Here is a 57,671-nt window from a genome sequence, read left to right as displayed (position 1 = left end):
GATATCTCGTCCCTTTCGCTCGAACACCTGGTTGATTACTCGAAGGCGATCCGCATCGGTTACGTCCTGGCGACCCTTGCGGTGCTGTTCGGTTTGTACACGGTACTTTCGCCAAAGAACCCATTACAAACGGCGGCGCGTATTGCGATGCCATGGAACGATATTGCCCGGCCGTCGCGGGTCAAGATCGTCGACGTGCAGCCTGGCGATACGAGCATTTACCAAGGGGAAAAGATCGAAGTTGTCGTCAAGCTGCATGACGTTGCCGAGGGAGACCGACTGGAAGTCATCTACGCGACCAAAGATGGGCAACTCGTCGATCAAGCAATTCCCCTTCAAGTGAGTGCCGACGGATTTGATTACCGAGCCATGCTAAGCACCTCGGAGTCGGGCATTCAGCAAGACCTGACCTACCGCATCGAAGCTGGCGACGCAGCAACACGTGACTTTGAAGTTATCACGCTGGAAGCACCATCGATCGACGTCGCATCCCTGCGTTACGACTATCCGGCGTACACCAAAGAAGCTCCATGGGAACAGCAAGGAGATGGCCATATCCGTGCCCTGGAAGGGACGATGGTCACCATCCACGCGATCAGCAATCGCCCCATCAAGAAGGCCTATCTTGAGTTCGATCCTGTCGCTGATTCCCCCATCGTTTCCCTCAACACGATTCCGCTGCAAGTCAGTTCGGAAGAGCCGACCAAAGCTTCGGTTCGCTTCCCATTAGAGATGAACGACGCGGGGACCGCCGGCAAGTTTCGTTCGTACCAAATTCGCTTCCGCACCGACGATGGCGTATTGAACCCGCACCCGGTTCTGTATCACATCGATGTCGTGCGCGACCTGCCGCCGGAGATCGAATACCAGGAACCGACCGCTTCGGAAGTGGAATTGCCACTGAACCGAAGTCTGGACGTTCGCCTGCGGGCCATTGATCCCGACTATGGTATCCGACAGATGCGTGTGACCGGCACGGTGAGCCAGGAAGGTGGACCGCGACTGGCCAAGAAGATCGACGCTTCGCTCCTCGACCAGCCGAAGTCAGGCCAGGTGATTGAGTCGTGGAAGCTCGTTCCCCAAGAGCACAAGCTGGAAGTCGGGGATATCGTGAAGCTTGTCGGTGTGGCGGAAGACACGCGAACCGATTTCGCCGGTAACCTGAAACCTAATGTCGCGAGCACCAACCCGCGTACGATTCGCATTGTCGAGCCGGTGGCCGGTGACCAGCAAGGCAAGTCCGATGACCAAAGCATGACCGACGACCAAGGGAAGCAGTCGGACGAGAAGAGCGAATCGAACGACTCAGGCGAGCAAGGAGATCAGTCAGGCAAGGGCTCCGAGTCGGGCGACTCCGGCGACATGTCGGAAGGTGACAGTGGCAACGAAGAGAGCGAGAACCAAAGCAGCTCGGACGGCGACTCCAACCAGGAAGGGATGAAGGGAAAGTCTGACAAACCGCAGGAGGGTGAGAACTCCAGTGAGTCGGACGACAATCAATCGGGCCAAGGAAGCGGCAGTTCCTCGAAGAAGGAACAAGGGAAAGAGGAGCAAGATAATAAGCCCGGCAAAGGATCGGATCCGCAACAAGGAGAGCAGCAGTCTGGCGAACCTCAAGAGGGGGATCCCGAGTCGGGCGAAGGAGGCATGGGCCAATCACAGCAGGAAGGTGGCGACGACAAGTCGCAGTCGCAATCCGGCGGTGGCAAAGGGGGCGAAGCATCCGAGGCGTCCGACAACCAGCAGCGCGAGCAGAACCAGTCTGAACAAACGGGGCAGCCCAACGGCAGCGGCACCGGCAAGGCAGGCGATCCCAACAAGGGTGGCGAGCTTCAACAAGGTGACGCTTCGACCCAGCCTAACGAGAACTCCACCGTCGAAAGAAAGCAAGATCCGGTCGCTTCCGATGGTTCGCAAGATGGGGACGCGTTCGAGCGGATTCAGGACTACCTGAAAGAGAAACAGAAGCAACAAGGCCAGCAGCCCCCTTCCGATCAAAGCGGACAACCCAAGCCACAGCAGCAAGGAGAAGGCGAAGGCTCTAGTACCGGACAAAAGCCTGTAGAAGGGATGCAAGATGGTGCCGGCGGTAACAGCCAGCAGAACCCCGCCGATGCGCAAGGTGAAAAGAGCGAGGGGAAAACTGGCCAAGGCCAAGCAGGCAAGCAAGGTTCCCAGGAGCAGTCCACCGGTAAGCAAGAAGGCCAACAGTCCAACGAAAACGGTGCCGATAACGGCATGAAGCCAGAGAACACTACCAGCGGCGAGAACGCAACCGGCGGTCAGAAACAAGAAGGCGAGCCAGGCTCTACCGACAAGAATGACGGCATGTCTGGTGAGCGTAATACGCAAAACAACGAACAAGGTGCCAGCGATAACCAAGGGGGGGCCAAGCAAGAGGACCAAGAGGCCAACCCATCGAGCGACTCCGAGCGTTCTGGCGATACCGGCAAGGGAGACAACACGAACTCTGGAGCTGGCTCGAAATCGAACGAAGGAGACAAGGGAAGCCCCGAGTCGAGCGAGAAGCCCAACAAGCAGGGCGAGAATAACATGAAGCCGGATGATCGCTCCAGCGACGAGCAAGGCGATCAACCGAAGTCCCCTTCCAACAGCGATAAGCAGTCCAACAGCAAAGGCGAGACCCGCGGCGATCAAAGTGGTGGCGGTGGTTCTGGCGGTGGTCAGGCGGCCAAACAGGCCGGCAACGACAGCGCCGGAAGCACCAGCGCTGCCGACCAGGGAGCTGGTGCTGCCAACCAACAAGGCGAAGGGGAAACCGGACAAGAAGGTGGTGACGGTCCTCAAGCCGACAAGCAAACCGGTTCCAGTGGCGAGCAAAAGGGAGAGGGATCCAGCAAAACGAATTCCCCAGCCGGACAAGAGTCTGGCATGCCGGGAGCCGAGTCGGAGAAAGGCCCCAGCGATTCCCAGCAGTCCAACGATCTGCAGCAAAGCGGAACCGGGCCAGGCAATTCGGCCGTTCCTCAAGGGGGCGGACTGGAAGGAAATAACACGCCGCAGAACTACGATGGTCCTCGTGTTGAACCGGGTGAAGATACCGCCAACTTGGAATACGCCAAGAAGGCGACCGACATGGTCTTGGACGAATTGAAGCACCAAGATACACCGGACCAGGAAATGCTCGATAAGCTGGGATGGTCGAAAGATGACTTTGCCCGCTTCATGCAGCGTTGGAATCAGATGAAGCAAGCCGCCGGCTCGGAAGATGCCGAGGCGAAGCAAGATCTCAACGACGCACTACGAAGCTTGGGGCTATCCCGCGGCGAAGATACGACCCGCCGTGTCGAGACACGGGAAGCTGCGGCTGGTGGTTCCAGCGATACGCAGCGCGGCTCGCCTCCACCTTCGTTCATGGAACAATACCGGGCCTATCTCAAGGGGGCTTCTCAATAAAGCCTTGTTTCGGGCAAAATAGATAATTCCCTAAAACTTCACCTCGCCGAGCATACTTCGCAGGGATTCGTCTTTCGGCTTGCCCAAGCAGGCCGCGTCCTCCCTGCCATGCACGATACAAACATCGTCAGCCGCATGGCACCTCATGTCCCTCGCTATCTCGTTCCGTTTCATCCTAAAAGCGTCTCGCATTATTTTACGGACGTTCTGATCATTGGTGGTGGTATTGCCGGCCTGCGAGCTGCTTTGGAAATCGATCCGAAGCTTTCGGCGCTGATCCTCTCGAAAGAGCAAATCCAGGAATCGAACAGCAACTATGCCCAAGGGGGTATCGCTGGCGTCTTGGACAACGATGATCGCTACGAAGATCACGCCGCCGATACGATCACTGCTGGGGGCAGCCTGTGCGATAAGGAAGTGGTCGACCTGGTGGTGCATGAAGGCCCCGAGTGCATCCGCGAACTGATTCGCTGGGGAACCGAGTTCGATCGCATCGATGGACGCCTGGCCCTCACACGAGAAGGTGGACACGGTCGCGACCGCATCGTGCACGCTTTGGGAGACGCGACCGGCAAAGAGGTCATCCGCTCGATCGTCGAGATGGTCCGTTCGCGGCGAAACATTCAGATCTGGCAGAACGAGTTCACCCAGGACCTGATCGTCCACGAAGGGGTCTGCCGCGGGGCGCTCGCTTCCGACGAAAAGCACGGTCGAACACTGATCTGGGCCAAGCACACCATCCTGGCCGCCGGCGGCGTCGGACAGATCTACCGCGAATCGACCAACCCCAGCGTGGCAACCGGGGACGGCATTGCGATGGCGCTGCGTGCCGGGGCCGAGATGCGCGATATGGAATTCATGCAGTTCCATCCGACCGTCCTGTACATTGCCGGTAGCAGCCGCAGCCTGATCACCGAAGCGGTTCGCGGCGAAGGGGGGCACTTGGTCGACCGCAACGGCCACCGGTTCATGAAGGATTATGATCCACGCGGCGAGTTGGCTCCACGCGATGTCGTTTCGCAGGCGATCGTCTCGCAGATGGAGCTGACCAAGCATCCGAACGTGTACCTGCGGCTCGATCACCTGGATGCCGACTTCGTACGCAACCGCTTCCCGAGTATCTACGCCGGCTGCAAGAAGTTTGGCATCGATATCACGTCCGATCGCATTCCCGTTCGGCCGGGTGCCCATTACATGATCGGTGGTATTTCGGTCGACACCAACGGAGCGACCACCATTCCCAACCTTTGGGCGGCAGGGGAAGTTACCAGTAGCGGGCTACACGGAGCCAATCGTTTGGCATCGAACAGTTTGCTGGAAGGGCTCGTATACGGTAAGAGGGCCGGTCGCAATGCGTCCCAAGGGGCACTTGCGATGCCGGATCGCTTCGAGGCGATCAATATTCAGCATCCTGTAGCCGAGCCAGGCGAACGGCTCGACTTGAGCGACATTCGCAACTCGCTGAAAAGCTTGATGTGGCGAAATGTGGGCGTCCGTCGTGATGCTCGCGGGCTTGAGGATGCCATCGATACGATCGAAGCATGGTGCCGGTATGTCCTGCCCCAGCAGTTCGACCACCCCAGCGGCTGGGAACTGCAGAACATGCTGATCGTGGCCCAAGTGATGGCCCGGGCAGCCTTCTTGCGAGAGGAATCGCGAGGCGTTCATTTGCGAATGGATTTCCCCCAGACCGACGACGCCAACTGGAACCATCACCTCCCACTACGGTTGTCCGATCTTCCGTAGTGACTTTTCATAAGATCCTACTCCTTCCAGGATGAAACCGAACTTCGGCAAGTCTTAACCAGACCGGAGTTTATGTCATCCAGCGCTTGCGTTACACTACGTGTTTTAATCCCGGCCGACGAGGTACTCCATCTTACTGGAGGCCCCTGCTCTGCCTTTCGGATAGCCTGAGAAAAACGAACTGCTATGGTTGATCAAAACTCCGATCTACCGATGATCGAAGCCGACCGGCTTTCCAAATTCTACGGAATCTTTGCCGCCTCTCGAGAAATCAGCTTCAAAGTCCATCGAGGCGAAGTGGTGGCGTTCCTCGGCCCCAACGGTGCCGGCAAAAGCACTACCATGAAACTGCTAACCGGTTACCTTTCGCCCAGCGAAGGGGTTGCCCGGATTGCGGGCTACAACATGGCCACGCAGCGTTTGCAGGGATCGTCGGTGCTGGGTTACCTGCCGGAAAACGGTCCGCTCTATCCCGATGCCACTCCTCACAGCCTGCTCTGGTTCATCGGCGAGGCACGCGGCATGAGCCCTGCCAAGCGGACCGAACGTATCGAAGCAGTGGTCGATCTCTGTAATCTGCACACCGTGCTGCACAAGCCAATCTCGAAGTTGTCCAAAGGCTATAAGCAACGTGTCGGCATGGCTCAGGCCATTTTGCATGAACCGGAAGTGCTGATCCTGGACGAACCGACGTCCGGTTTAGACCCGAATCAGATTCGCGGCGTGCGTGATATGATCCGCCGCTTGGGCCAGGAGAAAACGATCCTGCTTTCGACCCACATCTTCCAGGAAGTCGACGCGTTGGCCACCCGCGCCATCGTGATCAACGAAGGTCGTCTCATTTACGACGGAAGTATCGACGCCATGAAGCAGCCCGGCGAAACCCTGGACGATGCCTTCTATCGGATGACCAAAGGGGTGAATGCGTTGACCCAGCCAGAAGGCGAAGTGCTTGTCGAGACAAGCGAGGACAACTGAGCTTCTTTCGCTTCAACGACTTTAGCCTAATAACTTTCGCAGCCACACGGTAATCAAAGATGTCCGCCGATTTTTATATCAAGCTATTTACACTCGTTCTCTTCGACCTGCTGTTCCTGCTGGCGTACTTCATCCTGCTCATTCCGCTATCGGTCGCCAAGAAGGCTTCGTACGCGGTGATGAAGCGGAACTTCAAGTCGTACTTCAGCAATCCCACCGGTTATGTCTTTCTCGCGATCTTCGTTTTGCTGACCTCGATGGCCGCGTTCTGGCCGCACGAGTTCTTCAACGCGAACCTGGCGAACCTGAACGAGCTTAACTCGCAAATCACGCTCATCATGCTGATCTTCATTCCCACGATCACCATGGGTTTGTGGGCGGACGAAAAGCGTCTGGGGACGGACGAACTGCTGCTAACCTTGCCGGCGACCGACTTCGATATCGTGATCGGTAAGTACCTGGCCGCCGTGTCGGTGTTCAGTGTCTCGCTCGTCTTCTCACAGATCTGTAACTTCCTGGTACTCGATGCCCTGTCGCTTGGTTCGCTCGACGCTGGTCTCTTTATCACCACGTATATCGGTTACTGGTTCATCGGCTTGACGATGATCGCCTTGGGGATGGTGGCTTCGTTCATGACCAACAACCTGACCTTGGGCTTCGTGCTGGGTATCCTGGTCAACGCTCCGTTCGTTTTGCTGCAATACTCCGACGCGTTCGTCACGCAGAACGAATGGGTCGGTTTTCTCAGCGAAGCGAGTATGGGAAAGCAGTTTGCCGACTTTGGTCGCGGGGTGATCTCGATCAGTTCTCTGGCCTACTTCCTGATGATGACGGTCGTCGGCATTTACCTGGCCATGGTCCTGATTGGCCGGCGACACTGGCTGGGTGGAAAAGATGGCGAGTCCCTTCTGGGGCATTACATCATCCGCGCGACCTGTCTGCTGGTGATCGCTTTCGCAAGCACGCTCTTCTTTGTTATCAATGACGTTCGCTGGGACTATACGGAGAACGGCACCAGCAGCCTGCTTCCACAAACCAAGCAATTGGTTCGTAACCTTTCGACCGACCAACCGGTTCGTATTGAAGCGTTTGTCAGTGCCAACGTTCCAAAGAACTACGCCCAAACCAAGCTCGACCTGATCAATTACTTGAACGAGTTCCGAGCCCTGAGCGGGTCGAAGATCAACGTGGTGATTCACGACGGCCTGGAGCCCTTTAGCGAGACAGCTGACATCGCCCGTGAGACGTACGGCATTCAGCCACGCGAGTTGATCTCGCAGCAGCGTGGTGCCCTCGCTCAGGAAGAAGTGATTCTGGGTGCAGCGGTTCAGCGCGGCCTGGAGAAAGTCGTGATCCCCTTCTTCGACAACGGCGTGCCGGTCGAGTACGAATTGGTGCGATCGATTGGTACGGTTTCTGAAAAGAAACGGAAACGCCTGGGGGTTTTGCAGACCGATGCGCAGCTGTTTGGTGGTATTCAACAAAACCCACTGGGTGGCTTCCAGAATATTCCACCTCAGCAGATCATCACCGAACTCGAGAAGCAATACGACGTGATTGAAGTCGACCCTTCCTCGGTGATCGACCCCAGTTCGTATGATGTGCTTCTCGCTGTACAGCCGTCGAGCCTGTCTCCGGCAGCGATGAAGAACTTCCTCGACGCAGTTAAGGCCGGCGTACCAACGGCCATCTTTGATGACCCGGCTCCGGCCCTGATGGCACAAGCCACGGCGATCGGCCAAGACAAACGCAACCCATTCCCCGGCCGCCGTCCGCCAGAACCGAAGGGGGATATTCGTCAACTGTGGGATTTGCTGCATATTTCGATGCCCGGCAAGCAGCTACCAACTGATCGCTACTACCAACCATCGATCGTGTGGCAAGATTACAACCCCGAAGTTCGCCTGCGAAATCTGGGGGCCATCACGAAGGAATACGTCTTCGCCGATCGTTTCACGCCGGGTGCTCCTGAGTACGAAGCGCTGAACAATACGGTCGACGTCACAATGGATCTGCGTCAATTGCTCTTCCTATACAGTGGGGCGATTCAGAAACAGCCTGGCTACCCCAAGAGCATGACGTTCACGCCTCTGGTCACCACAGGCACCAAGATCGGAACGATCTCGGTGCAAGACCTTGGCAGCGCAGGACAAGACCTGCGACGCATCGAAGCCAAGCGGCAACCCGTTTATGGCCCCACCGGCGGTGCCCCTGATCCGTTCGTGCTGGCAGCTCTCATCCAAGGGACACCTCCATCGGTCGCCGAAAACGCCGCCAAGGCTGAAGCTCCAGCGGATGCCAACGCGGAAACAAAGGGGGAAGAAGGAAAAGAACCAGAAGCCGACACCCCCCAGGCGAAGAACTCGGATGGAGCGATCAACGTGGCCATGGTCGGGGATATCGACCTGCTGCATTCGGTGTTCGTCCAACTGCGTGCCCAAAGTGCCGACAGTTCCGAAATGCAAATCGACAACACCAACTTCCTGTTGAACCTGATCGACAAGCTGGCTGGTGATGACGAGTACATCCCCATCCGCAGCCGTAGCGAACCGATCGCTCGTTTGGGCTTGATGGAACGCTTGACCGATTCGGCGAAAACCGAAAGTGATCTGGCACTTCGTGAAGCTTCGTTAAGTGCTGAAGCACAAGAGCAACAACTGGATAAAGAACTTCAGAAGCCACTGGAAGATCTGACCCGAAAGATCAACACGCTCAAAGCTCGCGCAAATCAAGGTGGCGAGATTCGGCCTGCAGAACTGCAAGAGATCCAATCGTTGCAGTTGGAATATGCCCAGCGCGAACAAGACGTTCAGAACAAGAAGCGTGCGGCGATGCAAAAGATTCAGGCCGATGCCCAACGCGAGCAAGAACGGATCACGCGCGAGTTGAATCGTGAGATTCTGGCCTATCAGAATCAGGTTAAAACATTGGCCGTTGCCCTTCCTCCGATTCCACCGATTGTCATTGGTATCGTGGTCTTTGTACTGCGACGTTTGAAGGAACGCGAAGGCTTGTCGAAAGACCGAATTATCAAGTAGCGGACGCTACTGCCTGAATATTCGCGAAGATTTTTACGCATTCATAAAAAAGTATTTCGTCATGAGTGAAGCCGTTAAAACGTTGATCTTTCTGGCCGTGGCTGTCGTCATGGGAGGCCTGGCGTACGTCTCGCGTCCCGCACCGGCAACCAGCACTCCGGAAGAGGAAGTCAACCAGCCTCTCTTCCCTGAGTTCACCGACCCGCTGCAAGCCGAATCGATGCAAGTTACCCGCTTCGATTCCGACCGTGGCCAGATCCGCCGCTTTGAGGTCGCGAACACCAAGGAAGGCTGGCAGATCAAAACCAAGGGTGGCTACCCGGCCAACGCAACACAGCACATGACCAAAGCTGCCAACAGTCTGGTCGACTTGAAGGTGCTTCGCATTGTCAGCGATCTTCCTGGCCAGCAAGCCGAATATGGAGTCGTTGAACCCAATGCCAACGCCATTTCGGCGGCCGATGAAGGAGTAGGCCAGATGGTGACCATCAATGGCAAAAGCGATAAGAAGCTGGCAAATTTGATTATTGGTGCGGCCGACAAGGAAGATCCACAATTACATTACGTTCGCGTCCCGGGGCGTGATCGAATCTATCTGGTGCGTCTGGACCCAACGGTCTTTTCGACCGAGTTTTCCGACTGGATCGACAAAGACTTGCTGCAGCTCAACCCGTTTGATGTGACTTCGCTTCGCTTCCGCAACTACACGACCCAAGCTGCGAACAATCGCCTGACGGTCTTGCCGCAGATGGACGCCACGGTGGCTTTCAATGCCGAACGCAGCGACTGGCGTCTTCTCAGCCTGCAAGAGACTGCACCCAACGATCCTACCCAGTTGACCGCTGCCGAGTTGCCAGCTAGCGATAAGCTGAACGTTGAAAAACTAGACGAGATTCGCAATTCGCTCGACGACTTGACGATCGTCGACGTCTACCGCAAGCCAGAGCAGCTCGCCGAAGCGCTCAAAAAAGGGGAAGGGGTCAAAGAGTTCAACCAAGAAGACCTTCCCGCCTTGTTCGCCAACGGTTTCTTCGGATACACCTTGCCAGGAGAAACCGAACCGAAGCTGATCGGCATGAACGGAGAACTGGTTATCGAGACCCAAGATGCGATTCGCTACCGACTCTTGTTCGGTCTGGAGAGCCTGGGTGGTGACGACAAAAACCAGAAGCAGCAGTTCCTGTTCGTGCAAACGGAACTGGTCGACGAAATGCTCCCTCCACCGATGCTGCAAGAGGTTCCGGAAATCAAAGAAGGAGAAGACCAGGACATCGAAGCGCAAGCCAAGGCTCGCGAAAGGATCCTTCAAGAGAACGATGCCGCGATGATCGCCTATCGCGAAAAAAAGAACATCGCGACTCAAAAGATCTTCGAGCTCAACACTCGCTTTGCCGACTGGTACTACGTCGTCAAGGCAGAAGATGTCGCGAAGATTCTGCTCAAACGCGATCAACTGGGCACGCCAATCAATCAACCCACCAACCAACCCAGCGGAGCCCCAGGCCGCGTCTTCCCAGGCGGGCCAGGCATGGGCATGATGCGACCACCAGCGGCACAGCAACCGGCAGCTCAGCCGATGCTCCAACCGGAAGCCACCGACAAGCCAAATGATAAGGAAGCACCCAAGGAAGAGCCCCCCGCAGAAGAAAAGCCTGCGGACGCTCCGGTCGAGCCTATGAAACCAGCCGAAGTGAAGGCCGAGCCAGCAGTTGAAGAGAAACCAGCCGCAACCGAAGAAACCCCAGACGCAGCGGCCGAAGGCGACAAGCCTGCGGAGGATTCCGGGCAATAGGCCGTAAAAGCTGGACAAAGAGCAATCGAATCGCGATCCTTTCGGCTCAAACTGTGTCGTTTCAATAAAACCAGCCTGAGACCTAGAGGCTCGATTCACACGATTCCTCGAACACTTCGCCTTGGCGTTCACGCCACATCAGCTAGAATCTAGAGAACTTGGTTCCCCCAAGCTTTTGCGCCCATAGCTCAGCCGGATAGAGCAGCGGTCTTCTAAACCGCAGGTCGCAGGTTCGAATCCTGCTGGGCGTGCTTTTCTTTCTGCGGGCGCTGGTGCGTCATTCTCTGCTGAGATACTTTCTATCCGCCGCAATTTGTATTGTTCTGCAATTGCTCGTAGTCGGCACAATTGATCTGGGAGAGTCTCTTGCGATGAGTGAATCGATGACGGACCGAAAACGTGGGTGCCTGCTTGGGCTGGCGGTTGGCGATGCCCTGGGAGCGGCCGTGGAATTCAAGCCGCCTGGATCGTTCCCTCCGGTAACTGGGTATCGGGACGGCGGACCTCATCGACTGGAACCAGGCCAGTGGACCGATGATACGAGCATGGCGTTGGCCTTAGCTGACAGCATGGGGGAAGCAGGCTGGGACCTCAACGACCAAGCCAAGCGTTATCTGGCCTGGATGCAAACCGGGGCGTATTCAGTCAATGGAACCTGCTTCGATGTTGGCATCGCCACACGATCAGCCCTGCTTCGCTTCGCAGCATCGCGGGATGCCAAGTCGTCCGCGAGCAGAGATCCGCAATCAAGTGGCAACGGATCGATCATGCGTCTGGCTCCTGTGCCGATTCGATACGCCGAACACTTTCCCGATAACATCAGCGAACTCGCCACGCGTGCCGAGGAGTCGAGCTTTCCGACGCATGCCAGTGAGATTTGCCTGTCAGCGTGTCGTTATATGGCACTAGTACTCGCCGGTTTGATTCATTGACTGAAGCGAGACCTCGTCCTTGATCCGAAGTGGGAAGCACTTGAGCGACTCCAATCGTTTGCCCCCCTTGCTCCGGAAATCGAGGATGTTGTTAACGGAAGTTTTCGCGATCGAGAACCGCCTGAAATTGTCGGCAGTGGTTATGTGGTGAAGAGTCTCGAAGCGGCGTTGTGGGCGTTTGCTCGTTCGGATAACTTCCAAGACGCTGTCCTTGCTTCGGTCAATTTAGGAGACGATGCCGACACAACCGGTGCCGTCTGCGGTCAACTGGCTGGTGCTTACTGGGGCGAAACAGGCATCCCTGAAGAGTGGCGAAGCGCACTCGCCGAACGCGACATGCTTGAAAAGGCCCTGGCAAGTGTCATTGTCTGAGCGTTTTCCACCGCACGAAACTTGGCTAGAATAGCAGATCGCCTAACACATTTGCCCTTCACTAGTTCGTATTCCACTTTTCCCAACCCATGACCCACGACGTTTCACTTCCGGCCCGCGAGCGTCTGCTTCGCTGGTTTCACGACCTGGATTCCTGCCTGGTTGCCTTTTCAGGGGGTGTCGACAGCAGCGTGGTAGCCAAAGCCGCGGTGCTCGCGCTCGGGGAAAAGTCGTTTGCCGTTACGGCCAAAAGCCCCAGCGTTGCCGAGCGGGATCTACGGATTGCCCAAGAGACGGCCGAGGCCATTGGCATTCGGCACGAAGTCATCCAGACGGCTGAACTGGACCGGCCTGGCTATGTCGCCAATGCATCTGACCGCTGCCTTCACTGCAAGTCGGAACTGTATGACCACCTGACGGCAATTCGTTCGCACTTTCAAACGACCGTCATTGTGAATGGGGCGAATCTAGACGACCGAGGAGACCATCGTCCAGGCATGATCGCCGCAGCTAATGCCGGCGTACGCTCTCCCCTTCTTGAGTGCGAGATCGACAAAAACACGCTCCGCGAGATCGCCAAAGAGTGGGATATTCCCGTATGGGACCGCCCTGCTTCCCCCTGCCTAGCAAGTCGAATTGCGTACGGCGTGCAAGTCACGCCGGAGCGCCTGAAGATGGTCGAACTTGCCGAGGACACATTGCGGTCGCTAGGCCTGCGAGACCTGCGCGTGCGTTACCACGATGGGGACTTGGCTCGGCTGGAAGTTCCCATCGAATCGATCGAGTGGATTGCCAAGCCAGAAAACCGCGAAACACTTGAACGGCAACTAACCGAGATCGGCTTCAAGTTCGTTACGCTGGATCTTGGCGGACTGAAGTCAGGAAGTTTGAATCAATTGATTCAGGTATCGATCGACAATAGCTAAGCACTGCCCAGGCGCAGTGATTCATTCTGATCACCAACAAAAAAGGCCTGTTCATTCAAAGAACGAACAGGCCGAAATTATCTTGAACTCGCTCGTTAGCTGGCGAAGATGCGATCCATCCGATCGGCGATTTCCGTGAGCCGTTCACGTCCACCACCTGAGATTTCCGCAGTCGCCCATCCTTGGTAATCGATCACGCGAAGCTCGCCCATGACCTTCGGCCAGTCGACATCACCTTCCAGCAGTTTGGCACCGAAGCCCTTTCCTTTGCCATAATCTTTGATGTCGAGCTTTTTGATGCGTGGGCCGAGAATTGGAATCCACTCGTGTGGTGGCGAGAACTTCACGGTGTTGCCAACATCGAAGTAGGCACCCACCATGTCGCTGTCCAATTCGTCGATGAAGCGTGCCGTTTCCTTCGGGTCGGTCAGGAAGTTATTCCACACGTTTTCCATCAGGATCTGAATGTTTTCTTCCTTGGCAATCGGCAAGGCCTTCTTGATCTGCTCGATCGATCGCTCCCAGCATTGGTCATAGGTGACGTCGTTGTTCACAACGCCTGGCACCAATAAAACGCTCGTGCCACCGTAGGCCTTGCTGGCCTTAATGGCCGTAATCAGGCCATCGAGCCCCTTCTGACGAATCTCTTCGTCGGGGTCAGAAAGACGCGTATTCCAATGAATAGAATCCACTACGCCATGAATCGGGATACCAGAAACCTTGATTGCCTCTTGAACCTCTTCAGGCTCAGGACCGCCGGGCGAATTGAGTTCGAGCCCGTCAAAGCCAAGTTCCTTCAGGACGGTCATCTTTTCAGCCAGAGTCCCTTTCACCCCGACCATGCCAATCTTTACCGCCTTCTTGATTCGCTTCTCGCCGGTGGATGTCGTGTTGTCTGCTGCCAACAACGAAGCAGGCGTCGCCAAGGTTAGTCCGGCAGCCGCGGCGGCTGAGCAATTAGCGAGAAATTCACGGCGAGACGTGGGCATCGGAAGGACCTCGAACAAGAAGCAAAGAAGGGTTGGTACGCTCTCAATCGTACCAACCCTTGCGCGAATTTGAATACTTGGCGGCGAAATAATTAAGAAGGAATTCCTCGCAAATTCCTTCTTTCGCCCCCATATCGGCGATCCTACTAACTACCGTTGGAGTCGCGAGGATCGTGCGAAATCGGATCCATGGCCTTGGTGTTTCTCTCCACTGCCAAGGCAATTGTCCGCTGCTCCAGACCATCCTTCGAGCGAGCCACGATTGGAAAAATCTGCCGCTTGTCAGGGAAGTCCATCTTCACCATGAAGGTACCATCCTCGCGAACCTTGACAGGCTCACCGGACAGTGTGACATAGGAACCTGCTTTGGTCGAACCGCAAACGATCATCTCGACTTCAATGTTGAGGTCGAAGTCTTGATTCGGCTTACCATTACAGAACTGATCTCCGACCAACCCCAAACGGGCAGCCATCGGCATACCAACCGGGCGACGGAAACGCTGTTCGAGCATTTCTCGCAGTTCGCCATCGGCGTGTTCTTCGTCGGCACCGCCACTGAGAGCGTAGATCTTTTCAACGTTATCAGCCACATCGTCCCAGTTCCCGTCAATTTCTTCGCATGAACCAGGGCGCGGTGTGGTCACGACATTGCTGCGAGCAATCGCATGAAATCGTCCGTTGGTGGCCAGATAACCCAAGTGGCAGCGGTAACTCTTTGGAGGATCGGCAACGTCGATGTACCAATTCTTGACACCACCATGAATCTCGATCTGCTTGACCAGGCGTTCGGAACCGCTGGTCATGACCTCTCCGTCGACTTCCATAACGCGAAGCATCGGAGTCGAGGTATGCCAGTCTTGAGCCAGGGCAGCCTTGGCTCGGTCGATGGCTTTACGCGAGACTTCCCAACAGGCATGCATCCAATACGAGTCTCGAACCATCAGCACGAGACGATCAGCACCCTTCTGGTCCGCCGAACTGGTCCCCAGGTCCTTAGCGGCCTGGCGCTGCTGATACATCGTGCGAATGGATTCGACGACCTTCGGGTCAGACTTCTTCTCGGGCTTGGCTTTGGCAGGGCGTCGTTTGGCGGTAGCAGCCGGCTTGGCCTTGGCCACCGGTGGCTTCTTGGCGACCGTCGGTGCCGGCTTGGCAGGTGCGGCCTTCGCTTTCTTGGGCTTGGCGGTGGACTTGCTCTTGGCTGCGGTACCACTCGATTTGGCGGCTTTAATCAACGCCTTAACGAGTTCATCCTTTCGCATCGCGTGCCAACCGGTCACACCGCGACGCTTCGCCATTTGAGCTAAATCCTTTGCTGTATATTCCTTGAGTGAAGCGGCGGTGATCAAGATTAGTCCTCCTGGCTCAAAGGATGTGCGGCCTACGTCGACTGGGGGAGTAGTTATGTCGCCCCGAGGCTAAACGAATTTTGGGGGGTCGTCGTCCATGACTGGGGTCACTCGACACGCCCCGCTCGATCCCTGAGCAGAACCTTCACCTGAAACGCAAGTGAAAAGGGAAGTGAAATGAACTTGCGAAAAGGCCAATTACGGGGATGCAACTGGCAAAGGGTTGTTGGTAGGTTTCTCTCGTCGCCGACAAGCAGCGGACGACATATCACAAAAAGCCGTAATCCGCCCCATTAAATCGCTAATTGCGTATTTTATGGAGCAATACAAAGCACTGCTTCTGAGCGAATCAGATACAGCCCTACAGGGTGGCTTTTTCGGAATGCCGACGAAATCTGATTGTAGCTAAACTGAGGTAGAAATGCAACGTGCCACTGCCAGGTGATACGCCTCTAATTTGGGTATGGTTTTGCATTTTTCCAGAAGATATGCGTTCTGCGAAGGATTTTTAGCGCGTCGAGCAACCTTCTACCGATAGATGCTTCGACTAGGCAACAAACACAGTCCTCCTGAGCCACCCACACCCCCTCGACAGAAACAAGGATTCACCCATTCTAAAAGGCTGGGGGTGGACTTTGTGAAAAATTCCACGAATTCCCTCGCTACGGCTGTTTCACCTGATTGACCCTGCCAGCTGGATGAAATAGATTGACCGCCATGAGTTCACGGTAAGCCCCAATCAGCATATAGCAAAGCGAGCCGGAAGTCCTCCATCAGCAAAGGCAATCGCCTTGGCACCTCGCCTCCCAACGGACATGTCTCCGATTGCGAGAGCCTACCTTTGGGTAGGACGCATTTTTTCAATTTGCGGCGAGATGATTGTGCCAGGCTTGCTGGGTTACTGGCTCGACCAAACCCTGGGCTTCCAGTTTTCTATCTTTGCCCTGATCGGCTTTTTCATTGGACTCATATTTGGCATGACGCACCTGGTGCTGATGGCCACCACTGAGCAAACAAGCGGACGCGTGAAGGACGCCCCCGGCGAGGCGAGTCAAGATGACCCGCCGTAAACCTTCATAAACCATATGCCCCGCAAGACGAAGTGATGAATACCCCCAAAGCCAACACTTCTGAAAAGCAAAATGCCCAATTGGGATGGCGAGACTTCCTGCCATGCCTGTGGATGCTGCTGGGAGTGCTCGGAGTATTCCCGTTCTTTGCGGCCTATGGCTACACCCGGTTCGAGATCAACGGCATCCTCGCTGCGATCACGGCCGCGTCAGTAGTGCTGGTCGCAATGGAAGCTGCAATACTCACGGCAATTTTCCTGCGAGACACCGAACTACGAGTGCAATCCGTGCTGCTGGGAATGTTTTTCCGAGCGGGAATTCCACTAGTTTTTGGAATGTTGATGCACAAGGCTGGTGGCCCGCTTGCTGATGCCGGATTGTTTGGCATGATATTGGTCTACTACCTTTTGACCCTTGTGGTCGAAACCATATTGGCTGTCCAACTCGTATCGCAGACAACCACTATTAAGAAAGCCGTCTAACCAATGGCCGCTGACGAGATCCTGCTCCACATCAAAGACAGTTACTACTTCGAAGTTCCGAAGTGGTTGTGGAAGCACGATCACCAGTCACATTCCGACTTCCCTGACGTCTGGGTCAAGCTCGATCCAGGCTTCCAGTCGTGGCAAGCCCACGAGGTGTACCACCGTCTGGCGGAAGATGGAGCAGTCGGCCTGCCAAGTGAAGCCGACTTTATTCACGATTACGAACATTGGCTGCACGAACCTGGCAACCACGGCAAACCAATCACGCGTTACCTGACCCACAAGGTCGACGAAAGCCTCACCTCAGGCGGCGAAGCACTTGTCTGGGCTGAACGGGGTGTTGAAGTCGCTGAAGAATACACGGTCGCGGATTACAAAGCCTTGCCGGCTGATCACCAACACGTCAAATGGGCTCCGACCAAGATCGAAGGCTACAACCAAGCGTTGAGCGGCAAGATCTTGATTCCCCAGGTGTTTGGCGGTGAGCTTCGCAACCTTTATCAAAAGGAAGCAGGCTTCGCGATCTCGAAGTTCATGGTTATCGAGTTCTTCGTGGCTGTGATCATCACGGCCGTTTTCATCGCCTACGCCAGGCGAGTTTCCCAGGGTCAACTCCCCAAGGGTTGGTTCTGGAACTTGATCGACGTCTTCATTACGTTCCTGCGTAAAGATGTCGCCAAAGCAAATATCCACCACGGTGCGGATCACTTCGTACCGATCATCTGGACCCTGTTCTTCTTCATCCTGGGCTGCAATCTCTTCGGGTTGATTCCTTGGATGGGTTCCCCCACCGGTTCGATCAGTGTCACGGTAACCCTTGCTGTCGCCGTGCTGTTTATAGGCATGGCCGCTGGTGCGCGAACTTTTGGTGTGGTTGGGGTTTGGTTGAACCTGGTTCCCGGCATGGAGCTTCCCACGGTCATCGCCATTATCATCAAGCCAATGATGTTCATCATTGAACTGCTGGGCTTGCTGATCAAACACGCGGTGCTTGGCATTCGTCTTTTAGCGAACATGGTAGCCGGGCACGTGGTGCTTTTGGCCATCATGGGATTGGCAGTACAGATTCAGACAGCGGTTGGCGTGCCCAGTGCGGTAGCCTGGCCGGTTGTCATCGTGATTTTGCTAGGCAGTGTGCTTCTGAGTTGCCTCGAATTGTTCGTGGCGTTCCTGCAAGCCTATGTCTTCGCGTTGCTCACGGCATTGTTCATCAACTCAGAGACGCACAGTCACTAAGTTGAAGACACCGGCTTGCATGGCTGGGTGCCTGCATCGCTTCCATTTTGAATGTACCTTTTGTTTCACTGAAATACGCGTAAACGCCTTTTGTTACGGTTGAGGAGACCTGTTCCGTGATCAACTTTGTCAAATTGAGCATCATGAGTGTTTTTGCTTTGCTGGCACTTACTGCTCCCGCCATGGCCCAAAGCAACGTGGGTGACCTGAAACTGAACTACATCGGTATCGGCTTGGTGGTTATCGGTGCCGGTTACGGTATCGGCAAGCTGGCTGCCAGTGCTCTGGAAAGCATGGCACGTCAACCGGAAGTTTCTGGTAACATCCAGACGGCCATGATTATTGCCGCCGCTCTTATCGAAGGTTTTACCTTCTTCGCGCTGGTTATTTGCTGGTTCGGCCCGTAACTATTTGCGTCGCCGACGCCGTTTGCTTTCGTTCCCCCAGCATTTCCGGAATTGATTAGATATGCGCAGCACTCATTTGAAACGCACGCACTGGAGTGGTCTCACGGTCCTCCTGCTATTGGGCATCTTCCTGGCTCCGGCTTGGTCCCAGGATGAAGAACCCAAGCCTGCGGAGTCAGATCCTGCGCCCATGGCCGCTGCTGAAGAAGCTCCAGCCAAGGAAGCGGAACATGCTGACGAAGCAGCCCATCCGAAAAAGGATGAACACGCTGCTGACGTCAACCATCCGCATGTCAGCGATGACGCTCCGGATGAATTCCATCACGACCCTCACGATTTGTCGCACAATGACGCAACCGACATGCTAGAGGCACCGCATGAGCCAAGCCTCGATCTGGCGATGTTTACGTTGCTTGTGTTCATCTTGTTGGTGGTTGTGCTGGGCAAGTTTGCCTGGTCGCCGATTCTCTCTGGCCTCAAGGCCCGCGAGAACTCGATGGAAGGCAAAATGAAGAAGGCCGAAGAGATGTACGAACAAGCCAACGCCAAGTTGGCCGAGTACACTCGTCAGCTTTCCGAAGCCCAGCAGGAAATCAAGCAGATGCGGGATGACGCGATCAAAACGGCTGACGAAAAAGCCAAGCAGATCGTGGAAGCTGCCCAGCAGTCGGCCTCGGCTGAGCGTGATCGTGCGATCCGCGAAATCGACGCTGCCAAGGGTGCCGCGATCAATGAACTAGCTCAAGCTTCGGTCAACATGGCAGTCGACCTGGCGGGACAAATCACCCGCAAGGAACTGACCCCCGAAGACCATGCTAATTTGATTCAGGATTCGATCTCCAAGCTGCCTAGCAACAACTAAGCAGCCTTGCGTCATCGAAACCAAGTAACGACTTCACCTCCGTCAGGATATCCTTCAGCACCATGGCTGGAACATCTTCCGACAAACAAACGTTCGATCTTAGCCGACAACGCATTGGCTCCGTGTATGCCAAGGCGCTGTTGGGAGCGGCCGATGATGCTGGCCAGACCGACGTCATCCTGGACGAATTCGGCTCACTGATTCACGACGTGATCGACCAACGCGAAGATCTACGTCATGCAATCGCTGGCAGTATTCTTTCGGAAGATCAGCGTATCGCCGTGCTGGATAAGGCCTTCAGCGGCAAGATGAACCCCGTCTTGCTGACCTTCCTGAAGGTCGTCACCCAGCACGAACGACAAGACTGCCTGCGAGAAATTTACGATGCCGCCGTGAAGCTCAACAACGAGCGTCTTGGCTTGGTCGAGATTACCGCGACAACGGCAACTGAACTATCGAAGGAATTGTCGGATAGCCTGACGGCCAGCTTGAAAGCCAAGCTGGGTCGGGAAGTCGTTCTCAAGTCAGAAGTCGATCCGAGTGTCATCGGCGGACTGGTCCTGCATGTTGGGGACACGGTATTCGATGGCAGTGTCGCCAACCGGCTGAAGCAACTTCGGCAAAAGGCCCTCGAAACCACGGCTCAGCAGGCGAAGGCGTCGCTCGAGCGATTCACCAATTCAACGCAGAGTTAAAGCAGTAGACGGTAAGTTCCATGAAATTCAACGCGGACGAAATCGCTTCTGTCATCAAGCAGGAAATCCAACAGTTCGACACGCAAGTCGACGTGCGAGAAGTTGGACGCGTCCTGGAAGTGGGTGACGGTATCGCTCGGGTCTATGGCCTTTCCGGCATCATGGCCGGTGAAATGGTCGAGTTCCCCAACGGCACAATCGGCCTGGCCTTCAATCTTGAAGAGAACAGTGTCGGTGTGATCATTCTGGGTGACTACCTCACCATTAAGGAAGGTGACGAAGTCAAAGCCTTGGGCACGCTGCTTTCCGTTCCAGTCGGTGAAGCAGTGCTGGGCCGCGTGGTTGATCCGCTGGGTAACCCACTCGACGGTATGGGCCCAATTCAATCGAGCGAAACCCGCCCGGTCGAATTCCTCGCCCCAGGCGTGTCGGAACGTAAGCCAGTTACCGAGCCAATGCAGACCGGTATCAAGGCTATCGACGCCATGACCCCGGTTGGACGTGGTCAGCGCGAACTGGTCATTGGTGACCGTAAGACCGGCAAGACGGCGATCGCCATCGACGCAATCCTGAACCAAAAGAACACCGGCGTGAAATGCTTTTACGTCGCCGTCGGTCAGAAAGACTCGTCGGTTGCCGGTGTGGTTGAAATCCTTCGCCGTAACGGTGCGATGGACTACACCACGGTCATCGTGGCTGGTGCCAGTGCCCCTGCCCCGCTGCAGTACGTGGCTCCTTACGCCGGTACCGCCATGGCCGAGTACTTCATGTTCAACAGCCAGCACGCTTTGATCGTTTATGACGACTTGTCGAAGCAAGCCGCTGCCTACCGCGAGTTGTCGCTGCTGATGCGTCGTCCTCCAGGCCGTGAAGCCTACCCTGGTGACGTGTTCTACTGCCATAGCCGCCTGCTGGAACGTTCGGCCAAGCTAAGCGATGAACTGGGTGCCGGGTCGCTAACCTCGCTGCCGATCATCGAAACGCTCGAAGGCGAAGTTTCCGCATACATTCCAACCAACGTGATTTCGATTACCGACGGCCAGATCTATCTGCAGCCTGACTTGTTCTTCGCTGGTATTCGTCCAGCTATGAACGTTGGTATTTCGGTTTCTCGCGTGGGTGGTAATGCCCAAATCAAAGCGATGAAGAAGGTTGCCGGTGGTCTGCGATTGGACTTGGCTGCTTTCCGCGAACTGGAAGCGTTCGCTCAGCTGGGTACCGAACTCGACGAAGCTACTCAGCGTCGTCTCGATCGCGGTTACCGCATGGTCGAACTGCTGAAGCAAGGCCAGTACAAGCCGCTGGACGTCTACGATCAAGTTCTCAGCATCTACGCCGGTACCCGTGGTCACTTGGACGAAGTTCCCACAGTTGATGTGCTGCGTTGGGAAGCTGAGTACCTCGAATTCGTGAAAGCGAAGTACGCCCAGATTCGCGAGAAGCTGGAAGAGACCAAGGATCTGACCGACGAAGTTCGCGACCTGATGGAAACGGCGATTGCCGAGTTCCAGAAGACCTTCGTCCCGTCGAAAACTGCCGAAGTTTAATCGCCTAACGCCGCGATCCTTTTAGCCACCAGAAAACATGGCCAATCCAAGAACCCTCGACAAACGCCGCAAGTCGGTTCGCAACATCAAGAAGATCACGCGAACGATGGAGCTCATCGCCACGGCCCGCTTCAAGCAGGCCATGGACCGAGCCTCCGCGGCCACGGCGTTCACGCAGCGGATCACGCAGTTGGTGAAGGACCTGACCGCGACCGAACTCGAATTCCAGCATCCTCTTCTGGAGAAGCGGGAATCGAAGAAGAAGGCCGTGCTGTTGGTGCTGACCTCGAACCGCGGTCTGTGCGGTGGCTACAACGGTAACATCTGCCGTGCTTCTTTCCCGCGTCTGAAAGAGTTGCAGGACGAGTACGGCGAAGTCGAACTGTGGATCTCTGGTAAGAAGGGGATTTCGATCTTCCGAGTCCAGAAGAAGATGACGCCAGACAAGTCCTTCTTCAACTTCGAGGACAAGCCTCGCTATGAAGAAGTCGAAGCGATCGCCGTCGACTTGCTCGACGCGTTCCAGGCAAGCGAAATCGATCGCTTGGACGTCGCTTACATGAAGTTTGTCTCGACTTCGCGTCAAGAACCTTCCGTCGAAACTTTGCTCCCCTTGAGCGGTTTGGAAGGTGCTTCGGAGTCAGGTGCTTCAGAAGCCAAGCCAGCGGCCGGTTCGATGTACGAATTCATTCCTTCGGCTGAAAGCATCCTGGAAGAGGTCGTCCCGACCAGCTTCAAGGTGAAACTGTTCAAGTGCTTCCTTGACGCCGCCGTCTGCGAGCAAATTGCTCGTCGTGTGGCCATGAAGGCAGCAACCGAGAATGCGAACGATTTGATCAAGTTCCTGTCTCGCGAATACAACCGCGCCCGACAGAGCCGGATCACCAACGAAATCATGGAAATCATCGGCGGTGTGGAAGCTCTCGCGAGCTCGTAACACACGGTCGTTCCCATACAAACCGCTATTGAATGACGTACCAGGGGTGCCTGGGTTCGCTTTCAATGCGATCAGAAACCGATTCCTATCGAGAATAGAAACATGGCGACTGCTACCGAACAGAAAATCGGAAAGATCACCCAGATCATCGGTTCGACCTTCGACGCTGAGTTCAGCGACGGCGCTCTTCCAGAGATCTACAACGCTGTGAAGGTGAACGGCGATTACAAGGGTGTCACGATCAACCTGACCGGAGAGGTGCAGCAGCACTTGGGCGGCAACCGCGTCCGTTGCGTGGCCCTGGGTAGCACCGACGGTCTGATCCGTGGCCTGGACTGTGTCGACACCGGCAAGCCGATTTCGGTGCCTGTTGGTAAGGCAACGCTCGGTCGCGTGTTCAACGTCACCGGTGACGCCATCGATGGTCGTGGTCCAGTTGATGCCGAAACCTATCTTCCGATTCACCGCCCTGCCCCACCTGTTGACGAGTTGTCGACTAGCACGGAAGTGTTTGAAACGGGTATTAAGGTGATCGACCTGCTAACCCCGTTCGTTCGTGGTGGTAAAGCCGGTCTGTTCGGTGGTGCTGGTCTGGGTAAGACCGTTATTCTCACCGAGCTTATCGCTCGTATCGCTTCGGCTCACGGTGGTTTCTCCGTGTTCGCTGGCGTGGGTGAACGAACTCGTGAAGGTACCGACCTTTGGTTGGAAATGCAGGAAACGGAAATCGGTACAACCGGCCGTTACGTTATTGAACAAACCTGCATGGTGTTCGGTCAGATGAACGAACCGCCAGGTGCCCGTCTTCGCGTGGCTATGAGTGCTTTGACCATGGCCGAGCACTTCCGCGATGCCACCGGTACCGACACGCTGCTGTTCGTCGACAACATCTTCCGCTTCTCGCAAGCGGGTTCCGAAGTGTCTGCCCTCTTGGGTCGTATGCCATCGGCGGTGGGTTACCAGCCAACGCTGGCAACCGAAATGGGTGCCTTGCAGGAACGCATCGCTTCGACCAAGAAGGGTGCTATTACCTCGGTGCAAGCCGTTTACGTTCCGGCGGACGACCCGACCGACCCTGCCCCGGCAACGGCGTTCGGTCAGCTCGACGCGTTTATCTACCTGGAACGATCGATTTCGGAAAAGGGTATTTACCCGGCCGTGGATCCGCTGGCATCGTCCAGCCGTATTCTCGATCCGCAGTACGTCGGCGAACGCCACTACGCGATTGCCCGCCGCGTGCAAACCACGCTGCAGCGTTACCGCGAACTCCAAGACATCATCGCGATTCTCGGTATCGACGAATTGAGCGAATCGGACAAGATCATCGTCCACCGTGCTCGTCGTATCGAACGATTCCTGTCGCAACCGTTCCTTGTGGCAGAAAAGTTTATCGGCAAGCCGGGCGAAATCACCCCGCTGGCCGATACCATTCGCAGCTTTGAAGAAATCTGTGACGGTAAGTGGGATCACCTGCCGGAATCGGCGTTCATGTACGTTGGTTCGATCGAACAGGCCGAAGAACAAGCCAAGAAGATGGCTACGGAGAAACGTTAATCGTGCCTTCCATCCAATGCATCGTGGTCACGCCCGAAAAGACCGCACTCGAAACGACTGCTGAATTCATCGCCCTGCCGTTGGCAGACGGCGAAATGGGGATTGGTGAGAACCATGCCCCAGTCATTGGTCGTCTCGGCTACGGCGAAATGCGTATCGTCTCGGAAGGCCAGACCCAGCGTCTGTACGTCGACGGCGGTTTCGTTCAGATCGCTGACAACGTAGTCAGCATTCTGACCGGCAAAGCAATTCCGCCTAGCGATATCGACATCGTTCAGGCAGAAACTCAGCTGGTGGAAGCATCCAAGGCGATTGCTCCGACCGACGAGTTGGCCGCCATCAAGACGCGAAACATCGAGCAAGCTTGCAATCAAATCCGAGTTGCTAAACGCTCCGCCAACTAGCATAGCATCCCCCTCGTTCTGCTCCTGATAGCATCCATCAAAGTTCATGATGCTATCGAAACCATGGCGATTTGACCGCAAACGAATCCGCGGCCAGATTGTCTATCTTACCGAAACGCCACCGCTGGTAATCTGCGCGGGAAAAGGCGTGTTCTTGCAGCAGATTCCCTGCGACAACGCTTCCCCTTCTGGTCGATCAATTTAAAGAAGTACCGGCAATGCCGCTACGTGAATGCATCGAGGGTGAAGGTAGAGTCAGAATGCGTCCAGATTCACAGCTTGGAAACTCGAAACCAAGCCAAGCCGGCCAAGGTCGCCGGTCAGGTGCCTCGTTGCGGATTGCCCGCGGCCAGGTAAATCAGCGCGAGCGTGAAATCGAAGTCCCCGTTTTTACCTTGGGGTCTGCCGGTGATTGCGATCTGGTCCTCGGTGATGAGCAGTTCCCTGAACTTTACGCCTACATCCTCCGTACTCACGACGGATATCGTTTGCGGTGCCTGGTGGCCGAACCCATCCTCACGGTGAATGCCGAGGACATGGTCATCAAGCAACTGGAGGATGGAGATCGCATTCGCTGCGGTCCTTACGAATTCCACTTTCAGAAATCGGCCAACTCGGTGGCTCAATCGTCAGAGTTGCCCCAATCGAAAACTTCACCGGTTGACTTGCCTTGGGTGGCAACCGATGGCCAAGCCCAGGACGGCATCGAGACCGTTCACCGATTGCTTCACGACATTCGCTCGCGAGTCGACGGTAGAACATTCACTGAAGCACTTCGCCGGTCAGCCTGACTCGGCATAACCCCGTGAATCGGAAGAGTAGGTTTGATGCAACCGATTGCTCCTATCCTTGGAAATGAGTCGATATCGCTCATGCCTTACGAGGACGACGTGCTCGAGTCGCTGCGCCAAAGCCGAACGGCGATTGCCACCAGCAACGACCCTTCCGTGGTCATCTCGGCGCGCTGTGATCTACTGAAAGACGAACTGCGAGAGCTGTACGAGCGACTGTTGGCAACCAACTGAGTTCTTCCCGGAACAAGTTGCCAACCACGCGGCTGCCTATTAGCATCGGAGGCGTGAACCACAACTCCGTATCATCCCCGGTCCGCCCCGATTCGCTCCACCGTCTGCGAACCTTCGTGGGCATTTGGTTGCCCTTTCTCTTTCTGGCGACCTTCTTCTTCGGCAAAGCATTTGCTTACCAGGAACAGTTCCTCTTTCGAGACGCGGCCCATTTCTATTATCCGCTGTTTCATGAAGTGACACGCCAGTGGAAAGCAGGCGAAGTCCCCCTGTGGTCTCCTTTCGATGGAATCGGCATGCCGCTGGCGGCTGATGCCACGCCCAGTGTCTTCTATCCCGGCAAGCTGCTGCTGCTGACGCCGCTGGGCTTCAATTTTGGCCTGCGTATGTATGTGGTCATGCACTTTGCCCTGTCCTACGGCGGCATGTTCTGGGCGGCTCGCACCTGGCGATGCTCGGTATGGGGCGCGGTTCTGGCAGCGATCACCTACACGTTTGGCGGCCCAGTCCTTTCGTACCATGCGAATATTATCTTCCTGGTCGGGGCGAGTTGGCTTCCGTTTGCGCTGGCCAGCGGCTGGATGCTTGCCCGCCGCCCTGCCCTGCTGCCGGGGATTGCCCTGGCCCTGGCGCTCACCATGATGATTCTGGGGGGGGATCCTCAGTTGGCCTTTCATACGATGATGATGCTGGCCATGGGGGCCTTTTTGTGCGTCTTACCTTGGCGAAGACTTCCCAGTTGGAAGGCCTGGCTTCAGTGGCGGGCATTTCGAGTGGGAGCCCTGGTTGGTTGTGCATTGCTTGCCGCTGGCTTGTCGGCGATACAGATTCTCCCGACGAGCGAATGGGCCAAACGCAGCCTGCGAGCAACCACCGATCAGCCACGTAGCATGTATGAACTTGCTCGCGGCATAGGCTCCGAGGAAAAAGATCGCTTCAATGCGTTGCTGGGAAACCCCAAACCCAACACGCACGCGCGGCATAGCTACGATTTCAGTATCGGTCCCTGGAACTGGCCTGGCGTATTTGTTGCCAATTTCAGCGGGAAGATGTATCCAAAAAACGAACGCTGGGTAAGGGCGATTCCGGCTGAAGGTCGCATTTGGTTTGCCTCGCTGTTCATGGGCATGCTGGCCATGTTTCTCGCTGCCTACGCGATTTGGAACCGGCCGTCGCGGCGGGTCGACCGCTGGCTGATAGCGATCGGCTTGTTCGGCCTGATAGCCAGTCTTGGGTGGTATGGCATCGGTTGGCTGATTTTAGAAATTGGCTACGGCCTGGGATGGGACGGTGATAGCCTGCCGATTGGTTCGCCCTTTGGCGGCTTGTATTGGCTGTTGAACATGATCGTGCCGAGGTACGCCCAGTTTCGTTATCCGGCGAAGTGGTGGATCTTTCTAGCGTTCGCCATGCCGCTGCTTGCTGGCAGAGGGCTCGACCAACTGCGGGCTGGGAAATGCCTGCTGGGTGTAACCATCGGTACGAGTTCGATACTAATTGTTGTCGGTGGCATTGTTTGGCTGACCTCCACGTCGCTAGGCTCAACGCTTCCCCGTGTGCCCAACGACATCTTATTCGGACCGCTTGATGCGCCCGCCGGAATCTCGCAGATGTCGGTCGGACTGATCTCAGCCGCAGTCGCTTTGATAATCGGCATCGTCGGCTTGCACGTCTTGCCGCGACGGCTCGCTGTCGCGTTGGTGCTCATCGTCGCGACCGGGGAACTAGCAGTCGGCAATGCCTGGGTTGCTCCGACGGCCTCGGAAGATCTTTGGAATACGAACGGATTCGACATGACATCGCTGCCGCTGGAAAAGCGTGACTTTGAACCAACGAATTTCTTCGATCGCACCGAAAACCATTACCCAACGGAGTTCGCCGAGCACAGTTCCGACGATCGAATGATCGCCGGGCTCAAGATTGATCGGCAGAACGACTTTCCAAGATTTCACCTTTTGGACACGGTACGCTTTGCACCTTCAGTGGTGAGTATTACTCCCAGAGACTACGAAACAGTCTGGTCACTCGCCCGGGCTGACAAGACTCTGATGAAATTCGTGCAGGACATACATGGCATCGGCTGGCCAACCACCCGCAGTCCCTGGGAGGAAGCATGGTGGCAAGCCGATATCGACTGGCACGCTCCGATTGATCCATTAGCTCCGCAGCAAAGTCTCGAAGAGACCCGGCAACTCTTGGGGGTGTTAAGCAGCAGCGACAAATTCCGAGTAATCAAGAGAGCCAATGCAGGCAATTGGCCATCTACCTACAAGTGGGACTTGGCCAACCGTTTTCCTGTCATCCTGGAAGCTTCCTCGGAAAACCGACTCAAGCGACCACCAGCACCGAGAACAGCAAGTGTCAACACGACGCTACACCGAACAAGTGCGGGGAAGATGAAGTTGACCCTGGCCGGCACTCAGAATGGCTGGGTTATCTTTCGCGAATACTTCGACCCTGGCTGGCAGTGCACAATCACAGATGCCCAAGGGATCCAGCGAACCGGCGTTCCCGTCTTCCGTGCCAACCGCATCCTGATGGCCGTTCCAGTCGAAGCAGGCGATACGCAGGTTACGCTGACCTATTGGCCCCGATCGTTTGTTATCGGAGCGATTGTGTCCGGCCTCAGTTGGCTGGCACTGGTCATCTTGTTGGCAGCCAAGTTTGGCCTGGCTGCTTTCAAGCGGCTCTCTTAGATCTGGAAGTTGAGTTCCGGTTGAAGTTCTTCCACCGCTTCCGATCGCAGACGCAGGCGAGGCTTTTCCAGCAGTACCGTCGTGTTGGGGTCGACACTTCTGGTAAGCCACACACTGGAACCAATCACGCTATGATTGCCGACGACCGTGCGTCCGCCGAGTACCGTCGCATTGGCGTATATCACCACGTGATCTTCGATTGTGGGATGACGCTTCATGCCACGGACGATGTTGCCTTCGTTGTCGGTATCGAACGAAAGAGCACCGAGCGTCACGCCCTGGTACAGCTTGACGTGCTTGCCGATCTCGCAGGTCTGGCCAATCACCACGCCAGTACCGTGATCGATGAAGAAGAAACTTCCAATGGTCGCACCGGGGTGAATATCGATCCCAGTCTGCTTGTGAGCCCACTCGGTCATCATGCGCGGGATGAACGGTACGCCCAGTCGGTACAGCAAGTTGGCAACGCGATAAACGGTGATCGCTTCAAGGCCTGGGTAGCAGAAGATCACTTCATCCAGATTGGTGCAGGCCGGGTCGCCGTCGTAGGCTGCTTGTACATCGGTGGCCAGGATCTCACGCAGATCGGGAATCCGATTCAGAAACTCGATGGCCATGGCCTGGCCTTTGGCTTCGTAGTCGGTCTCTTCCAATGGGTTGCAAGTATCCGGCTTGCCGTTGACTCGCTCGTCGTGCCGCAAGGCGCGAGCAATTTGCGTGGTTAGCTTATCGTGCAAGCCATCGATCAGGTCGCCCACATGATAGGTGATGTTCCCCATGTGCAGACCCTCGCGGCGCTGGTAGCCGGGGTACAGAATCTCCTTCATGTCTTCCAAAATCGAGATTACGACTTCGTAATTCGGCAGGGGGCAATGGCCAAGGTGATTGATCTTGCCGATCTGCTTGTACGTGCTGACGATGCGATCGGTCAGCGTCGGAAGATCTTCTTTCAGACGTGCATCAGAGGCCATGGCGAATATCCTTCTATTTTGAACCGACGGAGAGAGTTGTTACGGATGGAACAGGTCTGTCGTGGCAGCAGGTGCCAGCATGCGTTGGGGTTAGCAACAACAGAGACAGGTTCGACAGTAACAGGTTGCCAGCAGATGCATGGTTCGGTTCAAGTTTGCCGGTTGCATGGACTTTTCCACAGGGTTAATGGCTTTTGGATGCCCGGCCTGACAATTAGGTCACCAATGTTTTCGACGTGATAGGCAGTTAAATTGACCCTTATGCGAACAATCAATAAAGATGCCCTCGCTTTCGTATTTTCGCAAACTTAAAAGCGAGGGCAAGCACACGGAAGGATCAGCTTCGGGAATTTCGGGTCAGCTCTCGTCCTCCTCTTCGATATGCTGACGATGCTTATCCTGCAAATGGGATGGCAACGGGGCGTAGTGCGAGAAGCTCATACTGTAGCTCCCCTGCCCTCCGGTCAGACTGGAAAGGGACCGGGCATACGAAGTAGTCTCGGCCAAGGGAACGACACAAACCACCGTTTGCATGTTCGCCCCGGCTTCCTGGGTGCCTGAGATCTGACCTCGCCGCGTCGCCATGTCACTGTAGACGTCGCCAACACAGTCAATCGGAACCGTAACGTGCATGTCGACCATCGGCTCCAGCATCTGCGGGCCAGCTTGCTTGCAAACTTCGCGCAGCGCCGCCGAGGCCGCTATCCGGAACGCCGTTTCCGAGCTATCGACCGGATGGTGCTTCCCGTAATGGACTTCGACGCACAGGTCTTGCAGCGGATAGCCAGCCAGAACCCCTTTGTGCACCCGATCCAACAGGCCCTTCTCGACCGCCGGCATGAAGTTACCAGGAATCGAAGCCCCCACGATCGAATCGACCCACAGGAAATTCATTGCCTCGAAGTAATGGGCATGCTTCATACTGGGGAAGTTATCCTTGGTAGCGAACGTCGCGATGTCGGTTCCTTGAGGAAGAGGTTGAATGCGGATATGCACCTCGCCGAACTGCCCTCTACCGCCAGACTGTTTCTTATGGCGATAGGAACCATGTGCCGGATAGGTGATCGATTCACGGAACGGAATTCGCGGTTCGTATGTTTCAATCTCCAGATGATCGCGGCGAGCCAGCTTCTCTTGGATCAATGCCAAATGAAGTTCGCTCATCCCCCGCAGCACTAGTTCGTGCGTTTCCTGATCGTGTTCGATCTGGATCGTCGGATCCTCTTCGACCAGCTTATGCAGGGCCATACTGAGCTTCGCTTCGTCGTTGCGGCTCTTAGGACGAATCGCCACGCCGACCATTGGTTGGGGGAACTCGATAATAGGCAGTTCCAACTCTCCTTCATTGGTGCCGGTATGTAACTGCTCCATCTTCGCGACGGCGACAATATCGCCTGGTCCCGCTTGATCGATCGGTTCGAGGTGGTTGGCCTGCACGTCGAGTAGCTGACCGATTCGTAGCCCCTTACGGCCATTGCTGCCAGGCAGGGTCATATCTTTGCGAAGCGTTCCGTTGTACACGCGGATGTAGCTCAGCTTCTGAACGAAAGGATCGATCCGGGTTTGAAATACCTGGGCCGCGAGCGGGCCGTTGGGATCGCCCAACAGTTCGATCTCCGAGCCATCACCACTCTTGGCTTTGCGGTGCACCATGGATGGAGGAAGCGAACAAAGCGCCATCGCGTCGAGCAGTTCGGAAATCCCCACGGCCTTCTTGATACTGCAGCAGACGATCGGAATCAGCGTTCCGTTGGCGACTGCTTTGGGGATGAGGGTCTTCAAATCTTCGTTGGTGGGGACTTCTCCTTCGAAGTAGCGTTCCATCCACACTTCGTCTGCTTCAATCGCCGCTTCGACGAGCGACTCTTTGTAGATGGCTGGGTCGATCGGGGCGTTGGAGGTATCGGCCTTTTCGTCGAAAATATCGACCACACCGACGATCGCGCCGCTTTCTAACCGAGGAAAGTTAATCGGCACACAGGCCTGGCCGAACGTATCGCGGATCGACTGCATCAAAGTAGCAAAGTCGAGATGCTCGGTATCGATCTTGTTAACCACAATCATCCGGCCGATACCGGCCTTTTCAGCCTCCTGAAAGACTCGCCGCGTGTTGACGGCGATGCCAGCGTGGGCGTCGATCACAATCATCGCGGTGTCGGCTCCGCGCATGGCCGAGATCGTATGGCCAATGAAATCGGGGTAGCCGGGAGCATCGATTACGTTGAAGCGAAGTCCCTGATGTTGAAAGTGGGCGAGAGTCGCCTCAATGGAAAGATGGTGAGCCTTTTCCTCCGGCTCGAAATCGCAGACACTCGTTCCGTCGTCCACACTGTGTGTTCCGTCCACCGCGTGCGTTATCTCAAGTAGGCGGTCGATCAGGCTCGTCTTCCCAGTCGAACCATGACCGCATAAGACAATATCGCGGACGGTCTCGGTTGCAAAACTTGCCATAACTAAACTCCTTTCGTGCTTTGGGATTAGACACGAGTAAAGGGCTTTTCCCACATGGGGAGTACCACGGGGAACCTCTTCTCCGTGGGGTGATTTGTTGATGGCTTCTTAGTGTTATTCGTCGTTGTTATCTGCTTCCGGTTGTGGATCTTGTTGCTTGGATGTTATTTCGGTTTGCTTCTCCAATGAATCGATAGGCCCCGGCCGATGAACGAACGGTTCCTTTGCACTCACTTCTTCGGCTTGAATCAGGAAAAGGTGAATCTGATCGTCTCCTACGGGGGCGGCGAAAATAAGTCCGGATACCGGAAACTCACCTTCATAAAACAGATTCCCGGCTACCTCGTCGAAACGCCCATACTGATCTTCGTCGAAGCCAGCTACTTTGGGCTGGCGATGCGCAGTATGACCTTCGACGCGAAACACCAATTGACCGCCAACTTTTCGTACGCCCCAGAAGCCTGCGAACTCGCCACTCGCGAAGTCTGGATGAGGACTTGTCTCGGTGTTAATCGCCACCGGACGAATATAGGTGTAGGTGTCGGCTTGACGCGGCCAATAGGCGACCGTTAACTGCTTGTCGTAAAGAGGTCTCTCGGCATTATTCTTCAGGTGAACTAGCTGGGCTACAGCATCGTCGGAATCAAACGCCCATTGGTACGGAGAATCGTCGATCGGATGGAAGTCGAGCCCCAGGCCATCGACATCCTGGGCAGGTAGCGTGGTGACCGAATAAACCATTAGGCACTTGGCCGAACGGAAATAAGAAAGATAACCAAACACCCCAGCGAACAGGGCGACGATCACCATCATCGCGCCCAGGCTGAAACGAAGTCCCCAAGATGTGCCCGAGCTTGGGACGACCGATTCAGAAGTCAGATCACGCTCGGGCATAGGACTTATTTGGTTACCTCACACCGCCGGCGGCCTCGACCGCCTCGCGTACGGATAAACGGCCTTCGTACAAAGCACGTCCCACGATCGCACCATCCAGTCCGGCGACCGTCAGGTTCTTGACGTCTTCGACCGAGGTAACACCACCAGATGCGACGACCGGCAGTTTGACGGCCTCTTTCATGGCCTGCATCGCTTCGACATTGGGACCGGCCAGCATGCCGTCGGTGGCGATGTCCGTATAGATAATGGCCGCGATCGGCAGATGCTCAAACGTTTTGGCCAAGTCAATTGCCGAGGTGGTGCTCACCTCGAGCCAGCCATCGGTAGCGACCATGCCTTCTTTGGCATCGATTCCGACAACCAGCTTTTCCGGGAATTTCTCGCACATGGCGGCAAACCAATCGGGCTCACGCAGGGCCTTGGTGCCGATCACCAGGCGGGCCAGTCCGAGATCGAGAAGTTCCTGGATGGTCTTCTCGTCGCGAATTCCGCCGCCCACTTCACAGGGGATGTCGACAGCAGCCACGATCGCAGCGATCGCTTCGCGGTTTTTCAGACTTCCGTCCTTGGCCCCATCCAAGTCGACCAGATGGAGGCAATCGGCTCCTTCTTCGACCCATCGTTTCGCCATTTCAGCCGGGTCGTCCCCGTAGACCGTTTCGCGGTTGTAGTCTCCTTGTTGGAGTCGCACGCATTTGCCACCGAGAAGATCAATGGCCGGCCAAATTTGCATCGTGGGTCCCTTTCTCCGCCGAACGGCCGAACCCTTCGGCGTCCTGGCAATATCTCACAACGGTTAAGAATCAGCAAGGAAAATCTTGCCACTAGATCAAGTTAATGCGGGGGATATCTACGCCAACTGGGCAAAGTTGTGCAATACGGTCAGCCCGGCCTGTTGGCTCTTTTCCGGGTGGAACTGCGTGGCGTAGAGATTGTCTTTCCAGACGGCAGCGCAAAACGGGCCGCCGTAATCGGCGGTAATCGCCACGACATCGTCGTTTTCTGGAACGACATAATACGAGTGAACAAAGTAGAAATTCGTCCCCTCGTCGATCCCTTCAAAAATGGGTGGCCGGTGGACGAAGTGAGCCTGATTCCAACCCATATGGGGGACTTTATAGCCATGGGGCAGCTCGAACTTCACGACCTTACCGGGCAGAATCCCCAGGCCTTCGTGCTCGCCCCCTTCGTAGCTAACATCAAACAACATCTGCAGGCCCAGGCAAATCCCAAGAAACGGGGTGCCGGCTTCGATTTGGTCCTTAATTGGCCCTTCCAGATCTCGGCGGCGGATCTCGTCGACCGCGTCACCACACGCCCCGACCCCTGGCAAAACAAGCTTGGTTGCCGCGGCGATCTCTTTCGGATCGCTGGTGATATGTGCGGCATGCCCTGTCTTTTCAAAGGCTTTTTGGACACTCCGCAGGTTACCCATCTGGTAGTCGACGATCGTGATCATCAGGCGAGCAAGTTCACTATTCGAGGCAAATCAACGACAGACACACGGCAAGGAAACAGCATCCCCGCAGTGGACACAACCAAAGGACGAAAGTTCGTCCAGGAGCCCCATTGTAGTTCGTTTTGGCCTGACAGGTTAGGCGGTAGAAGGGGTTCCCCGGGGGAAACCTAGTTGTCTGACTGGGGATAGATCACCAGGTCGACGCGGCGATTCTTATGCTGCCCAGCCGGGGTAGCATTGGAAACGACCGGATGGTTCGCACCATGCCCCACGACCACCAGTCGGTCGGGGTTCATGCGGTAACGCGAGGTGAGCTGATCGAAGACCGTTTGGGCCATACTGGCCGACAACTGATGGCTGGACGTGTATGGGGGCATTACCGGTTGATTGTCGGTATGCCCTTCGATGCCAATCTTGTTCTGGGGGAAGTCGCGTTGCAGGATACCGGTCAGCTGCGAGAGGATGTTGTCGGAGTTGGGAATCAGTGAATTGGTTCCCGTTTGGAACAACGCGTCGGCGGGGATTTCGATACGAATCACGTCGCCGTCCTGGCGGGCCGTGACGCCGGGGATCTGAATCTTGCTCAGTTCGGAAGTCAGGCTGTTATTCGGCCGAATCACCGCACCGCCACGGTATTGGGTTGAAGCCATCATCGTCTGAACTTTTTGCTGCTGTTCTTTGGCCAGTTCCTGCGACTGTGCCAGTTGGCTGGTCGTGTCGTTCAGTTGGCGGCGAACGAGCGAGAGTTCGTCCTGTAGGATCCTTTGCTGCTGCTGGGCTTGAGCCAGCTGCGAGTGCAGGTCCTGGTTCGAGGCATCCAACCCGGAAGCACGGCGTTCGAACTCGGCGATCTGGGCCTGGGTTTGCTGCTGCGCAAGGACTTGCTGTTGCCGCCAGGCTGCGTTTTGATTGCAGCCCAGGCCAGCAAGTGCTAGCGAGACCAAGGTGAAACAGCAAAGACGAAACATGGCAGGCCGTGTCGACTAAGGGCCGGGTAAACTTGAGACAAAATCAGGAATTGCGGCGGATATTAACAACCCACCCTATCATCGACAAGATCGATTTCGTGCTCGCTATCCGCGAAAGTCGCGGCCAGATCAAGAGATCGGACGTCTCTCCGGAAATTCCCTAGCGTCTCAGTCGGGACCGGCAGCCACGCATGCCGCGGATACTGGCCATAGAAGCGTTTGATGAAGTGCCGACCAGCCAACTGCTCGCAGTGGGGTTCCCATCCTAGGCGGCCCATCAGCCGCGTGCTGATCTTCTCGTTGGAAAGCTCGCACACGCTGGCATTCGCCCCACGGACCTGGGCCACCCAGTCCAACACTTCCAGGCTGCGGCGTAAGGTCTTCCAAGTCGTCTGCTGCGTTGACTCGATGTAGGCCAAGGTCAGAAAGCCAGGCGAGCTGAGTGGGAAGTTGTAATACAACCGAACGTGATCCCCACCCCGGCTATGCTTCCAGCGTCCCAGCGTTTCGATCTCCAGGCGGGAAATCAGCTTCGGCCAGGGACGCAGCGTTAACGAGTGGAATGTGCCCGATTCCACTCGGATAACGCCGTAGCGGCGTCGCCGAACAAGATCGGTGGCATCCTTCAAGTTGTCGATGGTTTGTGGCCAAAGCATGGGTGGGGTCCTTGCAGCAAGGATAGCTCACCGTTAACGGTCCGCCTGTAACGATTCTGCGGACTATGCTTTATCCGGATAGATGAACGTGAACTTGATCCAAACCCACGCCGTCAGCATGCCCCCCAGCACTACCGGCAACGCCAGGAACAAGGCCGGCAGCCAAGGTCCCAGTCCCAACAGTGGCCCATACTGCTGCCACAGCCCGCCCCAGAAAATCATCGTGAGGAGCGTGCCGATGCACAGGTAGGGTCCGTAAGCGAGATACGCATCGCCAGTCAGCAAGTAGTTCACGATCGCAAACACGCAGGCGATGAACGGTGCCATGAAGAAGATCACCATCACCGGCTGCCAGCCGATATACGCGCCGATCATGCACATGAGCGTAACGTCGCCAAAGCCCATCGCTTCTTGCCCCATCGCCAGGCTGGCAAAGAAGCGGACCAGCCAGATCAACAATCCGGCGAAGGCCATTCCGAGCAGGGCACTGAAGACTGATTGCCAAACCGCTTCACCACCCCACAGCCAGGCAGCCGAGACGAATGCAATCAGCAGTACCAGCATCCCGAGGTAGAACCAGTTCAGCGAATAACGAATGAAGCTGGCCACCAGGTAGCGGAAGAACTTGGTCGTTCCGCCCCGAATCCAAATCAATTTCGGACATAGGGCAAACCACCAACCAAACGCCAGCACCAGACCGACCGCGAGTGCGGAACTTCCATTCCAAGTTTCCGGCCACTTACTGAGCGCCGCTGCATGTAGCGGAATCGCATCCAACTTCGCGCCAGGCTGCGACAACCCAAAAAAGGGCGGACCATCTGGCATCGGCAGTCCCACAAAAGGAACGAGCGAACAGAAGATCAACGCGACCAGAAAGCCTGGAACAGTGACGTAGTCGGGGATCGTTCGCGAATCAAAGTCGACAAAGGTGGCAATCACCATAAACGAGATCAATACGATGTGCTGCACGTAGATCGCATGCAGCGCCGCTTCCCCCAGCGGAACATTTACCGTGATGGGAACGAGTTTGCCGGAGATCACCCAGTGGTAATACCAGGCAAAGAAGAATCCGCAGCCCAGCTCAATCAGCAGCGGCTGCAACCAATGCACGGTGCCGTGAACCTTGCTTTCCCGCGACAACCCAAGCCAGCCAAAGATTGGCACCTTATCGAAAAGGTTCCGCGGCGGGACATCCGGATGAGGCTTACTCCACGGATCATAATTCTTGGGAACCCACGTCCAGCGATAGATGGCCCGGTTGAGTTGCCCGGCCACGATCGCACCGAACACAAACAGTATTACCAATCGCACATTGAGCGGAATTCCAATCCACAGTGCGACAAGATTCTCCCACCAGGCCACGTTACTGTTCTTTCTTCGCTAAAGGCAACGGGAGTTGGTCCAAGATCGCACGAGACACCTCTTTAGGCGACTTGCGTTGGGTATCGATCGTCAGGTCAGCACATTGCCGGTAAAGCGGAATACGCTTCGTCAAGACTTCTTCGATTTCTTCCAGTGTCGATTTACCGGTCAAACTAGGACGACGAGCTTGGGTCGATGCATCGCCAGATAGTCGCCGGGCAATTTCCTTTGGTGAAGCGGTCAGCCAAACGGTATAGCAAGTGTCGGCGATCCGCTGGCGATTCTCTTCCCGCAGGATAACACCGCCCCCCAAGGACAAGATCTGGCCTGACTGTTCGGTCAGTTCGATCAGGGCTTGTGTTTCGAGATCACGAAAGCCTGACTCGCCGGCCGCGGCAAAGATCTCGGCGATCGATTTACCGGCTTGCTTCTCGACGTAAATATCGGCATCAACCAGCGGCCACTTCAGCTGATGCGCCAGCAGCCTGGCGACGTGTGATTTGCCGGTTCCGCGATACCCGATGAGTGCCAGATTCATTTCGCTGCGACCAACTAACCTGTTCTGACCGCACCGGTCAACCGCTTGAGGGTACTTCGCATCAGCTCGCGCGAAGTCTCGACACCGGTAAAGAGCTTGAACTGCAAGGCCGCCTGACGAACGAACATCTCGACCCCGGTCACCACGCGTGCCCCCACTGCCTTGGCTTCTTTGATCAGCAACGTTTGCTCGGGATTGTAGACCGTGTCAAACACGACCATGCTCGGCTTGATCCAACGCTTCTCGAACGGTGTTTCATTGACGTTAGGATGCATACCAACCGGCGTACCGTTGATCAGTACGTCGGGTTGTACCGAACCGCGGTCTTCCCAGTGAATGTGCCGGCACTTGAAATGCTGGGCCAGTTCTTCCGCGTTCTCCAGCGTGCGACTGGAAATGGTTACCGACGCTTTTCGCTGGATCAAAGACCACACAATGCCGCGAGCCACACCGCCACTCCCCAGGACCAATACCTTAACCCCTTCCAGCGATCCACCTTGCTGTTCAGGGAGAAGCATCGTGTCGAGGCTTTCCATCGCCGAATCGCAATCGGTGTTGAATCCTGACGGCCCTTCGTCATCGAAGATGATCGTGTTGGTCGCCCCGACTCCCGTGACCGCGGCGTCAGGTCGTTTGACAAACTTGATCGCGGCTTCCTTGTGCGGAATCGTAATGCTTAAACCTTTGACACCCAGTTGCGGGCACACTTCGCCCAAGAACACACTCAGGTGTTCGCGCGGCACGCGAAACGGCAAATATCGGCGATTCATTCCCTGCTCGCTAAATGCCGCGTTGTGTAAATGAGGGCTCAAGCTATGACCAATCGGATCGGCCACCACGCCGTATAACTCGGTATCGTCGGTGATCTCTTCGTACCGGTAGAGATCGACCATCTGGCGAAAACCGATCTGACCCGGTGCCAGGGTTCGTTCGTTGGAACTGGTGGCGTAGGTAAACGGACAGCCAAAACGCCCGCCGAGAATACGCGAAGGCATTCCCATATCGCCCATGCAGAGACCGATCGTGGGGATTTCACTACCACGGGCTAGTTCTAAGATCCGGACGTTGTCTTGCGGCGAGTTCGCCATGGTGGCGATCTTGATGATATCGGGATCGAGCTTCTGCATGCGCCGATGCAAACCTTCCAGGTCGGCCGGCGTCTCGCGGAAGTTGTGGTAGCTGATGATCCGTTTCGTTTTCCCATAGCGTGGAATCGAGGCCGCAATGTCCTCTTCCAAGTCGATGTAGTCGACCTGTTCAGCAATCGCCGTGCGTAGGACCATCTGGCGTTCTTGTTCGTCCCCTGCATAGCGTCCACCGTCACGTTCTCGACGATACGTGATTACCACGGGGCTGGGCCGATTTTCGAGCAGGCGTTTGAGTTTAATCGTCCCGTTGATGTAGTCGAGACGCAACTCGCACAACTGAGCTCCCTGTTCGACCAGGTGCTTGTGTTCGGCAATGATGTGTTTATGTCGGCCACGGCCGATGCTGACGCAGATCATGAATCTATCTCGAAGTCGTAAGACCTCGATGGGGTACGACGGGAAAAGGCATGACGGGGGCACACTGCCCTAGCCAGGGTAAACTTACTATTTTACGTGCGTTGGAATCTCCGGTCGAGTTCCTCTTTGGTAAAGACTAACGCGGTCGGACGGCCGTGCGGGCAATGATGGGCGTCCTGGCATAAATGCCGCAATTCGAGCAATGCGTCGATTTCCTCGCTGGAGAGGCGATCTCCGGCCTTTATGGCGGCCTTGCACGACATCATGTGAAGCAGCTCGTCCAGAAGATCTCTTTTTTCGAGATTCTTCCCCTCGGTCAGTAGCTGATCGACCACTTCCCGCACGATTTCCGCCGGTTTGCGACGACCGAGGATGGCCGGATAGCTGCGAATGAGGATCGTATCTCCCCCGAATGCCTCAACCTCGATCCCGACCTGCTTCAGGGTTTCGGTCGCGGCATCGACGGCGGCAAACTCCTGGGCCGAGAGGTTCAACGTTTCGGGGACCAACATTCGCTGTACCTCAAGCCGCCGTGCCAAGGCCTTTTCACGCAGCTCTTCGTAAAGAATCCGCTCGTGCAAGGCATGCTGATCGATTACCGCCATGCCTTCGTCGGTCTCGGCGATCAGATAACGGTTATGAAGCTGAATGGCCCGCTGCTGCGAGCCCACCCCGCCTCCAAGCGTGGCGGCCGGCATTGGCTCAAGTGCTTCTTCTTCGACGTCCTCTTGATCACGAAGATGCGCCGGCGTGATTCCGCTGGGGATCGGCGGCAGCGGCAAGCTGCCAGCCCCGACAGCCGAGCGATCGATCGGATTGAGCTGAAGTGGCGAACGATTGGGGGAACGGAAGTCGAGATCGAAGTCGGTCTGCCGACGTTCACTCGAGCTGGTGCTCCCGTTGTCGACGGCTCCCTTCGCCCAGGCAACCAGCTCTTCCCGGAGTGCTTCAGCTGAAGGGGAATCGCCGTGGCCGTTGCTCGCATCTTCTGCGGAAGGACGATACGTCGCGTCCAGGTTCGAGCTCAGAAACTTTGTCCGTAGGGTTCCCAGCAGTTGGCTATAGATGCGTCCGCTATCCTGAAAACGAACTTCCAGCTTCGTCGGATGGACGTTCACGTCCACCATCTCTGGCGGCATCGTCATCCGCAGAAACGAAATCGGAAATCGCCCGTGCAGCAATAGTCCGCGGTATGCTTCCCCCAGGGCATGCTGCAGCGCGCGATCCTTGATGAAGCGTCCGTTCAAGAACAGGTACTGCATCCGATTGTTGCTGCGGCTAAAGCGAGGATTCCCCACGTAACCAAGCAGCGTGACCTGGTCGTTCTCGCTTTCGACCTCAATCAATTGGTCGGCGATCTCTTCGCCAAAGAAAACGCGAATCCGCTCGCGAAGGTCTTGGCATGGCGGCAGGTCATGAACCAGCCGCGTACCATGCTTGAGCGTGAAGTGAACGTGCGGATAGGCCAACGCCATCCGAGTGAATGATTCGCTGATATGGCCGAACTCGGTCTGCGTTGTCTTCAGAAACTTCTTGCGAACCGGCGTGTTGTAGAACAGGTTGCGGATCTCGATGATCGTCCCCGGCGGGCATCCGCACGGCTGGGCTTCCTGTACGTTACCCCCATGCACGAGCATCTCGCTGCCGCAGTCGGAATCATGGGTGCGGCTACGCAGCAGGAAATGGCTAACTTCCGAGATCGACGCGAGCGCTTCCCCGCGAAAGCCGAGTGTGCGGACGTGAAACAGATCGTCGGCGTTGCCAATTTTGCTGGTGGCATGCGAAGCGATCGTCAGCGCCATATCCTCGGGCGCGATACCACAGCCGTTGTCGGCAATGCGGATCAGTTCCGTGCCGCCATGCTCGATCGTGACGTCAATTCGCGTGGCACCGGCGTCGAGCGAGTTCTCCATCAATTCCTTGACGGCGCTCGCTGGGCGCTCGATCACTTCGCCTGCTGCGATCTTGTTGACGACACTTGCTGAAAGTTGTTGAATCTTCGGCATCCGCTGCCAACTCCCTTCGATTCGGCCAGACGTGATCAGTCGCCGCGTAATCCGTATTCTTTGATTTTGCGATAGAGGGTTCTCTCACCAATCCCTAACATCTTGGCCGCTTCTTCGCGATTACCATCAGTCGCTTTAAGCGTTTCGCCAATCAACCACTTCTCGACTTCGCTGATCGGCTGGCCAACCATACCAGGCATTTCACCATTGCTGGAAACGGCTGGCTTGGGATCGATCGGCGGGACCAGGTCGTCCCCTTCCTGGATCAACTCCGGCGGAAGGTCATCGAGCCCGATCGTGCCGTCCAGGTCGAGCACGACCATGCTCTCGGCGAAATTCCGCAGTTGCCGAACGTTGCCTGGCCAGTCGTAGTCTAAGCAGCGCTGAAACACGGTTCGATCGATCCCGCGTACCTTCTTGTCGTGCTTCTTCGAGAAGACCTTCAGAAAGTGATCGAACAGCGGCAGGATGTCATCAGGGCGGTCACGCAAAGGTGGCAACTGCACCGTGACAATCCGCAGCCGATGGTAAAGATCGGAACGGAACGTCCCGGCCGCGATGGCCGTTTCCAAGTCGGCGTTGGTCGCCGAAAGTAGCCGTACATTAATACGGATCGGCTTGTTCTCGCCCACGCGGGTAATTTCGCCCGACTCTAGCACACGCAGCAGCTTGACCTGCGTAGCCATGGGCATGTCGCCAATTTCGTCGAGGAACAGCGTTCCGCCATTGGCATATTCAAGCCGGCCAATGCGTTCACTGGCAGCGTCGGTGTAAGCCCCTTTGGCGTGACCGAACAGTTCGCTTTCCAACAGGTGCTCGCTCAACTCGGCGCAGTTTAGCGGAACGAATGGCTTCTTCTTCCGCGGACTGTTCTGATGGATGGCCTGGGCGACAACTTCCTTGCCGGTACCGGTCTCGCCAAGGATCAGCACGCTGGCATCGGTCGGAGCGATTCGCTGAAGTCGCTGCACAACCTGCCGCATCTTGTTGCTGCAATAGATGAGCCCTTCGAAGCCGAACTTTTCGTCCAGCCGCCGCATCAATTCCGAGTTCTGCCGTTTGAGCTGAATCGTCTGAGCCGCTTTAAGCGCTGCCGCGCGAAGCTTATCCGGCGTCAGAGGTTTTTCCAGAAAGTTGAGCGCCTCGTTCTGCATCGCCTCGACCGCGGTCGAAACGGTAGCGTGCCCGGTGACGACAATCACTTCGCAGTTGGGCCGGTTCTCTTTGGTGAGCTGCAAGATGCCCATGCCGTCGATATCGTTCATGACCAGGTCGGTCACGACAATCTCGAACGGTTCGGCCAGGATCTTCTCGGCCCCCTCGGGCCCGCTAGTTGCCACCGTGCAGACAAACCCAATCCGTTCCAGGCTCTCGGCCATGGTCATGGCGTGGGCCTTGTCATTGTCGACGACCAACACCCGGAACTGGTCCGGCTGGACGTCGAGCGGATCGGTAGAAGTCTCGTTTTGTGGCGCAGTGGTCATGGTGAATATCCTACCGAAGTTAGGAATAATCCTCTAGAACCGATGCCACGTTTACGACGATTGCTTCTTTCGTCCAATTCGCTTGGGCAGGGGGAATTCCAGCGTAAATTGCGTCCCTCGCCCCAGTTCGCTCTGCACGTCGATGGTCGCGTGATGGGCTTCGATAATCTTCTTGGCCAGCGGCAGCCCAAGCCCCGAGCCCCCCTCCTTGGTCGAATAGAACGGATCGAACATCCGCAGGGCCGTCGTGTCGCTCATACCGCAGCCGGTATCGACCAGCCGCAGCAGGACTCCATTGCGGAATTCGCGGGTTTGTACCATCAGCGAGCCCCCATCCGGCATGGCCTGAATCGCGTTGACTACCAGATTCAACAGGGCCGAATAAAGCAGTTCGGCATCCAGATCGATACTGGGCAGTTCGGAATCGAGGTAGCGAATGATCTCGACCCCCTGCCGGTCGGCCTGGGGCTCGACGAAGGTGAGTACCCGCTCGATCTGCTCGTTCAAGTTGCCTGGCAGCAGATTGAGATCCCGGATCCGGGCAAAACGCAGAAAGTCATTAAGCAGTCCCTGCAGCCGCTCGCACTGCTCCTGGACGGTATCAATCTTCTGCTTGGCCCGCCGCTGCTGAGGCGTTTGCGGATCGTCGAGATCCTCGGCCAGCAGTTCCATGTTCATCCGAATGACCGAGAGCGGCGTCTTGATCTCGTGCGCAAGGGACCCGGCCAGCCGAGCGATCTCGTTGTACTGGTCAACCAGGTACTGATCACGCGACTTTTCAGAAGGACCAGGGGCAGAGGAATCTTGGGTCATACGTGATTGCCCAAACAGCAAGGCATACGGAGGATTGACGGAAACATTTTATTCTAACGCGATGCAGCCTACGGTTCGCTAGGGGGATCTTCGCCGGCGTTAAGAAGACGACGCACCTTAACAGCACAGGACGGCTCATCGTCCAACGCCGATTCCCAGTCGAAGATTTCCACCTTGATAGGACGTTCGGACGAAGAAAACTGGTCGATCTGCGGAAACTTACAATCGTCGAACTGAATCTTCCTTAGCGTGGGTGCTTCCACGATGGCCTGCCATACCTGTTTATCAATGACCTGGCGATCGAGATAAAGTACCGTCAACCCATCCGTCCGAATCCAACGAGCCAACAAATCAGACGGAAGTGGATCGAGAATTAGCCTCAACTCTCGAAGCGATCGTGGATGACTCTTTGTGAAATAATCCGTCACCTCAGAATGACTATGTTCAATCAAGCCTTGCTCGATATACAGTTGTTCGATCCGGCTCAAATCGTTTAACAACACGAAAAATGGCGTGGGTTCCGTGGTGATTAGTAAGGTCGCGAACTGCTCTAACGTTTGCAGATCGGACAAGACACGATCATCAATTTCAGAGTGGTAGTCGGCCATAATACGAAAATAGAGAGTGGGGTCATCGTCATCTTCAGGCAAGTACTGCGATAACGATTTAATTCCACGCTTGTTCAAAGCAGAGAGCGCTCGCCGAACTTCTTCATTGGGAATTTGGCCTTTCCATAGGACCTCAATTCCGCGCTCACGCAATCTTTTCACACCCGCAGCACCAACATGGGTATCCCACAAATGCACTTCCTTCAGCGATTTCATCACTAACAGACCGTCGACGCAGTCATCCGTAACATTGCAGGTGGCAAGTCCTAGTACTTCTAAATTGGGAAGGTGAGTAAGCTGATGGACCCCAACGTCAGTTATCCGCGTATTCCGTAGTAGGATTTGACGTAAGCTGGGGCAGTTAACCAGATACGAAACTTGAAGGTCACTAAAGTCGGTTCCCTCAAGGACGATACTATCCAAGTATTTCAGTGGACGAAGTGCTCCAAAATTAAATCCAGAGATATTGGCGTCTTGGAGATCAACCAAAACGATCGCGGCTTCTGGCACGTTGGGATACTTCTCCTCAATCCCGACCGCCCGCGTGATTTCTCCTCCTGCCTCATCCACCATGTCCCGTATTACCAAGCTATGCTCGAAGTCGGTTGAATCAAAACACCCCGGCACAATCGTGATGACTAAGAGGAACATGAGCCGCTTCAGCATGATTCTCTTTCGAAAGCAATGCAGAAAGAAAAATGGCCCTGAGATCGAAGCCGATCTGGGCCATTTCAATTTAATCAACTTTTCGCTACGAGAGCGTTAGTCTTCACGACGAGGACGTCGGCGTCCGCGGTCGCCGCCACGGCCTCCACGATCACCACCACGGTCGCCACGATCACGGCGTTCGCCGCCACGGCCGCCACGGTCACCGCCGCGCGAGCCAGCCGTTTCAAGCTCTTCGTCACCTTCACCAGCAGGGGCTTCGCCGCCTGGCAGGGTGGCCTTGTGGCTCAGCTTGACGCGATCGTGTTCGTCGACAAGCAAGACCTTCACGGCCAGGATGTCGCCGACCTTCACCACGCTGTTGACGTCCGAAACGTATTCGGTCGACAGTTCGCTGATGTGGCACAAGCCGTCGCGGCCAGGCAGGATTTCGACGAAGGCACCGAAGTCCTTCACGCTGGTAACGCGGCCTTCGTAGATCTTGCCGACTTCGACTTCACCTGTAATGGCCTGGACGCGAGCCATGGCGGCTTCGGCCCATTCCAGGTTGCCGCTGGCAACAATCACGGTACCGTCGTCTTCGACGTCGATCGTTGCGCCGGTTTCTTCCTGGATGGCACGAATCGTCTTGCCGCCAGGGCCGATCAGCAGACCGATCTTTTCTGGGTTGATCTTGGTTCGCATCATACGTGGAGCCCACTTCGATGGCTCGTCCTTCGGCTGGCTGATGGTGGTCAGCATCTTGCGAAGGATCTCGATACGGGCTTCGCGAGCCTGAACGAGCGTCTTGCGGATGATGTCTTCGTTGATCCCCTTGATCTTGAGGTCCAACTGGATGCCAGTGATACCGTTCTGGGTACCAGCAACCTTGAAGTCCATGTCGCCGTGGTGATCTTCTTCGCCCAGGATGTCGGTCAGCAGGACGAAGTCGTCCCCTTCCTTCACCAGGCCGATCGAGATACCGGCAACGGGGTTGGTGATCGGCACACCAGCGGCCATCAGACCGAGAGTAGCACCACAGACCGAAGCCATCGAGCTCGAGCCGTTGGATTCGAGAATGTCGGAGATCACGCGAACCGTATAAGGGAAGTCTTCGGCGGCCGGCAGAACTGGGTTCACGCTACGTTCGGCCAGAGCACCGTGACCGATTTCACGTCGGCCTGGGCCACGAATCGGACGGCATTCACCCACCGAAAAGCTCGGGAAGTTGTAGTCGAGCATGAACTTCTTCGAGTACTCGTCGATCAGACCGTCGACACGCTGTTCGTCACGTGGGGTTCCCAGGGTGACGGTGATCAGCGATTGGGTTTCACCACGTTGGAAAACGGCCGAGCCGTGAACGCGTGGCAGAACGTCGACCTTGCACTCGATCGGACGCAGGGTTTTGGTGTCGCGACCATCGGTACGGGTACCGCTGAGGATCAGGTCACGCACGACGCGTTCTTCCAGATCGTGCCAGGCAGTGCCGAACGCACCTTCACAGATCGCACCTTCCGCGGATGGATCGGGAATCAGCTCTTCCTTGACCCTGGTCTTCAGTTCGCGAACCTTGTCGGCGCGATCTTGCTTACCGGTCGTTTGCTTGGCGGCCTTCAGGTCGGCGTAGTACGAATCCATCAGACGCTGGTAAAGACCACCGTCGTCTGGTTCGGTGTACTCCATCTTTGCTTTACCGGCCTTTTCGGTCAGTTCGATCTGCAGGTCGCAGATTTCCTTGACGATTTCGTGGGCCTTCATGATCGCTTCGGCCATTTCGTCTTCGGGAATTTCCCGCGAGAAGCCTTCGATCATCAACACCGAATCTTTGCTACCCGAAATGATCAGGTCGAGATCGCTTTGTTCCAACTGTTCAAACGATGGGAACACAACGATTTCGCCGTCGATACGACCGACGCGAACCGCAGCCAAAGGACCTTGGAACGGCAGGTGCGAGATGCACAGAGCCGCCGAGGCACCATTCATGGCAAGCACGTCGCCGTCGTGCATACGATCGCTGGCAACCACGCTGGCCTGAATCTGAACTTCGTCGTAGTAACCCTTGGGGAACATCGGACGGATCGGACGATCCATCAGACGCGACGAAAGGATTTCTTTGGTGGTGGGGCGACCTTCACGCTTGATAAAACCACCTGGGAACTTACCGGCAGCCGCGGTGCGTTCGCGATAATCACAGGTCAGGGGAAAGAAGTCAGTCCCGGGCCGAGATGGGCCGGAGACGGCGGCGACAAAGACAACCGTTTCGCCGTACTGAACAAGCACCGAGCCGTGGGCTTGTTTGGCTAGAAAGCCGGTTGTGATGGATAAGGTTTCATTGCCGATCTGCTTCTCTACACGAATTTCTTCCACTTTTTCCGTCCTACACAGCGCACCAGAAGACTTCCGAGAGGGCTTGCGCCAAGGGGGTATGGGCCTGGAGGAGAGAGGGGCCCGGCCATTTGGAACATCCAGTGCTTGGTTCAATATAAGTTGAGGCCCACCGCACAATTTTTCTATAGAGCGGAACCTCGTAAGGGTGCCCCGCCAGCCAATTTGTATTCCACCACCGGCCGGGGCGTGGTAAAGACGCGCGGAAGCCCCGTCGGGCGCGCGTCTTCAGGCTAATTCCATTGCCAGTAACTTGAGAGGCTCGTCCAACAATAGGTACGAGCCTCCTTCGACCAGACCGAAGCAGCGATTCGCTACTTACGAATACCAAGCCGTGCCAGCATATCCAGATACTTCTGGGGATCGTGCCGCTTCAGGTAATCGAGCAAGCGGCGACGACGGCTCACCATGGCAAGCAACCCGCGACGAGTCGCGTAGTCCTTCTTGTGCTTCTTCATGTGCTCCGTCAGGTTGTTGATGCGATTGGTCAAAATCGCAATCTGAACTTCCGGGGAACCCGTGTCCTCGCCACCACGTTGAAAATCCTGGATGGCATCGTTCTTCTTTTCTTTGGTAATCGACATGGGCGACTTTACTTACGTCCGCAAGTAGGGTGACTTCTTCTTAACCACAATAACAGTAAGGACTTGTGAAACCTCACGGTCGCCCGCGACTACCAAAACCGCGGACACCATCGCATCAAACTCATCCTTCATCTCTAGATAAGTCCGTTAATTTAGCAGTGAAAGCCGATTTTGCAACGCCTAATAGGCCTTAAGAGGGCAGAATGCTATCTAGGTTTTCGCTAAAACCTCCTAGCCCCCCTACTCTACCGCCTCCGATGGCTCTCTCGCCACGAAGTTACTTTTGGTGGCCCGCCATCGGCCGAAAGCCGAATTTCGATCCTTCCGCTGGCGGCCGTGTTAAGCCAAACAGGCTCGCCCGGCTTTGCGATCACTGGCCCGAGAATGTCCCGCGAGCCGCTGCTCACCACGATCCACTCTGGCTGACACCACTGGTAAAACGAATCCGCGTGGCTGTGCCGACTGCCGTGATGCGGGGCCATGACCACGTCACAGTCGATCGGCCGTTCGACGATCACGGATTCGGTCCCCGGCGATTCCAGGTCCCCAGGCAGAAGGATACGACGCCCCTGGTATTCGATCAGCAAGACAAGGCTGTTGGCGTTGTCGCGTCCGAGAACTCCTTTCCGCGTGGGATGCAGGATCGTCACCTCAACGTCTGGGTGTGCGCTTAAGCTTCGGCCGGCAGACAAACTTCGCAGCGGGATACCGCGACGGCGAATGTCATCCAACAGCGATGAAACCAGATCGCTGGGAATCTTCTCCATCAATTCAGAACAGTAGACAGCCCCGACCGAGAATCGCTCGAGCACTTCCGGCAGACCGTTGTAGTGGTCGGCATCGTCGTGAGAAATGATGACGGCGTCGAGGTGCTGGATCCCTTTGCTCCATAGCACCGCCGAAAGGGACTCACAGGCCCGTTTCGGTGAGCCCAGCCGTCCGCAGTCGTACAGCAGGTTGCGTCCCTCAGGCAGTTCAACCAGTACGCATGTTCCATGTCCGACACTGACGAAAGTGCATACCAGGTCATCTCGCGTGTTGGACTCGATGGCCTGCGTCGTTCCCCATACAAAGCCAACCGTCAGCCATGCGGCTACCACAGCAGTACTCCAGCGGACGGGAACGCGGTGCGTGATCATCAGCCAGCCAACCGTCGCCGCCACGGCATAAAACCCAATCACCCACCAGGCCGGAGGTCCCGCGGACCACAGCGTGAAGCCAGCGTGCTGCTGCGTCCAAGTTACGGTTTCCTGCATGCCCCATAACGGGACAGATACGACCCACGAGATATAAGGTGTCAGCATCGGCATCGCTAATGAAGCCACGAGGAGCATCAGCGTCCCCGCCAAAGCGATCGACATGGGAATGATCAGAATAGGCGAAAGGACAATTGTCCAGGGCGATGCCGCATGAAAGTGAAACAGAACCAACGGCAACGTTACCAGCCATACGATGAGCGAGGCCACGAACATGCTGCCAAACCCGCGGACAACTCGTCTCCAGCATTTCACCGGCCAAGGGCGAGTTTGTTCGATCAAATCTTTTAGCGGGTCAGGCTTCTTTATCATCGCTTGAAAACCGGATAGCCACGCCAGCGAGGCAACCGCGATGAACGAGAGCTGCGTTCCCGCTTGGAAAATCTCGGTAGGGCTCCAACAGATCACCAAAATCCAGGCCGCCGCCAAGCTGTTCCAAAACATGTGCCGCCGATACAGGATCATCCCCACACAGAACGCACCCACCAGGATCGACGCCCGCACGATCGGCGGCCTGGCATCGACCAACACCACATAGGCGACCGTCATCAACAGCAGACAAACCGCCGGTAGCCACACTGGCCCCGGCAGGAAGCGTAATAGCCAATAGGCAAAGATTGCCAAGATTCCCAGATGCAAACCCGACAGGGCCAGCAAGTGAACGGTCCCTGTTTGCCGAAATGCTTCGTCCGTCTCGTCAGCCAATCGCTCGCGACGACCGAGGAAGATCGTTTCGGCCAAACCATCGAGCCCCGGAGGAATCGCCGCAACTAACACGCGGCTGACGTATTGACGCGACAAGCGAATCGGATCCCAAGGCGACCGTTGCGGTGTCATCCCGGTTGATTTCAGGCACTCAGGAAAACCACTTCGCAAAAACGTCCGCCGGCGGTTTGCTCGGGCCCAGTTGGCGAAGTCGAACTCGCCGGGGTTCAGCGCTCCTTCCGAACACGTTGCCTGAGCAAAAACCAAGATCGACTGGCCAGGGCGAACATCGAGTTCATCCCCCGAGACGTAAATTTCGGTATCGCCCGACGCGGCTTCCCAAGTAGCACCATTGCGTATCTGGCGAATACGAAAAGGAACCTTCCATTGATTGGGCTGCTCAAACTCAAACGCCGACCCAGGCGGCCTGGCCGGCAAGAAACGGGGATAATCGAGTACCATTCCCTGCAAAGCAACCGGCTGCTTGTCAGCGGACAGCCCGCGACTGAGTTCGGTCGATCGATAGAGGTTCCAGTGAACGTGATGCAGCATGCCCCCCAGCACCAAAACGGCAAACAGCAGCGTTCCACTTGCGATGCGTTCCCTCTGCTGGCACCACAAAAGTCCCCAACATGCGATCAATATCACGAACGCGACGAGCCAAACCACCATCGAGAAATTGAATACCGCATCGGTGATCACCCCGAGCGTTATCGCCGGCGCAAGCAAGACCAGCGGACGATAGATCGTACGCTCGGTGTATGCCGGTGAAGCTTTCCTGGATGCCAACTTGAAACGATCGAGCGGAGGGACGATGCTAAAAGGGTAAGCCTGACAGTATCGCACTGGTTGCCTCGCCACTCAATTTTTTAGTGCCGGTGGGGCGAAAGTTTGGTAACTTAGTGCTTTCAGCTCTTGCCTCCTCCCCTTCCTTCCCCAGAGCCCTCTGACCATGCGAAAACAACTGATCCTTGGCGCATTCCTCGCCGCCTTCTCCATTCTGACCGCTTGCCAAGTCGCATCGGCGGCAGAACGCCCTAATCTGATCTTTCTACTTACCGACGACCAGCGCTGGGACGCTTTGGGCTGCATGGGGAACCCTGTGATCAAGACTCCCAACATCGACCGATTGGCCAAGGAAGGGGTCGTCTTCGAGAACGCCTTCGCGACGACCGCCATTTGTGCGACCAGCCGGGCCTCGTTTATCACCGGACAATATGCTCGTCGGCATGGTATCGTCGACTTTCGAGCCGTGCTGAGCCCGGAAGCATTCGCGCAAACCTTCCCTGCCCTGCTCCGCGCCAATGGCTACCAAACCGCATTCATCGGCAAATGGGGCGTAGGCAATGATCTTCCGGCAGATCAATACGACTACTGGAAGGGCTTCCCCGGCCAAGGCAAGTACTTCGTCGACGGTCGTCCGCACATGACCCAGCACCTGGAAGACCAGACGCTCGAGTTCCTCGATACGTGCTCACCGGAAAAGCCTTTCTGCCTGCAGGTCAGCTTCAAAGCGGCCCACTGCCAAGACGGCCCAGGCTGGCAGTTTCAGCATGCCCCCAAATACACCGACTACTACGCCGACAATACCGTTGTGCCGGCAGAAACCGTCAATGACGAGCACTACCAGAAACTTCCGAAGCAACTGCAAGGTGGTGAATCACGTGTCCGCTGGGAACGCCGCTTCGATGGCAACGAGATGCTGCAGAAGAACATCAAAGACTACTACCGCTTGCTGACCGGCGTCGACGACTTCGTCGGGGCGATGGTCGCCAAACTGAAAGAAAAGAAGCTGGCCGATAACACGGTCATTCTGTTCACTTCCGACCATGGCTTCTTCCTGGGCGAACATGGCCTGGCCGGCAAGTGGTTGATGTACGAAGAATCGATTCGCATCCCCATGATCGTCTTCGATCCACGACTACCGAAAGACAAGCGAGGACAACGCCGAGAAGACATGGTCCTTAGTATCGACGTCGCTCCTACCCTTCTCGACTTGGCCGGCATCGAACCACCTTCGGTGATGCAGGGGCAAAGCCTCACCGGACTTGTCACTGGAAAGCAGACCAGCGGCTGGCGGACCGAATTCCTGTACGAGCACCTTTTCCCCCATGCCACCATTCCACAAAGTGAAGGGGTCCGGGAAGAGAATTGGAAGTACGTCTTCTACCCCAATAGCAAGCCGAAACTGGAACAGTTGTTCGACTTGCAGCAAGACCCGCACGAGGTCACCAATCTGGCCGATGATCCTAAGCATGCTGACAAGCTGAATGCCATGCGGGCAGAACTCGAGCAGATGCGGACGTCGCTTCAGTAGCGTCTGCTGGCTGTGCGAACGGGCCTGCTTCCTGCCCCAATCTTGCGGCAGGAAGCCCCCATACGCGGGCGAACTTTCCGCTTTCAATTTGCCAGATGCGTTCCTTTCGGTACGATAAACCTAACGCTGACGTTGGGCGTTCCATATGGGTAGGTCATCGATGGCAAGTGACTCTGAATTCAAATTTGAATCGCCTCCCAGGTTTTCGCTTTGGGCTATGGCCTGGGCTTTGGCTTTATGCGGCGTGGTGTTTGCCATCCTGCGGCTTGTCGGTCCCTTTGCCGCTTATATGACGGTTCTCTTTCTGGTGGTCACGCTGGTTCACTTGGGTGCTTCGTATCTGTGCCATCGACTGGGGCACCAGCGAAAGAAGCGACGCGAGCCGCAAAACATTCCTTTGCCCCCGCCTTCTTCACCACGCCGCAAGTGGAAGTCCCCCAACCTCGCCGAGCGGACTGGGCTCTCCTCGTGGCAGATCCGCCTGGTGAGCCAAGCGACGCTGGCCGGAGCGATCGTTGGCGCGGTTGCCAGCACCTGGGTTCCCCCCCAGCAGTTCAACTACGCTGTGACGGGCGTTTGCCTGATCAGCGGCGCGGCACTAGCAGGTATGGGGTGCTTTGTACTGAGTAACTTGCTCGAGCATGCCTGGCGTTCGCTGGTATCAGCGCGGCAAGGCGAGTATTCGCAAGCGATCGACTAGAAGTGCTCATTCGGCTGGGTGCCGCGATCAAGTCTTCTCGAGCGTGCAAGCCAAATAAAACAAGTGCCATGCTCTAACTTTTGAGTATGGCCCTTGCTTTCTGTGAAATATCAGGCGTTCAACCACGCAGCCCGTGGCGACAATTGCGCCTAGTCCTGTGGCTTTTCAACTCGGTGGACGACCACGATGTATTCGGCCGATTGCATGATGCCGCCGCCGGTGATGAAGACCACGCGGTCTCCTTCTTCCAGGTAGCCGTTGGAAAGCCCCCACTGGTCGATGAAGCGACGAAGTTGAATGCCGTTGTGCACTGGGGCATTGGCAATCGGCGTGACACCCCAGTACAAGCACATACGTCGAAGTGCGGCGTCGGAGTCGCTCACGCTGATCGTTGGAATCGCGTCGCGGAGCTTAGCTTTGGTAAGGGCTGTACCACCGGTACGCGTTGCCGTAACCAGCAGTTTAGCACCCAGGTGCTCGGCAGTAATCGATGCACCGGACACGACGGCCTGGGTCACAGGATGCACCTGAGCGACGCGATTGTCGATCTTGCGGGCTGGTCCACGTTCGTCCATCCACATCTTTTCGGTGGCCAGCATGATGCGGTTCATCATCTTCACAACTGCCACAGGATGAACACCCACGGCCGTTTCGCCCGAGAGCATACAGGCATCGGCACCGTCCAAAATGGCATTAGCCACGTCGGTTGCTTCAGCACGCGTTGGACGATTCGAGGTGGTCATGCTGTCAAGCATCTGCGTCGCCACGATCACCGGACGACCGATCCGCGAACAGGTCGACACGATCAGTTTCTGCGAAGCGGCAACTTCAGCGACGTCGATTTCGACACCCAAGTCACCACGGGCAACCATCACGCCGTTCGACTCGCGAACGATTTCTTCCAGGTTGTCCAGGGCTTCACGCTTCTCGATCTTGGCGATGATGAAAGCACGCGATTCATGCTGCATCAGCAGGTCGCGCAGTTGGCGAAGATCGTTTGCCGATCGCACGAAACTGAGGCTCACGTAGTCGAGATCGTTCTCGGCGGCCCACTTAACGTGTTCGATATCTTGCGGGGTCAGTGCTTCAACGCTGAGCTTGGTGCCAGGCAGATTGATGCCCTGACGGCTGCGGATCGGACCAGCCTGGACCACTTTGCAGGTTGCCGTGTCAGCAGTCTTCTCGATCACGGTCATCATGACCGTACCGTCGGCCAACATCACGTCGTTGCCAACTTCCAACTCGTCGATCAGCGGCTCGTAGTTGCAAGTCAGGGTCTTCGCTTCAGCGCTGTCTTCGCCTCGCACGAACGTATAAATATCGTCTTCGTGGCAATGCACGATGTCTTCCGGCAGCGTTCCCAGACGAATTTTCGGTCCCGAAAGGTCCGCCAGGGCGGCGATCGGGCGACCAACCTTCGCACTGATCTCGCGGATATTCCGCACCACTTCCGAGTGATCCTTCAAATCGCCGTGGGCGAGGTTCACGCGGAACACGTCCACGCCGGCGAGGATCAGTTCTTCCAGCATTTCCGGGGTCCGGCAAGCCGGTCCGACAGTGGCCACGATTTTCGTGCGGGCACGGTTCGGAAAGATTCGAGCAGCAGACATAGCTTCGTCGCCAGTTAGGTGGTGAATGCGGGAAGTAATGAGAACGACACGCATAACTCTAGCCCATCGTTTAGTAGATGACGATGGGGTTTTGAGAATCCTTAACCATTGCCAATGCCCATACAGCGTGGTTTTTTCTCACTTTGAGCCTCATTTCATTTGAGAAACTTATGCTCGCTGCCAGCAAGGGACATCCTTGCCACCTAATTCTGGGTTTATGGGAAACGATTTTCCTGATCGATTCCCCCGACAAGAGTGCCGGGAAAGATGAAGACCGTCATTTTTTTGAATTTTATGGTACACCGATCCCCGAAAGACTATTATAAAACACCCTGCCCCATTACCTGAACGTTAAGTCAGGGCCTTGCCCCCTTGTGCCCACACAGGGGAGTTTCGTCATTCAATCTCCTACGGATTCGCGCAGTCTATTTACCATCCACTCACCTACGGAGTAACCGCTTTGAGTCCACGCCCTTCCGATCGACGATCCTTTCTCAAAACTTCGGCCGCGACTGCTGCGGCTGTTTCGGTTCCTTATATCTTCACCAGCCAGAACGCCCTAGCCGACGAGCAGAAGTCGAGTGAGTCGAACGACCGACCACTGGTTGGCTGCATTGGTACTGGAAGCCGCTGGAACGCCGTTGGTCCTAACGCGATGCAGTTGGGTGACGTGGTGGCGGTATGCGATGTCGATGCCAACCACGCCAACGGGGCGAAGAAGAAGGTCACCGACATTCAATCCAAAAAAGGCGTTAACCGAGACGTCGACGTTTACGAAGACTACCAGAAGATCCTCGATCGCAACGATATCGAGATCGTCACAATCGTGACTACCGATCACTGGCACTCGAAGATCGCCATCGAAGCAATGAAGGCAGGCAAAGATGTTTATTGCGAAAAACCCCTCACGCTGACCATCGACGAAGGCAAGAAGATCTGCCAGGTCGCCAAAGAGACAGGTCGCGTCTTCCAGGTTGGTACCCAGCAGCGTAGCGAAATGGGGCTGAAGTTCCTTCAGGCCATCGCGTTGATTCGAGACGGACGCATTGGTGATGTCCAGCACGTAGCTGTTGCCATCGGCGGTTCTCCCACCAGCAACTCAATTCCGGTTGTTGATGTCCCCAGCGGACTGAACTGGGAAAAGTGGCTCGGTCAGGCACCGCTGGTCGACTACCGTTGGGCCAAAGAAGGGAATCAACCCAAAACGCGTTGCCACTACGAATTCCGTTGGTGGTACGAATACTCTGGCGGCAAGCTGACCGACTGGGGTGCTCACCATGTCGACATCGCCCAGTGGGGCATCGGCCAGAGCGGCGATGGCCAGGGCCCAAGCTCCATCGAACCGATCTACGCCAAGCATCCCGTTGAGTTCAAGGACGGCATGCCACTGCAGGACGATCGCTACAACTGTGCGACCAACTTCCATGTCAAAGCGACCTTCGACAACGGCGTAGTCATGGATATCAAGGACTCACACCAGAAAGAACTGGGTTTTGATAACGGGATCATGTTTACCGGTACCAAAGGACGTTTTCTGGTTAACCGTGGCAAGATCGTGGGGGGGCCGGTCGACGAACTCAAGGACAACCCGCTGCCGGAAAATGCGATCGCCGAGGTTTACGGCGGTAAGGCACCGGCGGGCAATAATGCCCACATGGCCAATTTCTTCGAGTGCGTGAAGACACGGAAGCTCCCCATTTCCGACGTGTTCACCCATCACCGAGCATTGACCACGTGCCACCTCTCGAACATCGCTATTCGCTTGAACCGATCGCTTAAGTGGGATCCCAAGAGCGAGCAGATCCTGGGTGACGACCAGGCCAACGCGATGCAGTCAAGGGAAGCTCGCAAAGGTTACGAAGTGACCGTATAATTACAACTCCCATCATGCACCCCTTAAGCCCCTGGTTCGTCTTGATCGGATCAGGGGCTTTTGTTTGGTTTGTCAACCCAAAGACTAAGCAACTCAATTACGACATAGAACGACAACGGTGACATACTGGAAGGATAAGGTCGCGGTGGTAACCGGAGCCTCGCAAGGCTTCGGCAAAGTCCTCGCCCAGCAGCTCATCGCCCAAGGATGCCACGTCGTGCTGGCAGCACGGGACGAAGATAAACTTAGCGCGGCCGCGGCCCAGTTGGACGCCGACGGCAAGCAGACTCACTGTGTACCTACCGACGTAACCAACGATGACGACGTCGTGAACCTACTGGCAGAGGTCCGTCAGAAGTACGGCAAACTCGATGCCTTGTTTAACATCGCTGGCGTCAGTTCCCGCGGACTGGTATGCGAGACCTCTATCGACGAGTTTCTCTGCTCGTACGATTTGAATGTCTTATCGACGGTACGCTGCGTTCAAGCTGCCAGGCCCCTTCTGGAAGCTTCCCGCGGTCACATCGTCAACATGGGCTCGCTTGCTTCGAAGAGTGCTTCCAAGTTCATCGGTCCCTATGCAACCTCCAAGTTCGCGTTGGCAGGGCTCAATCATCAACTTCGGCTTGAGTTAGCCGACGCCGGCATACACGTGATGCTGGTTTGCCCCGGTCCAATTGCCCGCGAAGACGCCGGAACACGTTACGCCCAGCAGACGACTAACTTGCCCGATTCTGCCGCGAAACCCGGGGCAGGTGTGAAGGTCAAAGCGATCGATCCGCAGACACTCGCGGCAACGGTCCTCAAAGGCTGTGAAAAACGTCAGACTGAGATCGTCATGCCAGGCAAGGCAAGGCTTCTATTCGCCATCGCTCAACTTTCAGGGGCCTGGGGGGATTGGGTTTTACGACGATTTACATCGTCGTGAGGCGTGCCCTCGTGCTTTGAAAAATTTCTCTGATCCGTGGGAGTTCGATTGGTTGAATCACCCCCGGACAAGGCTTATGATGCACAGCACCTACCTTGCCCCTAAAGCTATTCAACTAATCTGCCGAGTTGCCTCATGGTTTATCGCCTGCCCCACCTTGCTTTGCGCTTGCTGCTGCTTGCAATGATCGCAATCTGTTGCGCCGATTTCGCATCCGCCCAAGAGACTTCGACTGCCAAGAAGCCGAACTTCGTCGTAATCTTCTGCGACGACCTGGGCTACGGCGACTTAGGTTGCTTTGGTAATCCCACCATTCGCACAAAGCATCTCGATCAGATGGCCAGCGAAGGGATGAAGTTCACGCAGTTCTACGTGGCAGCTTCGGTTTGTACCCCCAGCCGCGCCGGCTTGATGACCGGTCGCCTGCCGTGCCGTAGCGGCATGTGCAGTAACACGCGGCGTGTGCTGTTCCCAAACTCGAAGGGGGGCCTGC

General features: G+C 56.1%; 44 protein-coding genes, 1 tRNA gene and 1 pseudogene (2 of these 46 cut by a window edge). 26 read left to right on the top strand and 20 right to left on the bottom strand.

What is annotated here, in order from left to right; translation table 11 throughout:
- The 8 genes and pseudogenes from C5Y96_RS15645 to larE form a co-directional block, all read left to right on the top strand.
- Positions 1-3,417, top strand: partial view of a hypothetical protein gene (locus C5Y96_RS15645; protein WP_146115681.1) — the 3' portion only. 447 nt of this gene lie to the left of the window's left edge; the window shows 3,417 of its 3,864 coding nt (coding positions 448-3,864); its start codon lies off the left edge, out of view; its stop codon occupies positions 3,415-3,417.
- Positions 3,418-3,525: 108 nt separating this feature from the next.
- Positions 3,526-5,163, top strand: a complete 1,638-nt coding sequence (gene nadB / locus C5Y96_RS15640) for an L-aspartate oxidase (protein ID WP_233198984.1) — start codon at positions 3,526-3,528, stop codon at positions 5,161-5,163.
- Positions 5,164-5,349: 186 nt separating this feature from the next.
- Complete coding sequence (locus C5Y96_RS15635) at positions 5,350-6,141, top strand: ABC transporter ATP-binding protein (RefSeq protein ID WP_233198983.1); 792 nt, start codon at positions 5,350-5,352, stop codon at positions 6,139-6,141.
- A 59-nt stretch (positions 6,142-6,200) separates the two neighbouring features.
- On the top strand, positions 6,201-9,179 hold the full coding sequence (locus C5Y96_RS15630; protein ID WP_105355153.1) for a Gldg family protein: 2,979 nt from the start codon (positions 6,201-6,203) through the stop codon (positions 9,177-9,179).
- 61 nt (positions 9,180-9,240) lie between these two features.
- Positions 9,241-10,971, top strand: coding sequence for a DUF4340 domain-containing protein (locus C5Y96_RS15625; protein ID WP_105355144.1), 1,731 nt, complete (start codon positions 9,241-9,243; stop codon positions 10,969-10,971).
- Positions 10,972-11,148: 177 nt separating this feature from the next.
- Positions 11,149-11,222 (top strand) — tRNA-Arg (locus tag C5Y96_RS15620).
- Between the two features lie 120 nt (positions 11,223-11,342).
- Positions 11,343-12,275, top strand: a pseudogene (locus tag C5Y96_RS27830) (ADP-ribosylglycohydrolase family protein).
- A gap of 89 nt (positions 12,276-12,364) precedes the next feature.
- Complete coding sequence (larE, locus tag C5Y96_RS15610; protein WP_105355142.1) at positions 12,365-13,201, top strand: ATP-dependent sacrificial sulfur transferase LarE; 837 nt, start codon at positions 12,365-12,367, stop codon at positions 13,199-13,201.
- Between the two features lie 95 nt (positions 13,202-13,296).
- Here the strand turns inward: larE and C5Y96_RS15605 are convergent, their stop codons facing one another.
- Positions 13,297-14,190: a sugar phosphate isomerase/epimerase family protein gene (locus tag C5Y96_RS15605; protein WP_105355140.1), complete on the bottom strand. Its 894-nt coding sequence runs from the start codon at positions 14,188-14,190 to the stop codon at positions 13,297-13,299.
- A 146-nt stretch (positions 14,191-14,336) separates the two neighbouring features.
- A complete protein-coding gene (locus C5Y96_RS15600; RefSeq protein WP_199188716.1) occupies positions 14,337-15,539 on the bottom strand; it encodes a DUF4912 domain-containing protein in 1,203 nt (400 codons plus the stop codon).
- A 791-nt stretch (positions 15,540-16,330) separates the two neighbouring features.
- On the opposite strand from C5Y96_RS15600, the gene C5Y96_RS15595 reads away from it, so the two are divergent.
- From C5Y96_RS15595 to C5Y96_RS15535, 13 genes are all read left to right on the top strand, one after another.
- Complete coding sequence (locus tag C5Y96_RS15595) at positions 16,331-16,609, top strand: AtpZ/AtpI family protein (RefSeq protein ID WP_146115680.1); 279 nt, start codon at positions 16,331-16,333, stop codon at positions 16,607-16,609.
- 35 nt (positions 16,610-16,644) lie between these two features.
- Positions 16,645-17,091 (top strand): hypothetical protein, encoded by a 447-nt coding sequence (locus C5Y96_RS15590; protein WP_105355134.1) that lies wholly within the window; start codon positions 16,645-16,647, stop codon positions 17,089-17,091.
- Positions 17,092-17,094: 3 nt separating this feature from the next.
- Positions 17,095-18,330, top strand: a complete 1,236-nt coding sequence (gene atpB / locus C5Y96_RS15585) for a F0F1 ATP synthase subunit A (RefSeq protein ID WP_105355132.1) — start codon at positions 17,095-17,097, stop codon at positions 18,328-18,330.
- A 182-nt stretch (positions 18,331-18,512) separates the two neighbouring features.
- The gene (gene atpE, locus C5Y96_RS15580) at positions 18,513-18,737 is read left to right on the top strand and encodes an ATP synthase F0 subunit C (protein ID WP_105355332.1); all 225 of its coding nucleotides are present in this window, start codon (positions 18,513-18,515) and stop codon (positions 18,735-18,737) included.
- Positions 18,738-18,798: 61 nt separating this feature from the next.
- Positions 18,799-19,599 (top strand): F0F1 ATP synthase subunit B, encoded by an 801-nt coding sequence (gene atpF, locus C5Y96_RS15575; RefSeq protein ID WP_105355129.1) that lies wholly within the window; start codon positions 18,799-18,801, stop codon positions 19,597-19,599.
- Between the two features lie 62 nt (positions 19,600-19,661).
- Complete coding sequence (atpH, locus tag C5Y96_RS15570; protein ID WP_105355126.1) at positions 19,662-20,294, top strand: ATP synthase F1 subunit delta; 633 nt, start codon at positions 19,662-19,664, stop codon at positions 20,292-20,294.
- 20 nt (positions 20,295-20,314) lie between these two features.
- Positions 20,315-21,841: a F0F1 ATP synthase subunit alpha gene (gene atpA, locus C5Y96_RS15565; RefSeq protein WP_105355124.1), complete on the top strand. Its 1,527-nt coding sequence runs from the start codon at positions 20,315-20,317 to the stop codon at positions 21,839-21,841.
- Between the two features lie 37 nt (positions 21,842-21,878).
- A complete protein-coding gene (gene atpG / locus C5Y96_RS15560; RefSeq protein WP_105355122.1) occupies positions 21,879-22,778 on the top strand; it encodes an ATP synthase F1 subunit gamma in 900 nt (299 codons plus the stop codon).
- Between the two features lie 102 nt (positions 22,779-22,880).
- On the top strand, positions 22,881-24,332 hold the full coding sequence (gene atpD / locus C5Y96_RS15555; RefSeq protein ID WP_105355120.1) for a F0F1 ATP synthase subunit beta: 1,452 nt from the start codon (positions 22,881-22,883) through the stop codon (positions 24,330-24,332).
- A gap of 2 nt (positions 24,333-24,334) precedes the next feature.
- Entirely contained in the window at positions 24,335-24,736 is a 402-nt protein-coding gene (gene atpC / locus C5Y96_RS15550; RefSeq protein ID WP_105355117.1) for an ATP synthase F1 subunit epsilon, read from the top strand.
- Positions 24,737-24,996: 260 nt separating this feature from the next.
- A complete protein-coding gene (locus C5Y96_RS15545; RefSeq protein WP_158261255.1) occupies positions 24,997-25,527 on the top strand; it encodes an FHA domain-containing protein in 531 nt (176 codons plus the stop codon).
- 81 nt (positions 25,528-25,608) lie between these two features.
- Positions 25,609-25,761 carry a hypothetical protein gene (locus tag C5Y96_RS27395; protein ID WP_158261254.1) on the top strand — a complete coding sequence of 51 codons (153 nt, stop codon included), beginning with the start codon at positions 25,609-25,611 and terminating at the stop codon, positions 25,759-25,761.
- Between the two features lie 53 nt (positions 25,762-25,814).
- Complete coding sequence (locus C5Y96_RS15535) at positions 25,815-28,457, top strand: hypothetical protein (RefSeq protein WP_146115679.1); 2,643 nt, start codon at positions 25,815-25,817, stop codon at positions 28,455-28,457.
- Here the strand turns inward: C5Y96_RS15535 and C5Y96_RS15530 are convergent.
- The 17 genes from C5Y96_RS15530 to C5Y96_RS15450 all read right to left on the bottom strand — a co-directional run bounded on the left by C5Y96_RS15530 (position 28,454) and on the right by C5Y96_RS15450 (position 50,596).
- On the bottom strand, positions 28,454-29,428 hold the full coding sequence (locus tag C5Y96_RS15530; protein WP_105355108.1) for a serine O-acetyltransferase: 975 nt from the start codon (positions 29,426-29,428) through the stop codon (positions 28,454-28,456). The two genes, C5Y96_RS15535 and C5Y96_RS15530, sit on opposite strands and share 4 nt — an antisense overlap.
- Before the next feature lie 357 nt (positions 29,429-29,785).
- Positions 29,786-31,879 (bottom strand): elongation factor G, encoded by a 2,094-nt coding sequence (locus tag C5Y96_RS15525; protein WP_105355106.1) that lies wholly within the window; start codon positions 31,877-31,879, stop codon positions 29,786-29,788.
- Positions 31,880-31,993: 114 nt separating this feature from the next.
- Positions 31,994-32,773, bottom strand: coding sequence for a hypothetical protein (locus C5Y96_RS15520; protein ID WP_105355103.1), 780 nt, complete (start codon positions 32,771-32,773; stop codon positions 31,994-31,996).
- Positions 32,774-32,786: 13 nt separating this feature from the next.
- Positions 32,787-33,509 carry a 1-(5-phosphoribosyl)-5-[(5-phosphoribosylamino)methylideneamino]imidazole-4-carboxamide isomerase gene (gene hisA / locus C5Y96_RS15515; RefSeq protein ID WP_105355100.1) on the bottom strand — a complete coding sequence of 241 codons (723 nt, stop codon included), beginning with the start codon at positions 33,507-33,509 and terminating at the stop codon, positions 32,787-32,789.
- A 117-nt stretch (positions 33,510-33,626) separates the two neighbouring features.
- A complete protein-coding gene (gene hisH, locus C5Y96_RS15510; RefSeq protein WP_105355098.1) occupies positions 33,627-34,235 on the bottom strand; it encodes an imidazole glycerol phosphate synthase subunit HisH in 609 nt (202 codons plus the stop codon).
- A 167-nt stretch (positions 34,236-34,402) separates the two neighbouring features.
- A complete protein-coding gene (locus tag C5Y96_RS15505) occupies positions 34,403-35,203 on the bottom strand; it encodes a flagellar motor protein MotB (protein ID WP_105355092.1) in 801 nt (266 codons plus the stop codon).
- A 62-nt stretch (positions 35,204-35,265) separates the two neighbouring features.
- A complete protein-coding gene (locus C5Y96_RS15500) occupies positions 35,266-35,859 on the bottom strand; it encodes a hypothetical protein (RefSeq protein WP_105355090.1) in 594 nt (197 codons plus the stop codon).
- Between the two features lie 63 nt (positions 35,860-35,922).
- On the bottom strand, positions 35,923-37,221 hold the full coding sequence (locus tag C5Y96_RS15495; protein ID WP_105355088.1) for a prepilin peptidase: 1,299 nt from the start codon (positions 37,219-37,221) through the stop codon (positions 35,923-35,925).
- A gap of 1 nt (position 37,222) precedes the next feature.
- A complete protein-coding gene (locus C5Y96_RS15490; protein ID WP_105355086.1) occupies positions 37,223-37,759 on the bottom strand; it encodes a shikimate kinase in 537 nt (178 codons plus the stop codon).
- Between the two features lie 14 nt (positions 37,760-37,773).
- A complete protein-coding gene (gene aroE / locus C5Y96_RS15485) occupies positions 37,774-39,264 on the bottom strand; it encodes a shikimate dehydrogenase (protein WP_105355084.1) in 1,491 nt (496 codons plus the stop codon).
- Between the two features lie 92 nt (positions 39,265-39,356).
- A complete protein-coding gene (gene mutL, locus C5Y96_RS15480) occupies positions 39,357-41,270 on the bottom strand; it encodes a DNA mismatch repair endonuclease MutL (RefSeq protein WP_105355081.1) in 1,914 nt (637 codons plus the stop codon).
- Between the two features lie 35 nt (positions 41,271-41,305).
- Positions 41,306-42,754: a sigma-54-dependent transcriptional regulator gene (locus C5Y96_RS15475; RefSeq protein WP_105355079.1), complete on the bottom strand. Its 1,449-nt coding sequence runs from the start codon at positions 42,752-42,754 to the stop codon at positions 41,306-41,308.
- A gap of 51 nt (positions 42,755-42,805) precedes the next feature.
- Positions 42,806-43,567: a two-component system sensor histidine kinase NtrB gene (locus tag C5Y96_RS15470; protein ID WP_105355077.1), complete on the bottom strand. Its 762-nt coding sequence runs from the start codon at positions 43,565-43,567 to the stop codon at positions 42,806-42,808.
- A 68-nt stretch (positions 43,568-43,635) separates the two neighbouring features.
- Entirely contained in the window at positions 43,636-44,841 is a 1,206-nt protein-coding gene (locus tag C5Y96_RS27825; RefSeq protein ID WP_105355076.1) for a hypothetical protein, read from the bottom strand.
- Between the two features lie 96 nt (positions 44,842-44,937).
- Positions 44,938-47,187: a polyribonucleotide nucleotidyltransferase gene (locus tag C5Y96_RS15460; RefSeq protein ID WP_105355074.1), complete on the bottom strand. Its 2,250-nt coding sequence runs from the start codon at positions 47,185-47,187 to the stop codon at positions 44,938-44,940.
- Between the two features lie 332 nt (positions 47,188-47,519).
- Positions 47,520-47,789, bottom strand: a complete 270-nt coding sequence (rpsO, locus tag C5Y96_RS15455; RefSeq protein WP_105355072.1) for a 30S ribosomal protein S15 — start codon at positions 47,787-47,789, stop codon at positions 47,520-47,522.
- A 245-nt stretch (positions 47,790-48,034) separates the two neighbouring features.
- A complete protein-coding gene (locus C5Y96_RS15450; RefSeq protein ID WP_105355070.1) occupies positions 48,035-50,596 on the bottom strand; it encodes a ComEC/Rec2 family competence protein in 2,562 nt (853 codons plus the stop codon).
- A gap of 106 nt (positions 50,597-50,702) precedes the next feature.
- Between C5Y96_RS15450 and C5Y96_RS15445 the strand changes: the two genes are divergently transcribed.
- Together C5Y96_RS15445 and C5Y96_RS15440 are read left to right on the top strand one after the other, a co-directional pair.
- On the top strand, positions 50,703-52,067 hold the full coding sequence (locus C5Y96_RS15445; RefSeq protein WP_105355068.1) for a sulfatase: 1,365 nt from the start codon (positions 50,703-50,705) through the stop codon (positions 52,065-52,067).
- A gap of 160 nt (positions 52,068-52,227) precedes the next feature.
- Positions 52,228-52,767: a hypothetical protein gene (locus C5Y96_RS15440; RefSeq protein ID WP_146115677.1), complete on the top strand. Its 540-nt coding sequence runs from the start codon at positions 52,228-52,230 to the stop codon at positions 52,765-52,767.
- A 149-nt stretch (positions 52,768-52,916) separates the two neighbouring features.
- On the opposite strand, the gene pyk is transcribed toward C5Y96_RS15440, so the two are convergent.
- Positions 52,917-54,377, bottom strand: a complete 1,461-nt coding sequence (pyk, locus tag C5Y96_RS15435; RefSeq protein WP_105355330.1) for a pyruvate kinase — start codon at positions 54,375-54,377, stop codon at positions 52,917-52,919.
- Between the two features lie 460 nt (positions 54,378-54,837).
- Between pyk and C5Y96_RS15430 the strand changes: the two genes are divergently transcribed.
- The 3 genes from C5Y96_RS15430 to C5Y96_RS15420 all read left to right on the top strand — a co-directional run.
- On the top strand, positions 54,838-56,250 hold the full coding sequence (locus C5Y96_RS15430; RefSeq protein ID WP_105355064.1) for a Gfo/Idh/MocA family protein: 1,413 nt from the start codon (positions 54,838-54,840) through the stop codon (positions 56,248-56,250).
- A gap of 118 nt (positions 56,251-56,368) precedes the next feature.
- Complete coding sequence (locus C5Y96_RS15425; RefSeq protein WP_105355063.1) at positions 56,369-57,178, top strand: SDR family NAD(P)-dependent oxidoreductase; 810 nt, start codon at positions 56,369-56,371, stop codon at positions 57,176-57,178.
- 135 nt (positions 57,179-57,313) lie between these two features.
- Positions 57,314-57,671: the beginning of a sulfatase gene (locus C5Y96_RS15420; protein ID WP_105355060.1), read on the top strand. It continues 1,055 nt past the right edge of the window; the window shows 358 of its 1,413 coding nt (coding positions 1-358); its start codon is at positions 57,314-57,316; the stop codon falls past the right edge of the window.

Source organism: Blastopirellula marina (assembly GCF_002967715.1).
Taxonomy (GTDB): Bacteria; Planctomycetota; Planctomycetia; order Pirellulales; family Pirellulaceae; genus Bremerella; species Bremerella marina_B.
The sequence above is the reverse complement of the archived record's forward strand: the minus strand, read 5'-3'. Positions and strand labels throughout refer to the sequence as shown.

Bases quoted from the DNA above. Each gene is read 5' to 3' on its own strand.
- hisA (WP_105355100.1), bottom strand. From the start codon at position 33,509: ATGCAAATTTGGCCGGCCATTGATCTTCTCGGTGGCAAATGCGTGCGA.
- aroE (WP_105355084.1), bottom strand. From the start codon at position 39,264: ATGATCTGCGTCAGCATCGGCCGTGGCCGACATAAACACATCATTGCC.
- C5Y96_RS15490 (WP_105355086.1), bottom strand. From the start codon at position 37,759: ATGAATCTGGCACTCATCGGGTATCGCGGAACCGGCAAATCACACGTC.
- C5Y96_RS15605 (WP_105355140.1), bottom strand. From the start codon at position 14,190: ATGCCCACGTCTCGCCGTGAATTTCTCGCTAATTGCTCAGCCGCCGCG.
- C5Y96_RS15635 (WP_233198983.1), top strand. From the start codon at position 5,350: ATGGTTGATCAAAACTCCGATCTACCGATGATCGAAGCCGACCGGCTT.
- atpB (WP_105355132.1), top strand. From the start codon at position 17,095: ATGGCCGCTGACGAGATCCTGCTCCACATCAAAGACAGTTACTACTTC.
- atpH (WP_105355126.1), top strand. From the start codon at position 19,662: ATGGCTGGAACATCTTCCGACAAACAAACGTTCGATCTTAGCCGACAA.
- atpD (WP_105355120.1), top strand. From the start codon at position 22,881: ATGGCGACTGCTACCGAACAGAAAATCGGAAAGATCACCCAGATCATC.
- pyk (WP_105355330.1), bottom strand. From the start codon at position 54,377: ATGTCTGCTGCTCGAATCTTTCCGAACCGTGCCCGCACGAAAATCGTG.
- C5Y96_RS15625 (WP_105355144.1), top strand. From the start codon at position 9,241: ATGAGTGAAGCCGTTAAAACGTTGATCTTTCTGGCCGTGGCTGTCGTC.
- C5Y96_RS27395 (WP_158261254.1), top strand. From the start codon at position 25,609: ATGCCTTACGAGGACGACGTGCTCGAGTCGCTGCGCCAAAGCCGAACG.
- rpsO (WP_105355072.1), bottom strand. From the start codon at position 47,789: ATGTCGATTACCAAAGAAAAGAAGAACGATGCCATCCAGGATTTTCAA.
- atpE (WP_105355332.1), top strand. From the start codon at position 18,513: ATGGCCCAAAGCAACGTGGGTGACCTGAAACTGAACTACATCGGTATC.
- mutL (WP_105355081.1), bottom strand. From the start codon at position 41,270: ATGCCGAAGATTCAACAACTTTCAGCAAGTGTCGTCAACAAGATCGCA.
- atpG (WP_105355122.1), top strand. From the start codon at position 21,879: ATGGCCAATCCAAGAACCCTCGACAAACGCCGCAAGTCGGTTCGCAAC.
- C5Y96_RS15470 (WP_105355077.1), bottom strand. From the start codon at position 43,567: ATGACCCAAGATTCCTCTGCCCCTGGTCCTTCTGAAAAGTCGCGTGAT.
- C5Y96_RS15520 (WP_105355103.1), bottom strand. From the start codon at position 32,773: ATGCCCGAGCGTGATCTGACTTCTGAATCGGTCGTCCCAAGCTCGGGC.
- C5Y96_RS27825 (WP_105355076.1), bottom strand. From the start codon at position 44,841: ATGCTGAAGCGGCTCATGTTCCTCTTAGTCATCACGATTGTGCCGGGG.
- hisH (WP_105355098.1), bottom strand. From the start codon at position 34,235: ATGATCACGATCGTCGACTACCAGATGGGTAACCTGCGGAGTGTCCAA.
- nadB (WP_233198984.1), top strand. From the start codon at position 3,526: ATGCACGATACAAACATCGTCAGCCGCATGGCACCTCATGTCCCTCGC.
- C5Y96_RS15440 (WP_146115677.1), top strand. From the start codon at position 52,228: ATGGCAAGTGACTCTGAATTCAAATTTGAATCGCCTCCCAGGTTTTCG.
- C5Y96_RS15630 (WP_105355153.1), top strand. From the start codon at position 6,201: ATGTCCGCCGATTTTTATATCAAGCTATTTACACTCGTTCTCTTCGAC.
- C5Y96_RS15445 (WP_105355068.1), top strand. From the start codon at position 50,703: ATGCGAAAACAACTGATCCTTGGCGCATTCCTCGCCGCCTTCTCCATT.
- C5Y96_RS15530 (WP_105355108.1), bottom strand. From the start codon at position 29,428: ATGGCCTCTGATGCACGTCTGAAAGAAGATCTTCCGACGCTGACCGAT.
- C5Y96_RS15500 (WP_105355090.1), bottom strand. From the start codon at position 35,859: ATGCTTTGGCCACAAACCATCGACAACTTGAAGGATGCCACCGATCTT.
- atpA (WP_105355124.1), top strand. From the start codon at position 20,315: ATGAAATTCAACGCGGACGAAATCGCTTCTGTCATCAAGCAGGAAATC.
- C5Y96_RS15475 (WP_105355079.1), bottom strand. From the start codon at position 42,754: ATGACCACTGCGCCACAAAACGAGACTTCTACCGATCCGCTCGACGTC.
- C5Y96_RS15505 (WP_105355092.1), bottom strand. From the start codon at position 35,203: ATGTTTCGTCTTTGCTGTTTCACCTTGGTCTCGCTAGCACTTGCTGGC.
- larE (WP_105355142.1), top strand. From the start codon at position 12,365: ATGACCCACGACGTTTCACTTCCGGCCCGCGAGCGTCTGCTTCGCTGG.
- atpF (WP_105355129.1), top strand. From the start codon at position 18,799: ATGCGCAGCACTCATTTGAAACGCACGCACTGGAGTGGTCTCACGGTC.
- C5Y96_RS15590 (WP_105355134.1), top strand. From the start codon at position 16,645: ATGAATACCCCCAAAGCCAACACTTCTGAAAAGCAAAATGCCCAATTG.
- C5Y96_RS15525 (WP_105355106.1), bottom strand. From the start codon at position 31,879: ATGGCAAGTTTTGCAACCGAGACCGTCCGCGATATTGTCTTATGCGGT.
- C5Y96_RS15545 (WP_158261255.1), top strand. From the start codon at position 24,997: ATGCGTCCAGATTCACAGCTTGGAAACTCGAAACCAAGCCAAGCCGGC.